The following is a 45,525-nucleotide window of genomic DNA, read 5'->3' on the forward strand; positions in this document are numbered from 1 at the left end:
CCTGACCGTGGCGTCCCGGGCCGGCCCGGGTCGGCACGGGCCCGCCAGACACGCGAAACGGCGGCCACGCCGGCTGTAGAGCCTGGCGTGACCGCCGTTTCGTGCGTCGGGCCGGAGCCTGTCCCCGCGGAGCTGGTCAGCGGGGACAGCGCCGGATCAGCGCGCTGACGTCAACTCACACGTCGTAGTACATCGCGAACTCGTGCGGGGTCGGGCGCAGGCGGACCGGGTCGACCTCGTTGGCGCGCTTGTAGGAGATCCAGGTGTCGATCAGGTCCTGGGTGAACACGCCGCCCTCGAGGAGGAAGCCGTGGTCGCCCTCGAGGGTGTCGAGGACCTCGTCGAGCGAGGCGGGGACCTGCCGGACGTTGGCGACCTCCTCCGGCGGAAGGTCGTAGAGGTCCTTGTCGATCGGGGCCGGCGGCTCGATCTTGTTCTTGATGCCGTCCAGGCCGGCCATCAGCATGGACGCGAAGGCCAGGTAGACGTTGGCCGACGGGTCCGGCACGCGGAACTCGACGCGCTTGGCCTTGGCGTTGGTGCCGGTGACCGGGATACGGGTGCACGCGGAGCGGTTGCGCTGCGAGTAGACCAGGTTGACCGGGGCCTCGTAGCCGGGGACCAGGCGGCGGTAGGAGTTGACCGTCGGGTTGGTGAACGCCAGCAGCGACGGAGCGTGGTGCAGGAGGCCGCCGATGTACCAGCGGGCCGTGTCCGACAGGCCGCCGTAGCCGGCCTCGTCGTAGAACAGCGGCTCGCCACCCAGCCAGAGGGACTGGTGGGTGTGCATGCCGGAGCCGTTGTCGCCGAAGAGCGGCTTCGGCATGAAGGTCGCGGTCTTGCCGGCGGCCCAGGCGGTGTTCTTCACGATGTACTTGAAGAGCTGGAGCTGGTCGGCGGCCTGCAGCAGCGTGCCGAAGCGGTAGTTGATCTCCGCCTGGCCGGCGGTGCCGACCTCGTGGTGCGAGCGCTCGACGATGAAGCCGGCGCCGAGGAGGCGCTGGACGATCTGGTCACGCAGGTCGGCGTAGTGGTCGACCGGCGGGACCGGGAAGTAGCCACCCTTGTAGGCGGTCTTGTAACCGCGGTTGCCGCCCGGCTCTTCCTTGCCGGAGTTCCACCAGCCCTCGACCGAGTCGATGTAGTAGTAGGCCTGGTTCGCCGACGTCTCGTGCCGGATCGAGTCGAAGATGTAGAACTCGGCCTCGGGGCCGAAGTAGGCGGTGTCGGCGATGCCGCTCGACGCGAGGTACGCCTCGGCCTTCTTCGCCACGTTGCGCGGGTCACGGGAGTAGGCCTCACGCGTGAACGGGTCGTGGATGAAGAAGTTGAGCGCCAGGGTCTTCTCGATCCGGAACGGGTCGATGAAGGCGGACGTCGGGTCCGGCAGCAGCATCATGTCCGACTCGTGGATCGCCTGGAAGCCACGGATGGACGAACCGTCGAACGCGAGACCGTCGCTGAACACGCTCTCGTCGAACGCCTCGGCGGGGACATTGAAGTGCTGCATGACGCCCGGCAGGTCGCAGAAGCGAATGTCGACGAAGCGGACGCCCTCGTCCTTCACGTATCGCAGCAGCTCGTCAGAATTGGCGAACACTCGTCCTCCAGGTCGCAGGCAGTACCAGTCTCGTGGTGATCACTTCAGTGTGAAGGTGGCTGGTTGAGGGCGACCGTAGAACCGTGCGATTGCCCGGGCATGTCTCGATTGTTTCCACTGTGTTTCGCCACAGTCGTTTGACAAATCAGTGACAGGTGAGGCGCCCGGTAGGCTTGCCTGCCGTGGAGCTCACCGCTGCATCGCTGTCCAGGCGCTTCGGCGCCATCCTCGTCGACTGGCTGTTGTGCCTGGTCATCAGCAGGGCGTTCGCGGATCCGGTCGAGGTGCCGTGGCTCGCGCCCGGGCTGCTGCTGGTGGTGTACGGGCTGTTCCTCGGCTTCTTCGCCCAGACCCTCGGGATGCGGCTGCTGCGCATCCGGTGTGTGTCAATGGCCACAGGCGGCGCGATCGGCGTGCCCCGGGCGATCCTGCGGGGCGCGTTGCTGCTGCTGCTCGTACCGGCGCTGATCATGGACAAGGACGGCCGGGGACTGCACGACAAAGCCGCCGGCTCCTGGGTCGTGAACACCCAGCCGGCGGCCTCGTAGGTCCCGCAGCGGATCGCTCAGCGGCCGCGCATGGCCTTGAACGCGCCCTTCGGGGGCTTCATGTTCTTCGGCATCGCGCCGCGCGGCATCTGCGGGCGCGCGGACAGGGCCGTGAGGCGCTTGTCGAGCGCGTTGACGTCCTTGCCGGTGATCGTGCGCGGCAGCCGGACCAGCGTGTTGCGCAGCTTCGCGAGGGGCAGCTGCCCCTCCTCGTTGCCGATCACGAAGTCGCGCAGCTCCGCGTTGCCGATGACCTTCACCAGGCGGCGGCGCTCCTGGTTGATCAGGCCGCGGACCCGGCTCGGGTTGCCCTCGCCGAGGAGGATCACGCCGGGCCGGCCGATGACCAGGTGCACCATGTCGAACTGCGTCGTGGAGACGATCGCGGGGGTGACCCGCCAGTCGCCGCGCATGTTCTCGATGATCGAGGCGGCCGCGCCCGGCTGCCCCTCGGCCTCGCGCATCATGGCCTTCTGCGAGCGCAGGTTGAGCACGATGACGGTGCCCAGCAGCGCGGCGAGGACACCGATCGGCGCCCATACCCAGGACACCCCGAGCCCGATGGCCACGCCGACGGCGATGAGCGGCACGAGGACCACCACCAGGACCAGCGGAACGAAGAGCTTGTCCCGCTTGGCGGTGAACGAGAACACCATGCCGATCTGCTTGAGCCGAGTGAAGAAGGAGACCTTCTCCGGCTCCTGGGCCTTTGCCATACCTCCCACTCTAATGGGAAGCGCCCACGCCGCCGCCTTCGGCGTCGGCGTGAGCCGATGCTGTGCTTCCTGGTGCGCGGCCCGAGTCGCTTCGCTGGCCGCTTACGCCTTCAGCGCCCGGCTGTCACGCCTTCAGCGCGCGGCTGTCCAGGGCCTGACGGTAGAGGCGGCCGGCCCGGTAGGACGAGCGCACCAGGGGCCCGCTGAGCACGCCGGCGAAGCCGATCTGCTCGGCCTCCTCGCGCAGCTCCACGAACTCCTCGGGCTTCACCCAGCGCTCCACCGGGTGGTGCCGCGGCGTCGGCCGCAGGTACTGCGTGATCGTCACCAGCTCGCAGCCGGCGTCGTGCAGGTCGCGCAGCGCCTGGGTGACCTCGGCCCGCTCCTCGCCCATGCCGAGGATCAGGTTGGACTTGGTGACGAGGCCGGCGGTGCGGGCCTGCGTGATCACGTCGAGGGAGCGCTCGTAGCGGAACGCGGGACGGATCCGCTTGAAGATCCGCGGGACGGTCTCCACGTTGTGCGCGAGCACCTCGGGGCCGGCCTCGAAGACCTCGCCGAGCAGCTTCGGCTCGCCGTTGAAGTCGGGGATGAGCAGCTCCACGCCGCAGCCGTCGACCAGGCCGTGGATCTGCCGGACGGTCTCCGCGTAGAGCCACGCGCCACCGTCGGGCAGGTCGTCGCGGGCGACACCGGTCACCGTCGCGTAGCGCAGGCCCATCGTCGCCACGGACTCGGCGACCCGGCGCGGCTCGTCGGCGTCGAACTCGGCGGGCTTACCGGTGTCGATCTGGCAGAAGTCGCACCGTCGCGTGCACTGGTCGCCGCCGATGAGGAACGTCGCCTCGCGGTCTTCCCAGCACTCGTAGATGTTGGGACAGCCGGCCTCCTGGCACACCGTGTGGAGGCCCTCGCGTTGCACGAGGCCTCGCAGGTGCGTGTATTCAGGCCCCATCTTCGCGGAGACCTTGATCCACGGCGGCTTGCGCTCAATCGGCGTCTCCGCATTTCGCGCTTCGATGCGCAGCAGACGACGGCCTTCCGGAACAACGGCGGTCACACGGGAAAGCCTACGCCCGAGGCCTGCCCAGCCGCCGGGAACGCGATTGACGTCACGTCCGCGAGGTTCCCGATCCGTACACCCGGCAATCACGAAACGGTGGTGCTCGACGACACGTCGGTGGTCTATGTCCGCGGCCCGCCAGGTCGATGTCCTGCGGGCCTGCCCGGTGCGGACAGGCCCCCCGCCAGCCGCGTCAGCTCTGGTGCAGCGTCGCCAGGTGCCGCTCGACCACCGGCAGGACCTCGGCGACCGTGACGTCGCGGCCCAGCTCGGCCGACAGCGACGTCACGCCCGCGTCGCGGATGCCGCACGGGACGAAGATGTCGTAGCGGGACAGGTCACAGTCGGCGTTGATCGCGAACCCGTGCAGCGTCACACCACGGGCGACCCGGATCCCGATCGCGGCGACCTTGCGGTCCGGCCCGCGCTCGTCGGCGGCGACCCACACCCCGCTGCGCCCCTCGACCCGCACCGTGGCCAGGCCGAACTCGGCGCAGACGTCGATCAGGACCTGCTCCATGCGGCGCACGTACGCCACGACGTCGATCGGGTCGGGCAGCTTGACGATCGGGTAGCCCACCAGCTGCCCCGGACCGTGCCAGGTGATCTTGCCGCCGCGGTCGACGTCGACGACCGGGGTGCCGTCGAACGGGCGGTCCGCGGGCTCGGTCCGCTTGCCCGCCGTGTAGACGCTCGGGTGCTCCAGCAGCAGCACCGTGTCGGGTGCGGCGCCGCTCGCGACGGCCTCGTGGATCCGCCGCTGCTCGGCCAGGGCCGTCTCGTAGTCGACCAGGCCGGCCCGTACAACCTCAAAACCCAGAATGCTGGTCACGCCTCAGCCTAACGCCGGCGAACGCACGCCGACCGGGCCAGGAATGTGTGGACAACGGACATAGTGGTGCGTGAAGCGTCACACCTAGCGTGGGCATCCCCCGAGAGGAAAGGGCACCGCCATGCCCCGCTGGTTGCGCTTCGTCCTGCCCGTGCTCGCCGCCGTGGGCACCGCCGTCGGCCTGACCGTCGTGTCCACCCCGGCCTATGCCGCGTCGCTGACCGCGGTGTCGAGCTTCGGCTCCAACCCCGGCAACCTCGCCATGTACAGCTACCGCCCCGACGGCCTGCCGGCGAACGCGCCGCTGGTCGTCGCCATGCACGGCTGCACCCAGAACGCCACCGACTACTTCACCAACGCCGGCTGGCGCAAGTACGCGGACCTGTGGCGCTTCGCCCTGGTCCTGCCGGAGCAGAAGTCCGCGAACAACAGCTCCAGCTGCTTCAACTGGTTCGAGACCGGCGACACGGCCCGCGGCTCCGGTGAGGCCCTGTCGGTGAAGCAGATGGTCGACTACGCCGCCACCAACTACCAGATCGACCGCGGCCGGGTGTACGTGACGGGCCTGTCCGCCGGTGCCGCCATGACCGCCGTGATGCTCGCCACGTACCCGGACGTCTTCGCCGGCGGCGCGATCATGGCCGGCATTCCGTACCGCTGCGCGACCTCGACGACGAGCGCCTTCAGCTGCATGAACCCGGGCGTCGACAAGACCCCCGCGGCCTGGGGCGACCTGGTCCGCAACGCCTACAGCGGCTACACCGGCGCCCGCCCGCGGGTGTCGATCTGGCACGGCACGTCGGACACGACCGTCGCCCCGGCGAACGCGACCGAGCTGCGCGACCAGTGGACCAACGTCCTCGGCGTCTCGCAGACCCCGACGTCGACCGCGTCGCTGCCCGGCGGCACGTCCATGTCGAACTACGCCGACAAGGTCAAGGTGTACCTGGTGCAGGGCATGACGCACGCGACACCCGTCGACCCGGGCAGCGCCACCGAGCAGTGCGGGACGGCAGGCACGTACTACAAGGACACCATCTGCTCGTCGTACTACCAGGCCCGCGACTGGGGCCTGGACGGCGGCGTCGTGACCCCCACGGGCTCGCCGACCGCCTCGCCCACGCCGTCGGCCACCCCGTCGTCGACCCCGTCCGCCGGTCCGTGCGTCCGGGCGTCGAACTACGCCCACGTCACCGCCGGGCGGGCGCACCAGAGCGGCGGCTACGTGTACGCCAACGGGTCCAACCAGGCGATGGGCCTCTACAACGTGTTCACCACGCACGGCCTGCAGCAGACCGGCGCCAACTACTACGTCGTCGCCGACACCGCCTGCTGAAGCGCCGCCTCGACGGTCCGGTGCGCGAACGGGAAACCCTCGCGCACCAGGACCCCGGGCAGCACCCGCTGGCTGACCAGGGCCTCGCCGCCGAACTCGCCGACGGCGGCCTTCAGCGCGAACCCGGGCACCGGCAGCAGGTTGGGCCGGTGCAGCACCTTCGCCAGGGTCGCGGAGAACTCGGCGTTGGTGACCGGTTCGGGGCCGGTGAGGTTCACGGGGCCGGCGAGGTCGCGCTCCAGGACGAACTCGACGGCGCCCAGCCAGTCCGGCAGCGACATCCACGGCAGGTACTGCCGGCCGCCGCCCATCCTCCCGCCGGCGAACAGCTTGAACTGCAGGTACAGCGGCTTCAGCAGCCCACCGTCGCGGGCGAGCGGGAACCCGGTGCGCAGCAGCGCGACCCTCGTCCCGGCGTCCTCCGCGGGGCGGGTCGCCGCCTCCCACACCCGGCACAGGTCGGCGAGGAACCCCGCGCCGGCCGGTGACTGCTCGTCGACGGCGCGGTCGCCGGTGTCGCCGTAGAACCCGACCGCGGACGAGTTCAGCAGCACCGCCGGCCGCTGCGCCCCGGCGGCCGCGATCGCCTTCGCGAGGGTCCCGGTGGTGTCGACGCGGCTGGTGCGCAGCGTCCGCTTGTACTGCTCGGTCCAGCGCCGGTCGCCGACACCGGCCCCCGCCAGGTTGATGACGGCGTCCTTGCCGGCGACGGCCGACGCGTCGAGCAGGCCGGCGGCCGGGTCCCAGCGCAGCTCGCCCGGGCCGCGGGCGGGCCGACGCACGAGCTGGGTGACCTGGTGCCCGGCGGCGCGCAGGTGCGGCACGAGCCGCCCGCCGAGAAACCCGGACGCGCCCGCGATGAGGATCTGCATGCCGTCATCTTGCCCAGCGGCGGCCGATAAACCACAAACAGGGGCGCCCCTCGGGGGCGCCCCTGTTTCGCGTCGCGGTGCTACAGGTTTCGCATTGCGGTGTTACAGGCCGAGGTCGGCCTCGAAGTTGCCGCCCTCGAGGCGCTCCTTGACCGTGGTCAGGAAGCGGGCCGCGTCGGCGCCGTCGACGATCCGGTGGTCGTAGGACAGCGCCAGGTACACCATGGACCGCGGCGCGATGATCTCGCCGAGCTCCGGGTCGTTGACGACGACGGCACGCTTCACGACCGCGCCGGTGCCGAGGATCGCCACCTGCGGCTGGTTGATGATCGGCGTGTCGAACAGCGCGCCGCGGCTGCCGGTGTTGGTCAGCGTGAACGTGCCGCCGGTGATGTCGTCCGGGTTGAGCTTGTTGGTGCGGGTGCGCTCGGCCACGTCCGCGATCCGCTTGGCGAGGCCGCCGAGGTTCAGGTCGCCCGCGTTGCGGATGACCGGGACGATGAGTCCCTTCTCGGTGTCGACGGCCATGCCGAGGTGCTCGGCGTCGTGGTACGTGACGGTGCCCGCCTCCAGGTCGATCGAGGAGTTCACCGACGGGTGCACCCGCAGCGCCTCGACCGCCGCGAGGGCGAAGAACGGCAGGAACGACAGCTTCACGCCGTGCGTGTCGAGGAACTGCTGCTTGGCCTTCGCCCGCAGCTTCGCCACCTTGGTGACGTCGACCTCGACGACCGTGGTGAGCTGCGCCGACACCTGCAGCGACTCGACCATGCGGCGGGCGATGAGCGCGCGCATGCGGGTCAGCTTCTGCGTCTGGCCGCGCAGCGGGCTCGGCGCCGCCTTCGCGGCCGGCTTGCTCTCCGCGGCGGCCGCGGCGGGCGCGGCAGCGGGAGCGGCGGCGGCCTGCTTGGCCTTGGCGGCGGCGTCGAGGACGTCCTGCTTGCGGATGCGCCCGCCGACCCCGGTGCCGGACAGCGTCGCCAGGTTGACCCCGTGCTCGGAGGCGAGCTTGCGGACCAGCGGCGTCACGTACCCGGCGTCGCCCTCGGCCTTGCCGTTGACGCTCGGCTCGACCGAGGTGGCCGGGCCGGCGGCGACCGGGGCGGCCGCGGCCGGCTTGGCCTGCGCCGGCTGCGCGGGGGCCGGGGCGGCCGCCTGCGCGGGGGCGGCGGCCTGCTCCGGCTTGGGCTTGGGCTCGGCCTTCGGCTGGGGCTGCTCCACCTGCTGGGCGGGCTGGGCGGGCTGGGCCTGCTGCGCCGGCTGGGCGCCGCCGCCCGCGCCCGGGGCGCCGATGACGGCCAGCTCGGCGCCGACCTCGACGGTCTCGTCCTCGGCGACCTTGATCTCCAGCAGCGTGCCGGCGACCGGCGACGGGATCTCCGTGTCGACCTTGTCGGTGGAGACCTCGAGCAACGGCTCGTCGGCCTCGACCGCGTCACCGACCTGCTTGAGCCAGCGGGTGACGGTGCCCTCGGTGACGGACTCGCCCAGCGCCGGCATCTTCAGCGACGTGGTTTCCCCCGACGCCGCCTCCGCGGCGGGCGCCGCCTCGGCCTTCGGGGCCTCGGCCTGGGGTGCTTCGGCCGCGGGGGCCGGCTCCTCGGCCTGAGCGGGCTCCTCGGCGGCGGCCGGCTCCTCGGCCGGGGCCGCACCGCCCGCGTCGCCGGCGTCGCCGATGACGGCGAGCTCGGCGCCGACCTCGGCGGTCTCGTCCTCCTGCACCACGATGCGCGTGAGCACCCCGGCCGCCGGTGACGGGATCTCCGTGTCGACCTTGTCGGTGGAGACCTCGAGCAACGGCTCGTCGGCCTCGACCTGGTCGCCCTCCTGCTTCAACCAGCGGGTGACGGTGCCCTCAGTGACGCTCTCGCCCAACCGGGGCATGGTGACCGATACCGGCATATGAACAGTCTCCTTGAAACGCTGCTGGACAGTGCTTGTGGCGGTCGGGTCCCGGATGGAATCAGTGGACGTGCAGCGGCTTTCCGGCGAGCGCCAGGAACGCCTCACCGATGGCCTCGTTCTGCGTGGGGTGCATGTGCACGAGCGGGGCGACGTCGCCCGGGAAGGCCTCCCAGTTGTAGATCAACTGGCCCTCGCCGATCAGCTCGCTGACCCGCGCGCCCACCATGTGGACGCCGACGACGGGGCCGTCCTTGACCCGCACCAGCTTCACGAAACCGGCGGTCTTCAGGATCTGGCTCTTGCCGTTGCCGGACAGGTCGTACTGGATCACCTCGATCTTGTCGCCGTGTAGCTCGCGGGCCTTCGACTCGTTGAGCCCGACGGAGGCGACCTCCGGCTCCGAGTACGTGACGCGCGGGATGCCGGCCTCGTCGATCACCTGCGGGTGCTGCCCGGCGATCTCCTCGGCGACGAAGATGCCCTGCTGGAAGCCGCGGTGCGCGAGCTGGACACCCGGCACGATGTCGCCGACCGCGTACACGCCGGGGACGCTGGTGCGCAGCCGCTCGTCGGTGATGACGAACCCGCGCTCCATCTTGACGCCCTGCTCCTCGTAGCCGAGGCCGGCCGTCGTCGGACCGCGGCCGACCGCGACGAGCAGCAGCTCCGCCTCGATCGTCTCGCCGCCCTGGATCGTCACCTTGACGCCCTCGCCGGCGCGCTCGACCTTCTCGAACGGCTTGCCGGTCTTGAACTTGATCCCACGCTTGCGGAACGCCCGCTCCAGGGCCTTCGAGCTCGCCTCGTCCTCGACCGCGATGAGCCGCGGGAGGGCCTCGACGATCGTCACGTCCACCCCGAAGGACTTCCACGCGCTGGCGAACTCGCAGCCGATCACGCCACCGCCGAGGATCACCGCCGACGCCGGCACGTGGTCCAGGGCCAGGGCGTGCTCACTGGTCAGCACCCGCTCGCCGTCGACGTCCAGGCCCGGCAGGGACTTGGAGTAGGAGCCCGTCGCCAGGACGACGTTCTTGCCCTTGTACCGCGTGCCCGACACCTCGACCGTGTCGGCGGCGACGAGCCGGCCCTCGCCCTCGATCAGCGTCACCTTGCGGGCCTTCGCCAGGCCCTGCAGCCCCTTGTAGAGCTTGGTGATGACACCGTCCTTGTACGAGTTGACCGCCTTCATGTCGACGCCGTTGAACGTCGCCTGGACGCCGAACTGCTCCGCCTCGCGGGCCGCGTCGGCGACCTCACCTGCGTGCAGCAGCGCCTTCGTCGGGATGCAGCCGCGGTGCAGGCAGGTGCCGCCGAGCTTGTCCTTCTCGACCAGGCCGACGGACAGGCCGAGCTGCGCCGCGCGGAACGCCGCCGCGTAGCCGCCGCTGCCGCCGCCCAGGATCAGGACGTCGAAGGAGTTGGCGTGTGGGTCGCTCACGGATTCTCCCAGGTGATGCACGGACCGGTTGGGTCCGTGATGGCATGACGATCCTTGGCCATCTTGTCATCACCGCCGTCCGCCTGCGACGGTAGGTGCCCCGACGTCGACCGCCGGGTGCCCGTTCGCGGGGGTTCGTCGGGGCATCATCACGGGGAGGGGCACGGATCTTGGCCTGGTTCCGTCGCAACAGAGCCGCCGCAGGTGGGCGCGCCGCCAACCGTGAGGACCTGCGGCACCTGGAGGAGTTCGTCCGGTCCCGGCGGGGCGTCGAAGGGTTCATCGAGCCCCGCACGGCAGTGACAGAAACGACACTGTTGCTGATCGCACACGACGGCGAGTGGACCCGCCGCCGCGTCGACGACCCGCAGGCGGCCCGCCAGTTCGCCCACAAGCTGAGCATGCCGATCTACGACGTGGCGCTCGTCGGCTACCCGCAGCGGATGCGCGACTTCAACGCCCGCAACAAGACCACTTAGCCTTCGGCGGCGATCTCCTCCACCAGGCCGATCAGGGTGCGCACCGGCACGCCGGTGCCGCCCTTCGCCCAGTAGCCGAACGCCTCACCGGAGTGGTAGCTGGGGCCGGCGATGTCGATGTGCGCCCACTGCACGCCCTCGGCGACGAACTCGGACAGGAACACGCCGCCCTGCAGCATGTGCCCCGCCCGGTCCATGCCCGCGTTGACCTGCGAGATGTCGGCGACCTCGGAGTCCATGCCCTTGCGGACGTCCTCCGGCAGCGGCATCGGCCACGCCGGCTCGCCGACCCGCTCGCCCGCGTCCCGGACCCGCTCGCACAGCTCCGGCGTGCCCATCACCCCGGAGATCCGCTTGCCGAGCGCGATCACCTGGCCGCCGGTCAGGGTCGACACCTCGAACAGGTAGTCGGGGTCGTCCTCGCACGCCCGGGCGATCGCGTCGCCGAGGATCATGCGGCCCTCGGCGTCGGTGTTGAGCACCTCGACCTTGTGGCCGTTGTACATCGTCACGACGTCGCCCGGCCGGTACGCGCTGCCGGACGCCATGTTCTCGGCCATCGGCGCGTACGCCACGACGGCGACCTTCGGCTTCAGCGCCGCGATCGCGATCATCGTCGACACGACCGCCGCCGCCCCTGACATGTCGGACTTCATCTCCCACATGCCCGCCGCCGGCTTGATCGACACGCCGCCCGTGTCGAACGTGATGCCCTTGCCGACCAGCGCGACCCTTCTCGTCGCGCCCGCCGGCTCGTACGCGATCCGCACCATCCGCGGCGCCGCCGCCGAGCCGAGCCCGACCGCGAGGATGCCGCCGTACCCCTGCTTCGCCAGGGCCTTCTCGTCCAGGACGGTGACGTCCAGCTGCGCCGCCTCCGCGGCCTCTTTCGCCTGTTCGGCGAACTGCGGCGGGCGCAGCTCGTTGGGCGCTGTGTTGATCCAGTCGCGGGTCCGGGTCACCGCCGCCGTCACCGTGCCCGACCGCTTCACGGCCGCCTTCGCCAGGCGCGCCGCCGCGTCCGGCACGTGGAGCACCACCTTGCGGACCGGGTCCTTCCGGACGCCCTTCGTCTTGTACCCGGTGAACTGGTACGCACCCAGCACCGCGCCCTCGGCGACGGCCCGCACGCCCGCGGTCAGCTCGTCGTCGGTGGGCGTGTCCCGGTCCGACAGCGGCAGCACGAGCGCCACCGACGCCGACCCGGCCAGGGCGCGCGTCGCCGCCCCGGCGGCCCGCCGCAGCGTCTCCGCCGCGGGAGCGGCACCCGCCGGCTCCGGCCCGAGCCCGACCGCCACCACCAGCGGCGCCGCGACCGCGCCGAACGCGGCGACCTTCGTCACCTCGCCGATCGCCCCGGTCGCGCCGAGGACCCGCAGCGTCTCCGCCAGCCCGCCACCCGGCCGGTCGCTGAACGCCGCCGCGACACTCTCCGCTCCGGAAGCGAGCAGCAGCTTGGCGTCACCGCCGTCGTGTGCGTACACGCCGACGACCACGGCGTCGACGGCGAGCTCGGCGGGGTCGGTGTCGACCAGGTTCAGGGCGGTCACTCGGGCTCCACATCACTGGTGGTGTTCTGCGTCAGCGTCGGCTGCGGCGGTACCGCACCTTCAGCATGCCGCCGATTCGGGTGCTGGACACGATAACCAACGCGATAGGTTGCGGGCATGACGCAACCCTTGCGGCACCCCGCGTTGTATCACCGTCATGCGGCGCTCGGTGCCAAGTTCGCGGCGTTCGGTGGCTGGGAGATGCCCCTCGAGTACGCCGGAGGTGGCGTGCTCAAGGAGCACACGGCGGTCCGGGAGGACGCCGGCGTGTTCGACGTGTCGCACCTGGGCAAGGCCCGGGTCCGCGGCCGCGGCGCCGCCGACTTCGTCAACCGCTGCCTCAGCAACGACCTCAACCGTATCGCCGCAGGCCAGGCGCAGTACACCCTCTGCCTCGACGAATCCGGCGGCGTGGTTGACGACCTCATCGCATACCGCTTCGGCGACGACGACGTCTTCCTCATCCCCAACGCGGCCAACACCGCCGAGGTCGTCCGCCGGCTCGTCGCCGCCGCCCCGAACGGGATCAGCGTCGTCGACCAGCACGAGCTCTTCGCCGTCCTCGCCGTGCAGGGCCCCCGCTCCGCGGAGCTGCTGTCCGGCATCGGACTGCCGACCGACCACGACTACATGAGCTTCACCGTCTCGGCCTTCGAGGGCAGCGACGTCGTCGTGTGCCGCACGGGGTACACCGGCGAGCACGGCTACGAGCTGGTCGTGCCCTCCCACGACGCCCACACCCTCTGGGACGCGATCACCGCCGCCGGCGCCCGCCCGTGCGGCCTCGCCGCCCGTGACACGCTGCGCACCGAGATGGGGTACCCCCTGCACGGCCAGGACCTGTCGTTGGACATCAGCCCCGTCCAGGCCCGCTCCGGCTGGGCCGTCGGCTGGGGCAAGGAGCAGTTCTGGGGCCGCGAAGCCCTGCTCGCCGAGAAGGCCGCCGGCCCGCGCCGCCTCCTCTTCGGCATCGAGTCCCTGGACCGCGGCATCCCCAGGGCGCACATGGCCGTCCTCCCCGCCTCCGGTGACACCCCGATCGGCGAGGTGACCAGCGGCACGTTCTCCCCGACCCGCAAGGTCGGCATCGGCCTGGCCCTCATCGACACCTCGGCCGGGGTCTCGGAGGGTGACGAGGTCGCCCTGGACGTCCGCGGCCGCCGCTCGACCGTCCGCGTCGTCAAACCCCCGTTCGTGAAGTCCAACGTCCGCTGACCACGTCGCTCCGGGCGGGCCTGCTGCCTCTCGCACCCCGCCCGGACCGTCTCGCCCCGCTCCCACTCCACGAGGGGTGCCGGGGTCACGCAGCTCGCTGGTGGCGTGGGCCGGTCAGACCGTCGTTTGTGGCGATTTCCACAGCTGGGGTGTCAGCCCGGAGTGACGACAAACCGGCGGGCGGGGGATGCGGGTCAGGGGGTGGTGGCCAGGACGAGCCAGGCGGTCAGTGTGGCGAGTTCCACAGCGGCGCCGATCACGTCGCCGGTGATGCCGCCCAGGCGGCGTCTTGTGTGGTGGGTCAGGGACCAGGCGGTGGCGGCGGCGAGGAGGACCGCGAGCGGGGCGCGGACCGGGTCGGTGAAGCCCGTCGTGGTGGCCAGGGCGGCCGCGGCGGCGGCGAGCAGCAGGGTGAGCGCGGCGATCAGCGGGCGGGGGAGGGTCGCGGCGACCAGGGCGCCGAGGCCCTCGGGGCGCGCGGCGGGCAGGCCCGCGCGGCAGGCGATGGTGGCGCCGAGGCGGCCCGCGGCGGTGCCGGTGACGACCATGGCCAGGGCCGCCGGCCACGGGTGGGACAGGATGCTGGTCAGGGCGGCCGTGTCGAGCAGCAGCACCGCCACGATGGACACCACGCCGAAAGGGCCGATGTCCGATTTTTTCATGATTTCGAGGGCTTTGTTGCTCGGGGCGAAGGAGCCCAGGCCGTCGGCCGTGTCAGCCAGGCCGTCCAGGTGCAGGGCACGGGTGCAGACGGCGGCCAAGGCGACCGTCGCGGCGGCGGCCAGGAGGGGTGAGGCGCCCGCGGTGCGGAGACCGAGGGCGGCGCCGGCCAGTACACCTCCCAGCATGACGCCGACCAGGGGAGCCACGGCCATCGCCGTCCGCGCCGCCGGCCGGTCGACCCGGGACACGCCCAGCGGGGCGATCGTGAAGAGGGTCAGGGCGAGCTTCAGTCCTCCCACGACGGTTTCACGTACGGCATCTCGGCGGTGGGGGAGTCCGCGACGACCCGCTGGATCTCCGCCTCGATCCGCTCCTGCTCGGTCAGGCCGTCCGACGGCGGCTCGGCGGGGGCCGGCACGCGGGGCGGGGTCGCCGCGGCCAGGGTGAGCGCCGTGTTGATCAGCGGCAGCGTGGCCAGGGCCGTGCCGCCCTCGCCGAGGCCGAGCTTGAGCTGCAGGAACGGGGTCACGCCGAGCACGTCGGCGGCGAGCTTCACCGTCGGGTTCTCGCCGTGGTCGGGCATGAGGAGCCAGTGCCGGGTCTGCGCGCCGTAGTCGCGGGCGACCAGGCCGGCGGCGATGCCCACGGGGCCGTCGATCATGACGGGCAGCTTGCGGGACGCGGCGCCGAGCAGGACGCCGACCGCGACCGCGATGTCGCCGCCGCCGAGCATCGACAGGATCGTGTGCGGCTCGCGGCTGCGGGCGCGGATGCGGTGCCGGGCGTCGCGGACCGCGCCGACCTTGCGGATCCAGGCGGCGTCGTCGACGAAGCCGGTCGCGTCGACGACCCGGCCGAGCAGCGCGGCGGGCTCGCCGCCGGTGAGGACGGCCACGATCGCCGCGGCGGCCGCGTCGGAGCCGGAGCCGCAGGCACCCAGGACGAGCACGTCGACGCCCTCGTTGGCGGCGGCGTCGGCGAGCCGCCAGCCGAGGGTCAGCGCCGCGTCGACGCTGCTGTCGTCGAGGGAGTCGTGCAGCTCGGCGGGCCCGGCCTCGGGGCAGTCGATCGCCTGCACGCTGGCGCCGGCGGTCGCGGCGAGCATCGCCAGGGTGCCGGTGCCGTCCACGACGTCCTGGAGGCGCTCGTCGGCGGCCGCCGACGAGTCACCGGCCGCGAAGCCACCGGTCCGGTCGCCGCGCAGGACCAGGATCCGCGGCTGCTGCCACGGGCGCGGGTCGGGCCGGCCCTGGGTGCCGCCGGCGAAGCGGACGACGGGCACGAGCCCGCCCAGGCCGGCGCCGTTGAGCTTCAGGGTCCGCAGCCGCTCGCCGGCCTCGGCTGCCGTCGACTCGTCGGGCAGCGGCAGCTCCATGCCCGGCTGGAACGACAGCGCCTCGCCCCCGTCGGCCGTCGACAGCACCGCTCCGGCGACCGCGCCGGTGAACGCGAACGGCGTGGTGTCCACAACAGCGGCGGCAGCCTCCCGGCCGCCCGCGAAACCGACCGCGGAGCCGCCGCGCAGCCAGGTGACCTCCCCGGCGATGACCAGGGCGACCCCGTCGCTGGCCGCCGCGACCCGCTGGTTGAGCAGCCCGTTGGCGTCGGCGAAGGTGCGCCCGGCCGCGGTGGCGGGCAGCACGGCGAGCCCGGCCTCGGGCGAGACCATGACCAGCAGCGCCGCCGGGCAGCCGCGGACGGCGTCGGCGAGCGCGGCGATGCGGGCGTCGGCGGCGTGCGCGTCGGACCAGTCGCCGCCGGTGTCGAACACGGCGGTGAGCCACCCGCCGAGGTCGTCGACGAGCAGCACGTCCTCGGGCTTCGCGCTGTGCAGCAGGTCGGCGAGGCGCTCCGGCTCGGTGCCGATCTCCTCGGTGCTCCAGCCCGCGGGCCGCCGCTCCCGGTGTCTGGCCAGCCGCGCCGCCCACGCCTCGTCTGTCAGTCCGCCCGGCAGCTCGGGGGCGGTCGCGACATAGCGCACCCGCTCCGCGTCCGCGACGAGCGACTCCGCCACTTCCGACTTCCCGGACCGGATTCCACCGAGCACCAGCAACCGCATGCCCCGTACTTTATGGCCAGGGGTTCACTTTCCGGTGGGCGGCATCGGCACAACGCGGTCTTCCCGATACGCTCGAAACTACCTACCTGGGACGGGAGCGTGACTGATGGCGTGGACATGGCATTTCGAAGACGCTGAGAGCCGGACGGTCGACGGCCCGAACGAGGCGTTTTCCAGCCAGTCCGACGCGGAGTCCTGGCTCGGCCAGAGCTGGCGTGAGCTGGTCGCCAAGGGCGCAACGACGGCGATCCTGACCGAGGACGAGCGCACGGAATACAAGATGAGCCTCCTGCCCGCGGCGGGAGGCTGACGCGGTGGCCTTCGGCCGTTCGCCGGGACGCGTCGCGGGGCTGCCCCGCGAGGCGTTCCGGCCGAGCCCGATCTTCCTGGGCATCCTCGCGCTGTTCGCGGTCTCCGGCTGGATGACGTGGACGGGCTTCGGCAGCGAGCAGCTCGACGTGTTCCTGTTCGTCGCGTCGGGCTGGACGGTCTCGCTCTGCCTGCACGAATACGCGCACGCCCTCGTCGCGTACAAGGGCGGCGACCACGACGTGGCGCACCGGGGCTACCTGACGCTCGATCCGCTGAAGTACGCCCACCCGCTGCTGTCCATCGTGCTGCCGGTGGTGTTCCTGCTGATCGGCGGGATCGGCCTGCCCGGCGGCGCCGTCTGGGTCAACCACTCGGTGATCCGCAACCGGTTCACGGACAGCCTGATCAGCTTCGTCGGCCCGGCCACCAACATGGTCCTCGCCGTCGTGCTGGTCCTGCCGTTCGCGCTGGGCATGGACAACGGCGGCACCGAGGCGTTCTGGGCGGCGCTGGCGTTCCTGGCGTTCCTGCAGTTGACCGCGAGCATCCTCAACTTCGTGCCGATGCCCGGCGTGGACGGCGGCAACCTGCTCTTCCCGTGGCTGAGCCCGCAGTGGCAGCGGGGGTTCAACCACGTCGCGCCGTACGGGATGCTGCTGCTGATCGCGCTGCTGTGGTCACCGGTGATCAACGACTGGTTCTTCACCGTCGTGTTCGCGTTCGGCGATGGGCTCGGCCTGCCGTCCTACCTGGTCTCCGACGGTCTCAGCCTGTTCCGCTTCTGGTCGTGAGACGGGGGCCGCCGAAGCGGCCCCCGTCACCACCGATCAGGGACGCTTGGCGGGGCTCTGCGTCTTGCCCGGGTCGCGCTCCACGACCGGGTCGAGCACCTCGTCGATCCGCTTGAGCAGCTCCGCGTCGAGCTTCACGCCCGCCGCCTTCACGTTGTCCTGCAGCTGCTCGGGGCGGGTCGCCCCGACGATCGCCGAGGACACGTTCGGGTTCTGCAGCACCCACGCGACACCCAGCTGCGCCATCGTCAGCCCGGCCTGCTCGGCGAGCGGCTTGAGCTGCTGCACCGCGGTGAGGACCTCGTCGCGCAGCAGCGCGGAGATGAAGTTGGCACCCGACTTCTCGTCGGTGGCCCGCGACCCGGCCGGCGGCGGCTGGCCCGGCAGGTACTTGCCGGTCAGGACGCCCTGCGCCAGGGGTGACCACACGATCTGCCCGATGCCGAGCTCCTGCGACGTCGGGACGACCTCGGCCTCGATGACCCGGTACAGCGCCGAGTACTGCGGCTGGTTCGAGACCAGCTGGATGCGGAGCTCGCGCGCGAGCTCGTGAGCGGCCCTGATCTCGTCGGCCCGCCACTCCGAGACGCCGATGTAGTGCGCCTTGCCGCTGTGCACCACGTCGGCGAACGCCTCCATGGTCTCCTCGAGCGGGGTGGCGTAGTCGTACCGGTGAGCCTGGTACAGGTCGACATAGTCGGTCTGCAGCCGACGGAGCGAGCCGTTGATCGACTCGAGGATGTGCTTGCGGGACAGGCCGCGGTCGTTGCGGCCCGGGCCGGTCGGCCAGTAGACCTTGGTGAAGATCTCCAGGCCCTCGCGGCGCTGACCCTTCAGCGCCTCGCCGAGCACGACCTCCGCCCGGGTGCCGGCGTAGACGTCGGCGGTGTCGAACGTGGTGATGCCGAGGTCGAGGGCGGCGTGCACGCAGGCGGTCGCCTGCTCCGCCTCGACCTGTGAGCCGTGGGTGATCCAGTTGCCGTACGAGATCTCGCTGACGAGCATCCCGGACCGGCCGAGGTGACGAAACTCCATGACTAACTGCTTACATGACGGGGCGCGTGTCGGCGAGCAGACGGTCGATCTCGTCCGTCACCCCGGTCCGGCTCGGGAACGTGGCCTCGATCACCGTCCGGCCGCGCCGGTCGAGGGCGCCCCAACGCTGCGAGTCGTCCGCGAACAGGAACGCGACCGGGTGGATCATCAGCGTGTGGTGGATCGGCGGCACCAGGACCCGGCCCGACCGGTCCACGACACCCTTGCGCCCGTCCAGGGACACGACGGCGAGACCTTCGTCACTGAAGCCGTCGATGTACCGTCCGTCGAGCAGCGCGGTGGCGAATCCGTCGTACTGGAACGACACGACGACCCGGCCGACGCTGTCGACGGCGCCCCAGTGCTCGCCGCGCCGGACCGCCGCGACCCCGCGCCGGAACGGCCGCACGTCGTCGTACCCGGTCGAGATGAGCACCGCGTTGGTCTTGTCGATCGCGATCCAGCGGTTCGTGCCGTCGCGGGACACCCAGGCGACCCCGTCGGAGAAGCTACCGACGCCCAGGTAGCCGGCGGCGGGCTCGATGAGCAGCTTGCCGGCGTCGTCGATCAGCTCCCACGTCTCCGAACCCTGCCGCTGCACCCACGCCACACCGTCGCGGAACGGCTGCACGTCCAGGTAGCCGGGGCCGATGCAGAAGTTGCCGTCGGGTTCGATGTACCCCCACCGCTGGGTCTGCTCGTCGAACGCGGGCGCCGGCGCCTTGCGGATCTGCAGGATGTCGTCGCGGCTGCGCGGGTACGGGCCCCACCCCTTCTCGGCGACCCGCCGGAACACCGCGTCGAGCGCCAGCTCGGTCTGCGCGATGAGCTCCGGGTCCTCCTCCTTGCGCAGGTCGAGGGCCCGTTCGAAGTGGTTGCAGGCCTCCATGTAGCGGCCCTGGTCGTAGGCGCACTTGCCGGCGTGCTGGTGCATGGTGGCGCGCAGCCGGTCCGGCAGCTCGCTGGAGTTGGCGAGCGTGAAGAGCCGGTCGGCCTCCTCGAACTCCTCCCGCCACTGCAGCACGTGCGCCAGCCGCGCCTGCGCGATCGCGATCCGGCGCAGCTCACCGGTCGCCTCGGCGTGCGCGAGGGCGAGCTTGCCGTCCGCGAACGCCTTGGGCAGGTCGTTCAGGATCCGGGACACCACGGCGCGCAGGCTCAGCAGCCGCGCCCGCGTCGGGTTGTCCTCGACGCGGTTCAGCTTCGCGGTCAGCGAGTCGCGGATCTCGGTGAGCTCCTGCACCTCGTCGCCCTCGATCTGCTCACGCAGCGTGTCGGGGTCGAAGCGCCACACGTACCCGGCGAGGACCTGCTCCGGGTCGGGGCCCGCGGCCTCCTCGGGCTTCGGCTCGCTGCGTCCGGGTGCCGCCGGCGAGGTCGGCAGCAGCGCCGCCAGCTCGGCCGGGAACCCTTCCGCCCCGGGCCGCACGATCGGCAGGTAGCCCGTCGCCTGCAACCCGTCGACGCCCGCACCGGTCAGCGGCGCGGAGCGATAGGCGTCCATCGCGGTCTGCTGCACCGTGCCTGACCCCTCGTGTTCCGTTTGCGGCGCCGGTACTGCCTGCGCCGGCCCTTCCGCGTCGCCGCCTTCGGCGGGCCCGAACGCGTTGAACGGCGCCTCCGGTGCGTCGACCGGCGGCGCGCTCAGCGGCGCCACCGTCACGACCACGTCGTCGCCGGCCGGCGGCTCCGTACCCCCGCCTGCCGGGCCGGCCCCGCCGGACGCGTTCGCCGTGTCCGCGTTCGCCGCGGACCCGGGTGCGGGCGCGGGCTGGACGGGCGCGGGCTGGACGGGAGCGGGCGGCATGGGCGGCATGGGCGCGGCCTGCGCCGGTGGGACGTGCGCCGGTACAGCCTGCGCCGGGGCGGCGGAGACGGGCACGGACGAGACCGGGACCGAGGAGACCGGCACCGACGAGACGGGCGCCGACGAGACCGGCACCGACGAGACGGGTGCCGCGGAGACCGGGGCCGCGGAGACGGGCGCCGCGGACACCGGCCGGTTGCCCGGGTCCTCGTGCCGGCCGTGCCCGGCGTGCCGCGCGGGCGCGGACGACACGGGCCGGTCGGTGAGGTCCTCGGGCCGGGCGTGACCCGGCGCATGGTGGTGCGGCACGGCCGAGACCGGCGCCGACGAGACCGGCGCCGCCGACACGGGCGCGGCCGAGACCGGTGCGGCCGACACGGGCGCGTCGGGCATGCCGTGGTCGCCGTGCGCCGGCGGGCCCTGGACCGGGGCGCCGTAGGTGCGTCCCTGCTGCGGGGCACCCTGCTGGACCGGTCCGCCGCCCGGCTGGGTGGGGGCGCCGTAGACGGTGGAGCGGCCCTGACCGCCGTACGTCGTCCCGGCCGGCGGCGCGCTCATCGGCGCGTCCACCGGCGGGGGAGCGCCGTAGACCGTGGCCCGGCCCGCGCCGGGCGGGGCCGACTGCGGTGCGGCCGGTGGGGCGGCGCCGCGGCGCACCCGGGGGACCTCGTCGGTCGGCTCGTCCAGGGCGGGGTTGCGCGGCCGGCCGTGCCCCTGCTGCGGGCGCCCGTACCCGGGCGGCGGCCCGTCGTAGCCCCGCCGGTCGTCGTGCCCGCGGCGGTCGTCGTCGTAGCCGGCGCCGTACCCGCGCCGGTCGTCACGGCGGTCGTCGCGCCGGAAGTCGTCCCGGCGGTCGTCGTAGCCGGGCTCGTACCCGCGCCGGTCGTCGTAGCCGGGTTCGTGGCCGCGGCCGTCGTAGCCGGGCTCGTACCCGCGGCGGTCGTCGCGCCGGAAGTCGCCGCGCCGGTCGTCGTCGTAGCCCCGCCGGTCGTCCCGGCGGGGATCGCCGCGGCGGTCGTCATGACCGGGGTAGCCGCGCCGGTCGTCATACCCGGCGTCGTGCCCGCGGCGGTCGTCGAAGGGCGCGTCGTATCCGCGGCGGTCGTCGTACTGGCCGTCGTGGCCGCGCTCATACCCGCGCCGGTCGTCGCCGCCCTGCTGCGGCCGACCCTGCTGCGGGTGGCGGCCCTGCTGCGGCACCTGCGGATAGCCCTGCTGCCCCTGGTAGCCGCCCTGCGGCGGACGTCCCTGCTGCGGGTGGCGGCCCTGCTGCGGCACCTGCGGCGGCGGCTGGTACCCCTGCGGCGGCGGCCCGCCCTGCGCCCAGCGTGGCTGCGGGCGGCCGTGCTCGTCGACCGGCCCGCGGGGGTCACCGGCACGCGGATCGGTCAGGCGCGGGTCGCCGGGGTGGCGCGGGTCGCCGTACGGCCGGCCCTGCTGGCGGCGGCCGGACGGGTCGTCGCCCCACTGCTCGCCGCCCTGCTGGCCCGGACCGTGCTCCGGACCGCCGCGCCCCGACGGCGCCTGCTCGTCACGTCGCTGCTCCGGCACCCTGGTCCACGGCATCGTCTGCGCTGCGGCCCAGGTGGGCGCGGCGGTTCCCGGCTCTTCCCCCGGGTACTCGTCGCTCACAGCTTCGCTCTCCTCGCCCCACACCGGCGCCGATCATGCACCGGCGCCCGCCACGCGCCTACCCGGTGAAAATCGTGGTCCGGTCGCGAAGGGAGGGTACGGCTTGGGAGCCTCCCACCGCCACCGTCGGACGGAGCGCCGCCGCCGAATCGTTGTCGCCCGGAGAGCCGGAACCGTCGGCCAGGCGGCCGCTAGACGGTGGCGCCGATCTTCACCTGCGGTTTCGGGTTGCGGATGAAACGGAACGAGATGGCCCGCATGATCGCGTAGAAGTACAGCCGGCCGAGCTTCTCGGTGCTGTTGGGGAAGCGCTGCTTGACGAGGCGCTTGACCGTCCGCGAGATCAGGAAGCTGTCGATCGCGGTCGCGACGGCCATGACGCCGAAGAGGGCGTTCGCCGCGAAGTAGATGCTCGGGTTGAGGTTCTTGTTGAACCCCACCAGCATCACCAGGAACGTGGTGCCGAAGAAGAACGTGCCGATGGTCCGGCGCGAGTCGACGATGTCGCGCACGAGCCGCCGCTCGGGGCCCCTGTCGCGGGCGAGCAGGAAGCGCTCGTCGCCGTTGGCCATGCCCTCGCGGGCCTCGAGGCGCTCCGCCCGCTGCCGCTCCCGCATCTTCTTCGCGGCCTCGCGCCGGTTCGCCGCGGGCGGCTCGGCGACACGCCGGCCGGCCACGACCCGCTTCGGCGTGGTCTTGCCCTGCTCGCGCTTGCTCAGCGTCTGGCGCCGACCGGCCGTGACATCGGCTTCGTCGGGCTCAGGGGCGGGTGCTGCGGCGGGCTCTGCTGACTTACGGGAAAACAACGACGGCACGCCGTGAAGGGTAGCGGACAGTGTGCGAGCGGCCCAACGCCACGGGCCGGTCGCACACTGTCCGCGAAAAGAACGTCAGCCCAGCTCGACGTGGGCGCCCAGGCCGTTGAGCTTGCCCTCGAAGTCCTCGTAGCCGCGCTGGATGAGCTTCACGCCGTACACGCGGGACGTGCCCTCGGCGGCCAGGGCCGCGATCAGGTGGCTGAACCCGGCCCGCAGGTCGGGGATCACCAGGTCGGCGGCGTGCAGCTTGGACGGGCCGGCGATGACGGCGGAGTGCATGAAGTTGCGCCGGCCGAAGCGGCACGGCGTGCCGCCGAGGCACTCCCGGTACGTCTGGATCGTGGCGCCCATCTGGTTGAGCGCCGCCGTGTAGCCGAGGCGCCGCTCGTACACCGTCTCGTGCACGATCGACAGCCCGCGGGCCTGCGTGAGCGCCACGACCATCGGCTGCTGCCAGTCGGTCATGAAGCCCGGGTGGACGTCGGTCTCCATCGCCACGGCGTTGAGCTCGCCGCCCGGGTGCCAGAAGCGGATGCCGCCCACGCCCGGGGTGTCGTCGATCTCGAACGCGCCGCCGACGGACGTGAACAGGTTGAGGAACGTCATCATGTCGGCCTGCCGGGCACCGCGGACGAACACGTCACCGCGGGTGGCGAGGGCCGCCGCGCCCCAGCTGGCCGCCTCGATGCGGTCGGGGATCGGGCGGTGCGTGTAGCCGGTGAGCCGCGGTACACCCTGGATCTCGATCACCCGGTCGGTGTGCACCTTGATGATCGCGCCCATCTTCTGCAGCACGCAGATGAGGTCGATGATCTCCGGCTCGACCGCGGCGTTGCGCAGCTCGGTGACGCCCTCGGCGCGCACGGCCGTGAGCAGGATCTGCTCGGTCGCGCCGACGCTCGGGTACGGCAGCTGCAGCTTCGCCCCGTGCAGCCCGTTGGGCGCGGTGATGTCCATGCCCTTCTCGGACTTCTCCACGACCGCGCCGAACTCGCGCAGCGCCTGGATGTGGAAGTCGATCGGGCGCCCGCCGATGTTGCAGCCGCCGAGGTCGGGGATGAACGCGTGGCCGAGGCGGTGCAGCAGCGGCCCGCAGAACAGGATCGGGATGCGGCTCGAGCCGGCGTGGACGTTGATCTCGTCGACGTTGGCCGACTCGACGTCGGAGGTGTCGAAGTGCAGCTCGCCGTCGAGCGGGCCGCGGGTCACCGTCACCCCGTGCAGCTCCAGCAGGCCGGTGACCACCTCGACGTCGCGGATCGCCGGCACGTCGAACAGCGTGCTCGGAGTCTCGCCCAGCACCGCCGCGACCATCGCCTTGGACACGAGGTTCTTGGCGCCGCGCACCCGCAGCTCGCCATTGAGCGGCGCGCCACCGTGCACGGTGAGGACGTCACCGGCGTCGTAGTTGGTCACGGAAAGACCCTCCTGCAGGCAGGGATTGAAGGCTGATGTGCTGACGGAGCGTGAACCCGCGCAGCAGCATAACCACATCTACGGCATGCGAGCGCCGACCGCACGTCGGTCATGGCACGAAGACGTGACTCCGACAGCGATCAACCTTCAACCACCACAGAGGGTGACGGGGTGTTCGGCGTTACGGCAGGGCGAGCATCCGGTCGAGTGCCACCCGGGCGTGGTGCGCGGTGTCCGCGTCGACGGTGATCACGTTCGGCACGCGACCGGCGACGAGCTCCTCCAGCGCCCACACGAGGTGCGGCAGATCGATCCGGTTCATCGTCGAGCAGTAGCAGACGTTGCGGTCCAGGAACATGATCTGCTTGTCCGGGTGCGCCAGCGCCAGCCGGCGGACCAGGTTGAGCTCGGTGCCGACCGCCCACGCCGAGCCGGCCGGCGCCGCCTCGATCATCCGGATGATGTACTCGGTCGAGCCGACGTGGTCGGCGGCCGTGACGACCTCGTGCTTGCACTCGGGGTGGACCAGCACGTTGACGCCCGGCACCCGCTCCCGCACGTCGCGCACGCTGTCGAGGGTGAACCGGCCGTGCACCGAGCAGTGGCCGCGCCACAGGATCATCTTCGCGTCGCGCAGCTGCTGGTCGGTCAGCCCACCGGCGGGCTTGTGGGGGTCGTACAGCACGCAGTCGTCGAGGCTCATGCCCAGCTTCAGCACGGCGGTGTTGCGGCCCAGGTGCTGGTCAGGCAGGAAGAACACCTTCGAACCCTGCTCGAACGACCACTTCAGGGCCGTCTCCGCGTTGGACGACGTGCACACGACACCGTCGCGGCGGCCGACGAACCCCTTGATGTCGGCGGTCGAGTTCATGTAGGTCACCGGCACCACGTCACCGGCGATGCCCAGCTCGGTGAAGTGGTCCCAGGCCTTCTCCACCTGCACCAGCGCGGCCATGTCGGCCATCGAGCAGCCGGCGGCAAGGTCCGGCAGCACGACCTGCTGCCGGTCGGAGGTCAGGATGTCGGCGCTCTCGGCCATGAAGTGCACGCCGCAGAACACGATGTACTCCGCGTCGGGCCGGGCGGCGGCCTCCCGTGCCAGCTTGAACGAGTCGCCGGTCACGTCGGCGAACTGGATGACCTCGTCGCGCTGGTAGTGGTGGCCCAGCACGAAGACACGGTCGCCGAGGGCGGCCTTGGCGCGCCGGGCGCGCTCGACGAGGTCGGGGTCGCTCGGTGCGGGCAGGTCGCCGGGGCACTCGACACCCTTCTCGGTGTCAGGGTCGGTGCCGCGGCCCAGCAGCAGGAGCGCGGTGGCGGTTGACGACGGTTCAGCCCAGGTCACCCTTCGATCGTCCCACGCGTGCGGTACCGCGGAACTGTGACCTAGCAGACGTGCACAATGTCCGGATGCGTGTCCTGGTGTGTCCCGACAAGTTCGCCGGCACGATCACGGCCGTCGACGCCGCCGAGGCCTTCAGCGCCGGCTGGCTCGCGGCCAGGCCCGGCGACGACCTCGTCCTGCGGCCCCTGTCGGACGGAGGTCCGGGTTTCGCGGATGTACTGGCGGCGGCGCTGCCGCACGCACGCGTCCTGACCGTGCCGGCCACCGGCCCCCTCGGCCGCCCGGCCGAAGGGCACGTCGTGCTCGACGGGACGACCGCCTACATCGAGAGCGCCGAGGTCTGCGGCCTGCACCTGCTCGCCGACGCCGAACGTGATCCGAAGCACACCACCACGTTCGGGCTCGGCACGCTGCTGCTCGCCGCGGTCGAGGCCGGCGCCACCACGCTCGTCGTCGGGCTCGGCGGCAGCGGCACCAACGACGGCGGCGCCGGGCTGCTCGCCGCCCTGGGTGCCGCGCCGCTGTCCCCGTCCGGCTACGCGCTGCCGTACGGGGGCGCCGCGCTGACGGAGTGCGCCTCGCTCGGCGGTACACCCCGGCTGCGCGACGCCAGGATCGTCGCCGCCACGGACGTGGACAGCCCCCTGCTCGGGCTGCACGGCGCGAGCGCCGTCTACGGCCCGCAGAAGGGCGCGACCAGGGAGGACGTCTTCCTGCTCGACGCCGCAATGACCCGCTGGGCCGGCGTCCTGCAGGCCCTGCCCACCGCCCCCGCCGGCCTCGCCGACCAGCCCGGCGCGGGCGCCGCCGGCGGGCTCGGCGCCGCCCTGCTCGCCCTCGGCGGCCGCGTCACCTCCGGCATCGGCCTGGTCCGGGAGCTGACCCGCCTCGACGCCGAACTGGAGGAGGTCTCCCTGGTCGTGACCGGTGAGGGCGCCTTCGACGAGCAGTCGCTGCGCGGGAAGGTCGTGGCGGGTGTGGCGAACGCCGCACGCGACCTCGGTGTGCCCTGCGTCGTGGTCGCCGGGCGGGTCGACGCGGGCCGCCGGGAGGCCGCCAGCATCGGCGTCACGGAGACGCATTCCCTGGTCCAGCACTTCGGCAGCGCCGCCGAGGCGCTCGCCCGACCGGCCGACGGCCTGCGGGAACTGGGCGGACGGCTGGCTCCGCAGTGGAGCCGCTAGCACGAAACCGTGTCACTATGAGAGGGAATGCCGTCGGTCGCCTCCGCGTTGGCAACCGGTGGAACCGTAGACATCACCGCAGGGAGCCTTGATCGTGACCGCTTCTCCGAAGTTTGCCGAGCCTGTTCAGACGGACAACCCGGCCGGCATCGGCCTTACCGCGGATGCCGCTGTCAAGGTGAAGGGCCTGCTGGAGCAGGAAGGGCGGGACGACCTGCGGCTCCGCGTCGCCGTCCAGCCCGGCGGCTGCTCCGGCCTGCGCTACCAGCTGTTCTTCGACGAGCGTTCGCTCGACGGGGACAAGGTCAGCACCTACGACGGCTTCGAGGTCGTCGTCGACCGCATGAGTGTGCCCTACCTCACCGGCGCGACGATCGACTTCGCCGACCGGATCGACGCGCAGGGCTTCACCATCGACAACCCCAACGCCCAGGGCTCCTGCGCCTGCGGCGACTCCTTCCACTAGTTCCCGGCTCATCCCAAGGCCGCTCTCCGACCCCTGGAGGGCGGCCTTTGGTGCCTTTTCTGCTCGCTTCCTGCTCAGCCTTCGCGGGCCATCCGGCCGACGGTGTCGACCAGCTGGCGGCTCCTGCAGGGCGGCCCTTTTGGTGCTCTTCCTGAGCTTTCTGTGGGGTGTCCGCGCTGGCTGGACCGGGACAGTAGTCTGTTCAGGCCCTGCCGTCTTGAGACCGAGGTTTCCATGAAGATCGTCGTCACCGGCTCGATCGCGACCGACCACCTGATGCACTTCCCGGGCCGCTTCGCCGAGCAGCTCCTGCCCGACCAGCTGCACAAGGTCTCGCTGTCGTTCCTCGTCGACGACCTGACCGTCCGCCGTGGCGGCATCGCGCCCAACATCGCGTACGGCATGGCCCTGCTCGGCCTCGAGCCGATCCTCGTCGGTGCCGTCGGCGCCGACTTCGGCGACTACCGCAGCTGGCTCACCCGCCACGGCGTCGACTGCGACTCCGTCTACGTGAGCGAGATCGCGCACACCGCCCGGTTCGTCTGCACCACCGACGACGACATGTGCCAGATCGCCTCGTTCTACGCCGGCGCCATGTCCGAGGCCCGCAACATCGAGCTGTCCCCGGTCAACGACCGGGTCGGCGGCATCGACCTCGTCCTCATCAGCGCCAACGACCCGGTCGCGATGGTCCGGCACACGGAGGAGGCCCGCACGCTCGGCGTGCCCTTCGCCGCCGACTGCTCGCAGCAGCTCGCCCGCATGTCCGCCGACGAGATCCGCAAGCTGATCGACGGCGCCGCGTACCTGCTGACCAACGACTACGAGAAGGAGCTCCTCGAGTCGAAGACCGGGCTCACGACCGAGTCGCTGCTGGACAAGGTCGGCGTCCTCATCACCACCCTCGGCAAGGACGGCGCCCTCATCCGCGGCCGCGGCCTGCCCGCCGAGATCCACGTGCCGGTCGCCAAGGGTGTCGTCGCCAACGACCCGACCGGCGTCGGCGACGGCTTCCGGGCCGGCTTCTTCTCCGCCCTGTCGTGGGGTCTGGGCCTGGAGCGCGCCGCGCAGGTCGGCTCGATGGTCGCCGCCCTGGTCCTCGAGACCGTCGGCCCGCAGGAGTACGAGATCCTGCCCGCCGAGTTCACCAAGCGCATCGCCGAGTCGTACGGCGACGCCGCCGCGGACGAGATCCGCGCCTACCTCCCCGCCTGACGCTGCCTTCCGGGCTCTGAACCATCCCTATCGGTGTAGTAGGTACGGGCGTACAGTTGCCGCTGTGATGATCGTGGTCGTGGCGCTGCTCGCCCTCGCGACCGTGGCGGGCCTCGTCTACCGGGCCCGCTACGGCCGCCTCCGCGCGGCCGGGGGCGACCTGCCCGCGGGCCTGCTCTCCCCGGCCCGCGACACGGTCACCCTGCTGCAGTTCTCCTCCGCGACGTGCGCCCCCTGCCGCCAGGTCCGCGCCGTCTGCACCGACCTCGCCACCACCGTCTCCGGCGTCCGCCACGTCGAACTGGACGCCGAGGAACACCTCGACGCCGTCCGCGAGCTGGGCATCTGGCGCCTGCCGACACTGCTCGTCGTGGACACGCGCGGCACCATCGCCCGCCGCACCGTCGGCGTCCCCGACCGCGCCACCCTCCACGCCACCGTCACGGAGGTCCTGGCCGCATGACCTCCGCCCCGCCTGGCACCGCCGCCCTGCGCGCCACCCACGGGGATCATGGCCGTATGGCCCCCGACCCGAACGGCGTGGTCGCCGGCCGCGCGGTCGCCGACTGGGCTTCCCGGCGCGCTTTCGATTCGGAGCTCCTGGCCGTATGGCCCCCGACGCGGGACTCTCGCAGACCGCACGGTGTCATCGCTCGCCACACTGCCGGCGCCCGCGTCCCCGACCGCGCCGTCCTGCGCGCCACCCACGGAGATCGTGGCCGCATGCCCCCCGACCTCTGCGGCGCCACCGCCCGCCACGCCGCCGCCAGCTGGGCTTCCCCACGCGCCGCCGTCACCGAGGTCCTGGCCGTATGGCCTCCATCGGGTGCCTCCCGCGGCCCGCGCAGCGCCCTCTGCCGCAGCGCAATTTCCCGCCGCGTCATCGCCCACGGCGCGATTTCCCGCCGCGTCATCGCCCATCGCGCCATCGGCGTCGGCCGGCCCGCCCGCGCCGTCCTGCGCGCCACCTTCACGGAGGTTCTGGCCACATGACCCTCGACCCGCGCGGCCCGCGCTTCTCCGCCGCCCTCACCACGGTTGTCTTCGTGATCGTCCTGCTCACCGGCAGCGGCTGGCTCGCCCTCGCCCAGGCGGTGATCTTCGCCGTCGGCGCGTACGACCCCCGCCTCACGCCGTACGGGCTGCTCTACCGCTACCTGATCGCCCCGCGCCTCGCGCCGCCCGTCGAACGGGAGGACGGTGCCCCGGTGCGCTTCGCCCAGGCGGTCGGTCTGCTCTTCACCGTGGTCACCGTCGCCGGCTACCTGTCGGGCGTCACCGTGCTCGGCGTCGTCGGCGCGTCGTTCGCGCTGGTGGCGGCCTTCCTGAACTCCGCGTTCGGCCTCTGCCTGGGCTGTGAGGCGTATCTGCTGATCAAGCGCCTCCGCCCGGCGCAGTAACCCGATCGAGACACCCGATCGCGCCTACGCCCGACGCAGCCGCCCAGCGCGGTCACCCGACGCAGCTGCCCGACGCAGCCGTCCAGCACAGTGGGCCAACCCAGCCGCCCGACCGCCCGACGCAGTCGCCTAACGCGGTCGCTCGACGCAGTCCGCCCAGCGTGGTCGCCCAGCCGCCCGGCGCAGGCGCTCAGCGCGGTCGACCTACGCCCAGCGCGGTAACCCTTCGTCCAACTCGGTAACCCGTTCGTCCAACGCAGTAGAAACCGATCGCGTCCCGCCCGAGCGCGGCGGACCCGATTCGGATGACCCGGTGACGGGCCTCCGCTGTTCCTCGACCGTACCCCAGGCATCCAAGTTGATGTTCGGCGTCGCTACTGTCCGTAGCATACCGGCCGTCGGGAGCGTGGTCAGGTCAGCGGAGCTCGACGGTGTGGCGGGTGTCGTCGGTGGAGATGAAGGTGTGGCCGCGCAGGCGGCACCACGCGGGGATGTCGACCGCGGCCGCCGGGTCGTCGGCGAGGACCTCGATGCGCGTGCCCGGAGGCTGCGTCGCGGCGAGTTTCGCCAGCATGATGACCGGCAGCGGGCAGCGCTTGCCGAGGGCCTCGACCACCAGCGGCACGCTCACATGCCCACCTCGGCCCGCACGTCGGCGACCAGGCCCGGAAGCACTGCCAGGAAGCGGCGGACGTCGTCGGCGGTGACTCCGCTGTGGAGCGAGACGCGGACGTTGCCGTGGGTGAGGACGCCCATGGCGGCCAGGACGTGCGACGGCTGGAGGGTGTCGGCGGTGCAGGCGGAGCCCGACGACACCGCGAACCCGGCCCGGTCCAGGGCGTGCAGGAGGACCTCGCCGTCGACGTACAGGCAGGAGAAGGTCACGATGTGCGGCAGCCGCTCGACGGGGTCGCCGACGATCTCCACGTCGGGGACGGTGGCGGCGACCGTGGTGCGGATCTCGTCGACGAGGGCGCTCAGCCGGACGGCCTCGGCCGCCGCCTCGGCGTGCACGGCCCGTAACGACGCGGCGGCGGCGACCACCGCCGGCACGTCCGCGGGCGGCTCCCACGGCTGCTCCCAGCGGGTGCCCTTGCGCACGGCGAGGACGCCCACCCCGGCCGGCCCGCCCCACTTGCGGGCGCTGCCGGCCAGCAGCGACCAGCCCGTGGGCAGCGGCGCGTGACCGATCGACTGGGCGGCGTCGACCAGCAGCGGCACGCCGGCCGCGGCGCACAGCGAGGCGGCCGCCTCGACCGGTTGCAGCGTCCCCACCTCATGATTCGCGCTCTGGACGGCGGCCAGGGCCACTTCCGGCGAATCCAGTGCCTTCTGGAGGGCGTCGAGGTCGACCCGGCCGGTCAGCGACACCGGCACCGCGGTGGCGTCGGCGCCCGCGGCCTTGATGACCGCGGAGTGCTCGACGGCGCTGTGCACGACGCGGCGCAGGTCGCGGGCCTTCCTGACGCCGCTGACGGCGCGCCGGACCGCGTCGGTGCCGCCGGCGGTGAAGTGCAGCTCGTCGGGGCGGACGCCGAGGACGTCCGCGACGGTCGCCCGGGCCGCGTCCAGCAGCCGGCGGGCCCGCCGGGCAGGCGTGTAGAGCTTGCCGGGGTCGGCCCAGCTGTCGTCCAGTGCGGCCAGAAATGCTTGCCGCGCAACGGGATGCGGCGGCATCGCGGTGGCCGCGTCGAAGTAGACACCCACCTGGGCAACGCTATCGCGAGCCGGACACTGCCACCCCAAGCCGGGCGGACCACTCATGGTCGAGTACGCTCGCCAGCGTTGGTGAGGCTTGCCGCGTGACGCATCCGGAGACGGGCCGCGCGGCGCTGCTAAGGAGGCAGGAGCAGGTGGTCTCAAAGGGTTTGAGCCCCGCGCGCGCCGTCGGGCTCGCCGTCTCGGCCGTCGCGGTGACGACCCTGCTCGCCGGGTGCTCCGTCGACGACGCGTTCGCCGGGTTCGGTTGGCCGAAGGGCATCACCCAGCAGGGCGATCGCATGTACGACCTGTGGATCGGGTCCGTGGTCGCCGCGCTCGTGGTCGGTGTCTTCGTGTGGGGCCTGATCTTCTGGTGCGTCGTGCGGTACCGCAAGCGCGGCGACGAGCTGCCGCCCCAGACGCGGTACAACATGCCGTTCGAGATCCTGTACACGGTCGCGCCGTTCGTGGTCATCGCCGTGTTGTTCTTCTACACCGCGGTCATCCAGACCGACGTCGACCGGCTGTCGAAGAACCCGGACGTCAACATCGAGGTCATCGCCTCGAAGTGGAACTGGCAGTTCGTGTACAGCGACACCAAGGGCCCGGACGGCAAGCCGATCACGACGGTCGGCGCCGACGACTACATCCCGGTGCTGGTGCTGCCGGCGGGCAAGTCGGTGCAGTTCAAGGAGACCTCGCGCGACGTCATCCACTCGTTCTGGGTGCCGGACATCCTGTTCAAGCGGGACGTCATCCCGGGCGTGGAGAACAGGTTCGAGATCAAGCTGAAGGACAACGCCGCCGGCGCCTACGTCGGCCGGTGCGCGGAGCTGTGCGGCACGTATCACTCGATGATGAACTTCGAGCTGCGGGTCGTGTCGGCCGAGCAGTACGGCCAGTACCTGGCCCTGCGGACCACCGGTAAGAGCACCCCGGAGGCCCTGGCGCAGCTGGGCTTCCCGAACCAGGGCTACGCGACGAAGACGCAGCCGTTCGACACCGACCGCACCAAGCGGTCCTCGAGCTGAGAAAGGGCGCGCGGCGATGAAGTCAGAAGGACGCTTGTTCTTCGTGCTCGCGTTGTTCGTGTTCGCGATGGCCGCGCTCTACGGCTGGTGGACCGACGTGGCCCCGCACGAGCAGACCGGACACCGCGGCGTCGAGTGGATCGGCGTGGTCGCGCTGGTCCTGTCGGGGCTGCTGCTCACGATGATCGGCAGCGCGCTGTGGCTGATCTCGCGCCGCATCGAGCCGCGTCCCGAGGACCGGCCCGAGGCGGAGATCCACGAGGGCGCCGGCGACCTGGGCTTCTTCAGCCCGGGCAGCTACTGGCCCGTCGGCATCGCGCTCTCCGCGGCGACCGCCAGCATCGGCCTGGCGTTCGACCAGTGGTGGCTCGTCGCGGTCGGCCTGATCTCGGTCATCGTCGCCACCTGCGGGCTGATGTTCGAGTACTACACCGGCAGCCGGCGCGGCGCCGAGCACTGAGGCACTGAGGTTCGTTGAGAGAAGGGGGCCCCTGGCAGGCCCCCTTCTTCATGCCCTGGACCTGGCGGCGGCGAGCTCGCCGCGCTCCTTGAGGTCCGCGGCGCGCTGCAGGTCGCCGTTGCTGACGACGAGGTTCCCGAACGCGGAAACGGCCTGGTAGTACGTCCACGCGAGGCTGGTGCAGGCCGGCCGGACGAACGCGTTGTACGTGGCGCACTTGGCCTTCAGGTCGCGGTAGAACGCGTCGTCGATGCGGGACTTGTTGGCCGGGAACTGCCCGACCGCCTTGTAGTTGCGGTAGCCGAAGTCGTGCCGCTGGCACGACAGCCGGAAGTCGAAGCCGAGCGGCTGGTCGGGGCTGCTGGAGCAGTAGTCGGTGGACCAGTCGAAGGCGTAGGCGGCCCAGTCGGACTGGTGCTGGCGGGCGGTGTTCCAGGAGTTGTAGCTCGCGGCGGTCGGCTGCGACCACGACGACATGACGGCCAGCTTCTCGTCGATGCCGGCCGCGGCGGCGGGGGATGCGGTGGTGACGATGCCGGCCACCGCGCAAGCGAGCGCGAGGCCGGCGGCGCGCCGGAGATTCATGAACAGATTGTCAGGCCTCGATGTGTACCGGCGGGGAACTTGCGCCGAACGGTATCCACGGAGAGCTGAACGGTCGTTCAGGCCGCTTTCCGTCGCTGCCGGAGGATCACCCGCGAGCGGCGGTCCATCAGCAGGATGACCGGCGCCACCACGATCGCGGCGCCGCAGGCCGTGCAGGCCCGGTCGGGGCAGGTCGCCCGCGGGTGGTCGGGGCACGCCGGCTGTTCGAAGATCCGCTGCCGGGCGCAGGTGTCGCAGTGCAGCTCCATGCGGGTCACGCTGCCACCGCCGGCCGCCCCCGCCCGGGACGGCCCGCGGCGTGTCACATCACTTTTCGGTAGCGCTCGGCTTCGGGGCCCGGGTGGGGCTGGGGATCGCCTTCGCGGCGGGCCTGGCCGAGGCCGTCGCCTTCACGGCCGGCTTCGCGGTCGGCGGCAGGAACGCCTCGTCGCTGACGCTGGGGGTCGTGTACTGCAGGGTGAGCTGCGTGTACTTCCCGGCGTCCGTGGTGCCCTCGAAGTACGCCAGCAATCCGGCCGGGTTGACGCACGCCGTCTCGGTGCGGATGCCGCGCGCCGTCACCGACACGCACTGGGCGTCGCCGCGCTTGGAGGTGCCCGTCCGCACCTCCTCACCCCGGGCGATCGTGGCGAGCCTGCCCATCGCCGCCTCAGGGGCCATGAACTCGCCCCCGAACGCGTCGCTGATGTCCCTGGCCTGGGAGGGGGACATCGTGTCCGCCCCGGGGCCTTCGTCGCATTGAGGGACCGGCTGAGGGCTCTTCTTGGCCTTCGGGGACGGCGAGGGGGTCACGTTCCGGCACAGGTACGTGCCGTCGGGCGTCGCGATGTACGTGACGCCGAACCCCCGGTAGGCCCGTCGCGGCATCGACTGGGAGACGACGACGCCGGCCCCGGCGGCGGTCTGGTACTGGATCGTCGCGTCCGTCTGCAGCCCGAGCACCAGCCTGGACGCGAGACTGTCGACCAGCTCGAGGGCGGGGTTGGCGGCCTCCGCCTGCTCCTGCACCGGTGCGCCGCACGACTTCGCCATCATGCCGGCGAACCCGAGCGTCAACGCCCCGGCAAGGACCGCCGACACCAGCGCCTTTTTCTGCGAGTTGGGAGTGTTGGCCACGTTTCGTCAACGCCCCGCACCGCTTCCGGGTCACGCGGTCGCCGCCTGCCTTTACCCCGGATATGTCCGCTCCGCGAACATATCCGAAATTTCGGTTATGTCGGGCGCGAAGCGCCACGACATAACCGATGAAAACATCACCGGCCCCCGGGCCGCCCGCGTTGATCGAGTAGCGGATCCGGCCGTCATCACGACCGGATCCGTCATTCGATCAAAGGTGGGGTCAAAGAGCGGGCGTTACGGCTTGAAGGCGGCCCAGCGGGTGACGAGCGCGGTCGCGGCGCCCGAGTCGACGGCGGCCGCGGCGCGGGCGATGCCGGCGCGGAGCTGGTCGGGCAGGCCCGTGGGGGAGAGGCCGTCGCGGGCGGCGATGGCGGCGGCCGCGTTGACCAGGACCGCGTCGCGGACCGGGCCGGTCTCGCCGGCGAACATGCGGTGCGCCACCGCGACGTTGTGGGCCGGGTCGCCGCCGCGCAGGTCACCCGGGGCGGAGCGGGGCAGGCCCAGGTCGGCCGCGTCGAGGACCGTCTCGGTGACCGAGCCGCCGCTGACCGCCCACACGCGGGTGGGCGCGCCGGTGGTGAACTCGTCCAGGCCGTCCTCGCCGCGGACGAGCAGCACGGAGAAGTTGCGCTTCGCCAGCACCGACGCCATCACCGACGCCATGCGCGTGTCGAAGCACCCGACGGTCGCCGCGGTCGGCTGCGCCGGGTTGGTGAGCGGGCCGAGGAAGTTGAAGACCGTCGGCACGCCCATCTCGCGGCGGGTGGCCGAGGCGTGGCGCATGCCGGGGTGGAAGCGGGCCGCGAAGCAGAAGCCGATCCCGACCTCCTGCACGCAGCGGGCCACCTCGTCGGGGCCGAGGTCGATGGTGACCCCGAGCGCCTCGAGGAGGTCCGCGGCGCCGGTGGAGGAGGAGGCGGCGCGGTTGCCGTGCTTCACGACCGGCACGCCGGCGGCGGCGGTGACGATCGCGGCCATCGTGGAGATGTTGACGGTGTTGGCGCGGTCGCCGCCGGTGCCGACGATGTCGACGGCGGCGTCGCGCTGGGCGTCGGTGAGCGGGACCTTCGGCGCGATGGACAGCATCGTCTCGGCGACGCCGGCCACCTCGGTGATCGTCTCACCCTTGGCGCGCAGCGCGACGACGAACGCGGCGATCTGGCTGGGCGTGGCCGATCCGGCCATGATCTCGCCCATGGCCCAGCCGGTGTCGTCGTTGGACAGGTCCTCGCCCCGGAGCAGGGCGTTGAGCAGCTGGGGCCAGGTCCGCTCGCCCATGCTCAGCCCTGGACGGGGAGCGAGCGCAGGAGGTCCGACACCGTCTTGCCCGTGGTGACCGGGTCCAGCGGATACATGATCGTGCCCTCGACCCGCGCGTAGGACGCCAGCCAGCGGTCGGCGGCCCGGGCGATCGCCAGGACGACCGGCGGCGGGTCGGTGATCTCGTCCTTGAGCTGGCGGGCGATGCCGAGACCCCCGCCGGGCGTCGCCTCGCCGTCGAGGACCAGCAGGTCCACGTCGGTGTCGTCGACGAGCCTGACGACCTCCGCGTAGGTGGAGGCGTCGACGAACTTCACCGTGAGGTCGGCCGCGGGACGGCTGCCGATGGCGAGCCGCATGCGGTCGCGGACCTCGGGATCGTCGCTGTACAGCAGGACGGTGTGCTGTGTCATGTGCGCGCTGCTCCTCGTGTGGCGGGTGCCTCGGGGATCGTACCGTCATCGGTGATGGTGATGCCGGTGCGGGCGGACCACTCCTGCTCCTCGATCCGCTGCCGCTCCTCGCGGTCGAGTTGCCGGTCGATCCGCTTCGCCTCCCGGTCCGACTGGCGCATCCACTGCACGACGAGCACGGCGAGCATCGTCACGGAGACGAACTCCCCGCCCGCCCACAGGACCCCGCCGGCGACGACCTGGTCGTGCACCGGGTCGGCCCAGGCCAGGCCCAGCGACGGGTACCAGTCGCCGCCGAGCAGCTCCTTGCTCTGCATGATGGTCAGCCCGAGGACCGTGTGGAACGGCGTCGACAGGAACATCAGCAGCGCCCGCGCCGGGTACGGCCAGCGCCCCGGCAACGGGTCGAGGCCGATCAGCGGCCAGAAGAACAGGCAGCCCACGGCGATGAAGTGCGCGTGGGTCAGCTCGTGCACCCAGCCGTGGCGCATCGTCAGTTCGTACAGGCCGGTGAAATACAGCACGAACGGCGTCACGACGAAGAAGCCGAACGCCACCAGGGGGAACGCGAGGATCCGCGCCGCCCGCGAGTGCACCACGGTCAGCACCACCCGCCGGCCCCGCGGCGGCAGCGTGCGCAGCGCGAGGGTGACGGGCGCGCCGAGGGCGAGGAAGATCGGCGCGATCATCGACAGCATCATGTGCTGGATCATGTGGACGCTGAGCAGGGTCGTGTCGTAGCGCTCGACGCCGGACATGGTGACCGCCGCGATCGAGCCGAGGCCCGGCCCGAGGAAGAGCACCACCCGCGCGAGGGGCCACGCGTCGCCGCGCCGGCGCAGGCTCAGCACGCCCGCGAGGTACACCCCGGCGGCGACGACCAGCAGCAGCGTCAACCACGACACGTGCACCGTGCCGAGGATGCCCGCGACGGACGGAGGCCCTGGATCTGCAGCTAGCAACACGTGCACAGCCTATGCCGGAGGCCGAATCGTCCCTCTCTGGTGGACCCCGTGAAAAGTCGCTGATGATCGGGGGGCAATAATGACGGCGTGACTGCGGCCCCAGCGATTGCCAAGAGCCAGATCCACTCACTGACCAGGCCCAACATGGTCAGTGTCGGGACGATCGTGTGGCTCTCCAGCGAGTTGATGTTCTTCGCGGCGCTGTTCGCGATGTATTTCTCGATCCGTGCGGCGGCTCCTGAGCTGTGGCACGAGCACACCGAGGTCCTCAACGTCTGGTACGCGTTGACCTTCACCACCGTCCTGGTGCTGTCGTCCATCACTTGCCAGATCGGCGTGTTCCGCGCCGAGCGCGGTGACGTGCACGGCCTGCGCCGGTGGTTCGCGCTGACCTTCGTGATGGGCCTGATCTTCGTGCTCGGCCAGGCCAACGAGTACGTGACCCTGGTCTCCGAGGGTGTGAAGATCAACGGCGACGGTTACGGCTCGATGTTCTACCTGACGACCGGCTTCCACGGCCTGCACGTCACGGGCGGGCTCATCGCCTTCATCATCTATCTGATCCGCACCACCATGGGCCGGTTCACCCCCGCCCAGGCCACCGCGGCGATCGTCGTGTCGTACTACTGGCACTTCGTCGACGTGGTGTGGATCGCACTGTTCGCGATGATCTACTTCCTGCAGTAGGAGTCCGGGCCGCGTCACGCTCCCGGGACCACCACTTCTCCTCCACGACTTAGGTGATGATCACAAAGGTGAGGCCATGACTTCTGAGCAGAGCAAGCGGCCGCTTGCCCGGCTGGTGCCGGGTGGCGCGCGCGCGGCGCGAGGCAAGCTGCGCCGGCGGTTGTCGGCGGCTGTGCGCCTGGTCGCGGCGCTCACGATCGTCGGCGGCCTCTACACGTCATACGCGCCGGGCGTCGGTCGCGCCGAGGACACCGTGAAGCTGTCCGACGCGGCGGCCGAGGGCAAGGCGATCTACGAGGTCAGCTGCATCACCTGCCACGGCCGCAACGCCCAGGGCGTCGAGGACCGGGGACCGAGCCTCATCGGCGTCGGCTCCGCCGCGGTGGAGTTCCAGGTCAACACCGGCCGCATGCCGCTCGCGCGCCAGGAGGCGCAGGCCGAGCGCAAGCAGCCGCAGTTCAACGAGGAGCAGGCCGCGCAGCTGGGCGCCTACATCCAGGAGCTCGGCGGCGGTCCGCAGCTGCCCAGCGCGGCGAGCCTCGACGAGCAGATCAAGCAGGCCCGGGGCGACGACAAGATCCTCGCCCACGGCGGCGAGCTGTACCGGGTCAACTGCTCCTCGTGCCACGCGTTCTCCACCGGCGGCGGCGCGCTGTCGTCCGGCAAGTTCGCCCCGTCGCTGGAGCACTCGACCAACCGCGACATCTACGCGGCGATGCTGACCGGCCCGCAGAACATGCCCGTGTTCGGCAACAACCAGCTGAGCCCGGACGACAAGGCCGCGATCATCGCCTACATCCAGAACCTCAACAAGAGCCAGGCGAGCGACCCGGGCGGCTGGAACCTCGGCCGGTACGGCCCAGTGCCCGAGGGCCTCGTCATCTTCCTCGTCGGTATCGCGGCGCTCGTGTTCGCCACGCTGTGGATTGCAGGGAAGTCATGACCACCCACCACCCGTCCGACGACGAGTTCGACGCGAGTGACGCGTCCCTGACCAGGTTCGACCTGGTCAGGGAGGGCGCCCGCCGCGACGGTGTCGAGATCGTGCACTACGCGCCGCGGTTCCCGGTCCCGGGCACCCGCGCGGAGCGCCGCATCGAGCGCGTCCTGGCGTTCCTGTTCCTGCTCACCGGCCTGGCGTCGACCGCGTTCGTGGTCGCCTACATCGCCTGGCCGTGGAAGTACGGCGAGGGCGACGCGACCTACCGCGACCTCTACCCGTACTACACGCCGGTCCTCGGCGCGACGCTCGGCCTGGCCCTGCTCACCCTGGGCCTCGGCATCGTCGTGTGGAGCAAGAAGCTCCTGCCCGAGGAGGTCTCGATCCAGGAGCGGCACGACGGCCCGTCCGACAGCACCGAGCAGGTCCTGACCGCGGCGACGATCCTGAACATGGGCGACGAGCTCGGCCTCAAGCGCCGCCGCTTCGTCGGCATGGCGTTCCTGGCCGGTGCCGCCCCGCTCGGCGCGGTCGCGGGCGCGCTGCTCGTCGGCTCGCTGATCAAGGCGCCGACGCAGGACGGCGACAACGTCTTCTTCACCACCGGCTGGGACCCGAAGTACAACGACGGCAAGCCGGTGCGCCTCACCCACGAGGACGGCACCCCGATCCGCCCCGCCGACGTCAGCATCGGCGGCCAGATCACGGTCTTCCCCGGCATCCCGCACGGCGCCACCAACAAGTGGGCCGACTCGCCGACGCTGCTCATCCACCTGCGTGAGGTGGACGCCGAGGCGACGCTGGGCAACGTCAAGGAGATCAACAAGGGCTCCCAGTGGCAGAACTTCGTGGCCTACTCGAAGATCTGCACCCACGCCGGCTGCCCCGCCAGCCTGTACGAGCAGCAGACCAACCGCCTGCTGTGCCCGTGCCACCAGTCGCAGTTCCAGATCACGGACAACGCGCGGCCCATCTTCGGTCCGGCCAGCCGCGCCTTGCCCCAGCTGCCAATTACGGTGGACGATGAGGGGTACTTCATCGCGACCTCGGACTACAAGATTCCGGTCGGACCGGCCTTCTGGGAGCGGCCATGAAACGGCGTAAGATCGACGTCCGGGCTCTCCCGGCCAACTCCGCCAAGGCACTCGACGAGCGGTTCCAGGCGGCCACCCCGCTGCGGCGGTTGATGAACAAGGTCTTCCCCGACCACTGGTCCTTCCTGCTGGGTGAGATCGCGCTCTACTCGTTCATCGTCCTGCTGCTCAGCGGCATCTTCCTGTCGTTGTTCTTCGACCCGTCGCTGCGCGAGGTCGTGTATGACGGCAGCTACGCGCCCCTGAAGGGCGTGGAGATGTCGCAGGCGTACAACACCGCGCTGCACATCTCGTTCGACGTGCGCGGCGGCCTCTTCATGCGCCAGATGCACCACTGGGCCGCGCTGCTGTTCATGGCCGCGATCGTGGTGCACATGTTCCGGGTCTTCTTCACCGGAGCGTTCCGCAAGCCCCGCGAGGCCAACTGGATCGTCGGCGTCCTGCTCTTCTGGATGGGCTTCCTCGAGGGCTTCGGCGGCTACTCGCTGCCTGACGACGCGCTGTCCGGCACCGGCCTGCGCATCGCCAGCGCGATCATGCTGTCCATCCCGATCGTCGGCACCTGGGTGACCACGTCGCTGTTCGGTGGTGAGTTCCCGGGTGAGGTCATCCTCGACCGCCTCTACATCGTGCACGTGCTGCTGGTCCCGGGCGCGCTGCTCGGCCTGATCAGCGTGCACATGGGCCTGCTGGTGAAGCAGAAGCACACCCAGTGGCCCGGCCCCGGCCGCACCAACAACAACGTGGTCGGCGTGCGCATGTTCCCCGGCTTCGCGGCCAAGGCCGGCGGCTTCTTCATGATCGTGTTCGCCATGATCGCGGCGCTCGCGGGCCTGTTCCAGATCAACCCGATCTGGCTGTTCGGCCCGTACAAGGCGGCGGTCGTCTCGGCGGCGAGCCAGCCCGACTGGTACGTCATGTTCCTCGACGGCTCGACCCGACTCTTCCCGGCCTGGGAGATCCGGTTCGACTTCTTCTACGGTGACGGTTACACCATCCCGCCGATCTTCTGGCCGACGGTGGTGCTACCCGGCATCCTGACGATGTTGCCGATCTTCTATCCGTTCATCGAGGCCAGGTTCAGCAAGGACAAACGGGTCCACAACCTCCTGGAGCGCCCGCGCGACAACCCGCTGCGGACCGCCCTGGGCTCCATGGCCATCGCGTTCTACGTGGTCCTGCTCATCTCCGGCGGCAACGACGTCCTCGCGGACAAGTTCCACATCAGCCTCAACGCGATGACGTGGGCCGGCCGCATCGGCATCCTGGTGCTCCCGCCGCTGGCGTACTACGTGGCGTACCGGGTGGCTCTCGGCCTGCAGCAGCACGACCGCGAGGTCCTCGCCCACGGCGTGGAGACCGGCATCATCCGCCGCCTCCCCGACGGCAAGTTCGTCGAGATCCACCAGCCGCTGCCCTCGGGCAACGGCCACGGCCCCGCCGAGGAGGCGCACGGCGAGGCCCACGGCCTCGACTACGCCGGCTGGGTCGTGCCGAAGAAGATGAACCGCCTCGGTGCCCTGGCCCCGACGGTGAAGGGCTTCTTCTACCCGATCGAGAAGGCCGGCCCGGCCCCCAAGCCGCGCCAGGTCGCCGAGGACCGTGACCGCGAGGAAATCACCAGCGGCCACTGACCCCGATCCCGTGCGAAACCCCCGGCTCCCTCGCGGAGCCGGGGGTTTCGTCATGTCAGGACCGCGAACGGGAGCCCTCGCGGGGGTTCGCCGGTAGCGGATCCGCTGTGGGCGGACCGCTCTGGGCCCCGGCACCCGGTCGGGCCTACGGTCCGGGGATGGACCTGGTCGAGCTCCTGCCCGAGCGTCTCTATCAGTTCGCGTTCCCCGTCGGGCACGCGTATCTCTGGCGTGGCCCAGAGGGGCTGACCATCGTCGACACCGGGCTGCCGGGATCGGCGCCCCTGATCGCGGCGGCCGTCGAATCCCTCGGACTCGACTGGCGCGACGTGCGGAACCTCCTGCTCACCCACGCACACCCCGACCACACCGGTGCCGCCGCGGACATCGCCGCCTGGGGCGACGTCACCGTCCACGCCCACGCGGGCGACGCCGAGGCCGTCCGGGGCAGGGCCGCGGTCCCGCCGCCCGTGCTCGACGGCTGGGAGCGTGACCTGTACGAGCAGGTCCACGCCACCCTGCCCGACGCCCCGGCGCCGCCGGCCAGGGTGGACCGGGAACTGCGCGACGGCGACGTCGTCGACCTGGGCGGCGGGGTGACGGCCACGGCCGTCGAGGTGCCGGGGCACACCCCGGGCAGCGTCGCGTTCCACCTGCCCGGCCCGGGGGTGCTGTTCACCGGCGACACGATCGCCAGGACGCCCGACGGCGCGGTCATCCCGGGCGTGTTCAACGCGGACCCCGGCCGGGTCGCCGAGTCGTTCCGCCGGCAGGCCGCCCTGCGCCCGGCGACGGTCTGCTTCGGCCACGGTGCCCCGCTCACCGACCAGGCGGCGAGGCTCCTGACGGACGCCGCACCGCGGTGAGCGACCTGGCCGAGGCCGTACTGCGGTAGAGGCCGACGCCGCTTCGCGGTGAGCGACCTGGCCGACGCCGCACCGCGTAAGAGGCCGGCGGTGGGTGTGTTACAGGGTGGTGGCCCAGGCGGCGACGCGGGCGGCCAGGGGAGCGCCGTGGCGGGCCCAGGTGAAGTGGTCGATCGGGGAGCCGGCGTCGGCGGCGGAGTAGTGCTCGCGGACGACCGCCGCCGCGGACAGCTTGGCGGTCAGCCGATCGACGGTGGGCGCTGGCGTGTACTGGTCGGCCTCCATGTCGACGGCCAGGACCGGAAGTCGTACACCTGCCAATGACGCCTCGACGTCGACGCCGTCCAGCGCGGGATAGCGGCCGGTCCGGGCGGTGTGCGCCCAGCCCTGGATGACCGGGCGGGACTGGCGGCCGCCGAAGCCCCAGCCCGGCCACACGCCGAGGACCGTCGAGGCGGCGGCGATCGCCTGCGTGAACGCGAGCGTGCCGGGCCCCGTGAAGCCCGGGTAGCAGCGCCAGTACGGCAGGCCGACCGCGAGCAGGGCGAGGCCGTCGACGCCGGGGTCCAGGCCGGCGGCGTGGCGGACGGCGAGGTGCAGGGCGCAGACCTGGCCGCCGAGGGAGTGGCCGACGAGCAGCGTCCGGCGGCCGGCGCGGCGGGGCTTCAGGGCGTCCAGGACGGCCTCGACGTCGGTGGTGAGCTCGGCGAGGCCGTAGCGGGAGGACCGGGACGGGCGCGGGGTGCTGTCGCCGGTGCCGCGCAGGTCGGCGACGACGACCTCGACGCCGTCGGCGTTCAGGGCGGCGGCGAAGTGCCGGTAGTAGCGGGCCGGCACGCCCATCGCGGGCCACAGCACCGCGAGGGTGGGGGCGTCGTCCGCTGGATACGCGTGCAGCGCGACGCGATCGGCGCCGCGATCAAGAAACTCCACGGACTCCATGGATTCGTAGGGTAGAGGTAGGAGGTTACTGGCGAGTAAGAAGTGTGACTCAGACTACTGTGCGGGGCGTGAAGCCAATCGATCTGTCCCAAATGCGCCTCCCCGGCGCGCCCGCGGTCAGCCCGGACGGCACGATCGCCGTCGTGCCGGTGTCCCGGCTGGAGTTCGCCGCCGACTCGTACACCTCCCAGCTCTGGCTCGTGCGGACCGACGGCGGCGCCGAACCCACCCAGCTCACCCACGGGTGGCACGACAGCGCGCCGCGGATCTCGCCGGACGGGCGGTGGCTGGCGTTCCTGCGGGCGACGAAGGCGGTGGGGAGCCGGGCGGGCGGCCCGAAGGCCGAGCACGACAGTGCGCCGCAGCTGTGCGTCATGCCCCTGGCCGGCGGCGAGCCGCGCCGCCTCACGGACCTGCCGCTGGGCGCCGGCACGCCGGCCTGGTCACCGGACAGTGCCCGGTTGGCGTTCTCCGCCCGTGTACCGCAGGACGGCCGCTACGGCACGGGGAAGACCGACGACGGCGAGACGGTCGGCGCCGACGGCGAGCCACCCCGGCGGATCACCCGCTACTTCTACCGGGTGGACGGCCTCGGCTTCCTCCTGGACCGGCCGGCCCACCTGCACGTGGCCGACCTCGACGGCACCGTGACGCAGCTGACCGACGGGGAGCTCGGCCACGGCGACCCGGACTGGAGCCCCGACGGGCGGACCCTGGCGTTCGTGTCCGAGCGGCACGACACGAGGGGCGACGACTTCGCGTCCGACGTGTGCGTGATGCCCGCCGGCGGCGGCGAGATCCGGGTGCTGACGGACACCACGTACAGCGCCGGGCTGTGCCGGTGGGCGGCGGACGGCCGGTCGGTCGTCTTCACCGCGAACCTGGCCGGCGAGGGCCGCGTCGACCCGGTGATCCGCAACGAGTCGCTGTGGTCCGTGCCCGTCGAGGGCGGGACGGCCCGGCAGCTGCTGGACGCGGAGGCCTACACGCTCGCCGCGCCCGGCGGTGACATCGCCGCCACCGGACGCGGCGTGCTGTTCACCAACGAGCACCGCGGCGCCGTGCAGCTGCTGCGCGTCCCGTACGACGGCGGGACCCCCGAGATCGTGGTGGACGGGCCCCGCCAGGTGGCCGGCTTCTCCGAGGCCGCGGACGGCACGCTGGTGACGACGATCGCGGGGCCGGCGGACTGGGGCGAGGTCTACACCGGCGACACCAGGCTCACCGGCTTCTCCGCCGGCGTCACCGCGCTCGAGCAGGTCGAGCTGACCGCGACCGCGCCGGACGGCTACCCGGTCCACGGCTGGGTGGTCAGGCCCGCCGGCGACGGCCCCCACCCGGTGCTGCTGATGATCCACGGCGGGCCGTTCGCGCAGTACGGGTGGCGCCTCTTCGACGAGGCGCAGGTCTACGCAGGCGCGGGCTACGCGGTCGTCTACGGCAACCCGCGCGGCTCGTCCGGCTACGGCGAGGCGCACGGCCGGGCCGTCCGCGGCAACGTCGGCGAGGTCTCGGCCAGGGACCTGCTCGCCCTGCTGGACGCGGCGCTGGAGGCCGGCGACCTCGACGGCGACCGGGTCGGCGTGCTCGGCGGGTCGCACGGCGGGTTCATGACCACCTGGCTGGCGGGCCGGCACGGCGACCGGTTCAAGGCCGCGGTCTCCGAGCGGGCCGTCAACGCGATCGACAGCTTCCAGGGCAGCTCCGACATCGGCTGGCTGTTCGCGGACTCGCTCTACGGCGCGAACGGCGGCTCGTTCGAGCAGCAGAGCCCGCTCACGTACGCCGGAAAGATCGAGATCCCGGTGCTGATCATCCACTCGGAGCACGACTGGCGGTGCCCCGTCGAGCAGGCCCAGCGGCTGTTCGTGGCGTTGAAGCGGCGCGGGACGCCGGTGGAGCTGCTGCTCTTCCCGGGGGAGGGGCACGAGCTGTCCCGGTCCGGGCGGCCGTCGCACCGGGTGGCGCGCTTCGACGCGATCCTGGAATGGTTCGGCCGGCACGTGTGAGCTGACCATTGGGGAGTGGGGGGGGGGGGGGGGGGGCCCCCCCCCCAAGGGAACAAATAGAATTTGAGGTGGAGGATGTCGGGGGTTGGCGGCCCCCC

Annotated in this window: 44 protein-coding genes; 20 read left to right on the forward strand and 24 right to left on the reverse strand. The window is 71.8% G+C overall.

Going from position 1 to position 45,525, the window contains the following annotated elements; translation table 11 throughout:
- Positions 1-175: 175 nt before the first annotated feature.
- Positions 176-1,600 (reverse strand): type I glutamate--ammonia ligase, encoded by a 1,425-nt coding sequence (glnA, locus tag ABZ321_RS54405; protein ID WP_344506227.1) that lies wholly within the window; start codon positions 1,598-1,600, stop codon positions 176-178.
- A gap of 182 nt (positions 1,601-1,782) precedes the next feature.
- Here glnA and ABZ321_RS54410 point away from each other — a divergent pair, with 182 nt between their 5' ends.
- Positions 1,783-2,148 carry an RDD family protein gene (locus ABZ321_RS54410; RefSeq protein WP_344506228.1) on the forward strand — a complete coding sequence of 122 codons (366 nt, stop codon included), beginning with the start codon at positions 1,783-1,785 and terminating at the stop codon, positions 2,146-2,148.
- Positions 2,149-2,165: 17 nt separating this feature from the next.
- Here ABZ321_RS54410 and ABZ321_RS54415 read toward each other — a convergent pair whose 3' ends face one another.
- The 3 genes from ABZ321_RS54415 to lipB all read right to left on the reverse strand — a co-directional run bounded on the left by ABZ321_RS54415 (position 2,166) and on the right by lipB (position 4,759).
- On the reverse strand, positions 2,166-2,864 hold the full coding sequence (locus ABZ321_RS54415) for a DUF4191 domain-containing protein (RefSeq protein WP_344506229.1): 699 nt from the start codon (positions 2,862-2,864) through the stop codon (positions 2,166-2,168).
- Positions 2,865-2,988: 124 nt separating this feature from the next.
- Positions 2,989-3,924: a lipoyl synthase gene (lipA, locus tag ABZ321_RS54420; protein WP_344506230.1), complete on the reverse strand. Its 936-nt coding sequence runs from the start codon at positions 3,922-3,924 to the stop codon at positions 2,989-2,991.
- A 196-nt stretch (positions 3,925-4,120) separates the two neighbouring features.
- On the reverse strand, positions 4,121-4,759 hold the full coding sequence (gene lipB, locus ABZ321_RS54425; protein ID WP_344506231.1) for a lipoyl(octanoyl) transferase LipB: 639 nt from the start codon (positions 4,757-4,759) through the stop codon (positions 4,121-4,123).
- A gap of 121 nt (positions 4,760-4,880) precedes the next feature.
- Between lipB and ABZ321_RS54430 the strand changes: the two genes are divergently transcribed.
- A complete protein-coding gene (locus ABZ321_RS54430; RefSeq protein ID WP_354904331.1) occupies positions 4,881-6,095 on the forward strand; it encodes a PHB depolymerase family esterase in 1,215 nt (404 codons plus the stop codon).
- Here the strand turns inward: ABZ321_RS54430 and ABZ321_RS54435 are convergent.
- The 3 genes from ABZ321_RS54435 to lpdA form a co-directional block, all read right to left on the reverse strand.
- The gene (locus tag ABZ321_RS54435; protein ID WP_344506233.1) at positions 6,068-6,967 is read right to left on the reverse strand and encodes a TIGR01777 family oxidoreductase; all 900 of its coding nucleotides are present in this window, start codon (positions 6,965-6,967) and stop codon (positions 6,068-6,070) included. The genes ABZ321_RS54430 and ABZ321_RS54435 overlap by 28 nt on opposite strands.
- A 102-nt stretch (positions 6,968-7,069) precedes the next feature.
- The gene (gene sucB / locus ABZ321_RS54440; RefSeq protein ID WP_354904333.1) at positions 7,070-8,869 is read right to left on the reverse strand and encodes a 2-oxoglutarate dehydrogenase, E2 component, dihydrolipoamide succinyltransferase; all 1,800 of its coding nucleotides are present in this window, start codon (positions 8,867-8,869) and stop codon (positions 7,070-7,072) included.
- A gap of 61 nt (positions 8,870-8,930) precedes the next feature.
- A complete protein-coding gene (lpdA, locus tag ABZ321_RS54445; protein WP_344506235.1) occupies positions 8,931-10,313 on the reverse strand; it encodes a dihydrolipoyl dehydrogenase in 1,383 nt (460 codons plus the stop codon).
- Between the two features lie 167 nt (positions 10,314-10,480).
- Here lpdA and ABZ321_RS54450 point away from each other — a divergent pair, with 167 nt between their 5' ends.
- A complete protein-coding gene (locus ABZ321_RS54450) occupies positions 10,481-10,792 on the forward strand; it encodes a hypothetical protein (RefSeq protein WP_344506341.1) in 312 nt (103 codons plus the stop codon).
- Here ABZ321_RS54450 and ABZ321_RS54455 read toward each other — a convergent pair.
- Positions 10,789-12,342, reverse strand: a complete 1,554-nt coding sequence (locus ABZ321_RS54455) for a leucyl aminopeptidase (protein WP_354904336.1) — start codon at positions 12,340-12,342, stop codon at positions 10,789-10,791. The genes ABZ321_RS54450 and ABZ321_RS54455 overlap by 4 nt on opposite strands.
- 117 nt (positions 12,343-12,459) lie before the next feature.
- Between ABZ321_RS54455 and gcvT the strand changes: the two genes are divergently transcribed.
- Entirely contained in the window at positions 12,460-13,557 is a 1,098-nt protein-coding gene (gcvT, locus tag ABZ321_RS54460; protein WP_354904338.1) for a glycine cleavage system aminomethyltransferase GcvT, read from the forward strand.
- 194 nt (positions 13,558-13,751) lie between these two features.
- On the opposite strand, the gene ABZ321_RS54465 is transcribed toward gcvT, so the two are convergent.
- The gene (locus tag ABZ321_RS54465) at positions 13,752-14,519 is read right to left on the reverse strand and encodes an adenosylcobinamide-GDP ribazoletransferase (protein ID WP_354904340.1); all 768 of its coding nucleotides are present in this window, start codon (positions 14,517-14,519) and stop codon (positions 13,752-13,754) included.
- On the reverse strand, positions 14,507-16,279 hold the full coding sequence (locus tag ABZ321_RS54470; protein WP_344506239.1) for a bifunctional adenosylcobinamide kinase/adenosylcobinamide-phosphate guanylyltransferase: 1,773 nt from the start codon (positions 16,277-16,279) through the stop codon (positions 14,507-14,509). Before ABZ321_RS54470 ends, ABZ321_RS54465 begins: the two co-directional genes overlap by 13 nt.
- Before the next feature lie 106 nt (positions 16,280-16,385).
- Here ABZ321_RS54470 and ABZ321_RS54475 point away from each other — a divergent pair, with 106 nt between their 5' ends.
- Both ABZ321_RS54475 and ABZ321_RS54480 read left to right on the forward strand, forming a co-directional pair.
- Positions 16,386-16,589 carry a hypothetical protein gene (locus ABZ321_RS54475; RefSeq protein WP_344506240.1) on the forward strand — a complete coding sequence of 68 codons (204 nt, stop codon included), beginning with the start codon at positions 16,386-16,388 and terminating at the stop codon, positions 16,587-16,589.
- A 4-nt stretch (positions 16,590-16,593) separates the two neighbouring features.
- Positions 16,594-17,382, forward strand: coding sequence for a site-2 protease family protein (locus ABZ321_RS54480; protein ID WP_354904344.1), 789 nt, complete (start codon positions 16,594-16,596; stop codon positions 17,380-17,382).
- Between the two features lie 36 nt (positions 17,383-17,418).
- Here the strand turns inward: ABZ321_RS54480 and ABZ321_RS54485 are convergent, their stop codons facing one another.
- From ABZ321_RS54485 to nadA, 5 genes are all read right to left on the reverse strand, one after another.
- The gene (locus ABZ321_RS54485) at positions 17,419-18,417 is read right to left on the reverse strand and encodes an aldo/keto reductase family protein (protein ID WP_354904347.1); all 999 of its coding nucleotides are present in this window, start codon (positions 18,415-18,417) and stop codon (positions 17,419-17,421) included.
- Between the two features lie 10 nt (positions 18,418-18,427).
- Positions 18,428-21,856 (reverse strand): WG repeat-containing protein, encoded by a 3,429-nt coding sequence (locus ABZ321_RS54490; protein ID WP_354904350.1) that lies wholly within the window; start codon positions 21,854-21,856, stop codon positions 18,428-18,430.
- Between the two features lie 191 nt (positions 21,857-22,047).
- Entirely contained in the window at positions 22,048-22,671 is a 624-nt protein-coding gene (locus tag ABZ321_RS54495) for a DUF3043 domain-containing protein (protein WP_354904353.1), read from the reverse strand.
- Positions 22,672-22,746: 75 nt separating this feature from the next.
- Positions 22,747-24,090 carry a UDP-N-acetylglucosamine 1-carboxyvinyltransferase gene (gene murA / locus ABZ321_RS54500; RefSeq protein ID WP_344506245.1) on the reverse strand — a complete coding sequence of 448 codons (1,344 nt, stop codon included), beginning with the start codon at positions 24,088-24,090 and terminating at the stop codon, positions 22,747-22,749.
- Between the two features lie 181 nt (positions 24,091-24,271).
- Entirely contained in the window at positions 24,272-25,435 is a 1,164-nt protein-coding gene (gene nadA, locus ABZ321_RS54505) for a quinolinate synthase NadA (protein WP_344506246.1), read from the reverse strand.
- A gap of 65 nt (positions 25,436-25,500) precedes the next feature.
- Here nadA and ABZ321_RS54510 point away from each other — a divergent pair, with 65 nt between their 5' ends.
- The 6 genes from ABZ321_RS54510 to ABZ321_RS54535 all read left to right on the forward strand — a co-directional run bounded on the left by ABZ321_RS54510 (position 25,501) and on the right by ABZ321_RS54535 (position 29,700).
- A complete protein-coding gene (locus ABZ321_RS54510) occupies positions 25,501-26,619 on the forward strand; it encodes a glycerate kinase (protein WP_344506247.1) in 1,119 nt (372 codons plus the stop codon).
- A gap of 148 nt (positions 26,620-26,767) precedes the next feature.
- Positions 26,768-27,085, forward strand: a complete 318-nt coding sequence (locus tag ABZ321_RS54515; protein WP_239136685.1) for an iron-sulfur cluster assembly accessory protein — start codon at positions 26,768-26,770, stop codon at positions 27,083-27,085.
- A gap of 234 nt (positions 27,086-27,319) precedes the next feature.
- The gene (locus ABZ321_RS54520) at positions 27,320-28,300 is read left to right on the forward strand and encodes a carbohydrate kinase family protein (protein WP_354904357.1); all 981 of its coding nucleotides are present in this window, start codon (positions 27,320-27,322) and stop codon (positions 28,298-28,300) included.
- Between the two features lie 67 nt (positions 28,301-28,367).
- Positions 28,368-28,763 (forward strand): thioredoxin family protein, encoded by a 396-nt coding sequence (locus ABZ321_RS54525; protein WP_354904391.1) that lies wholly within the window; start codon positions 28,368-28,370, stop codon positions 28,761-28,763.
- A gap of 260 nt (positions 28,764-29,023) precedes the next feature.
- Positions 29,024-29,293 carry a hypothetical protein gene (locus ABZ321_RS54530; RefSeq protein WP_354904360.1) on the forward strand — a complete coding sequence of 90 codons (270 nt, stop codon included), beginning with the start codon at positions 29,024-29,026 and terminating at the stop codon, positions 29,291-29,293.
- Positions 29,290-29,700 carry a DUF4395 domain-containing protein gene (locus tag ABZ321_RS54535; protein ID WP_354904363.1) on the forward strand — a complete coding sequence of 137 codons (411 nt, stop codon included), beginning with the start codon at positions 29,290-29,292 and terminating at the stop codon, positions 29,698-29,700. Before ABZ321_RS54530 ends, ABZ321_RS54535 begins: the two co-directional genes overlap by 4 nt.
- A gap of 415 nt (positions 29,701-30,115) precedes the next feature.
- On the opposite strand, the gene ABZ321_RS54540 is transcribed toward ABZ321_RS54535, so the two are convergent.
- A complete protein-coding gene (locus tag ABZ321_RS54540; RefSeq protein WP_354904366.1) occupies positions 30,116-30,331 on the reverse strand; it encodes a sulfurtransferase TusA family protein in 216 nt (71 codons plus the stop codon).
- Entirely contained in the window at positions 30,328-31,464 is a 1,137-nt protein-coding gene (locus tag ABZ321_RS54545) for an aminotransferase class V-fold PLP-dependent enzyme (RefSeq protein ID WP_344506252.1), read from the reverse strand. Before ABZ321_RS54545 ends, ABZ321_RS54540 begins: the two co-directional genes overlap by 4 nt.
- A 149-nt stretch (positions 31,465-31,613) precedes the next feature.
- Here ABZ321_RS54545 and coxB point away from each other — a divergent pair, with 149 nt between their 5' ends.
- Together coxB and ABZ321_RS54555 are read left to right on the forward strand one after the other, a co-directional pair.
- The gene (coxB, locus tag ABZ321_RS54550; RefSeq protein ID WP_354904393.1) at positions 31,614-32,432 is read left to right on the forward strand and encodes a cytochrome c oxidase subunit II; all 819 of its coding nucleotides are present in this window, start codon (positions 31,614-31,616) and stop codon (positions 32,430-32,432) included.
- Between the two features lie 16 nt (positions 32,433-32,448).
- Positions 32,449-32,892, forward strand: a complete 444-nt coding sequence (locus ABZ321_RS54555) for a cytochrome c oxidase subunit 4 (RefSeq protein ID WP_344506253.1) — start codon at positions 32,449-32,451, stop codon at positions 32,890-32,892.
- A 48-nt stretch (positions 32,893-32,940) separates the two neighbouring features.
- On the opposite strand, the gene ABZ321_RS54560 is transcribed toward ABZ321_RS54555, so the two are convergent.
- The 6 genes from ABZ321_RS54560 to ABZ321_RS54585 form a co-directional block, all read right to left on the reverse strand.
- A complete protein-coding gene (locus tag ABZ321_RS54560) occupies positions 32,941-33,477 on the reverse strand; it encodes a phospholipase (RefSeq protein ID WP_354904370.1) in 537 nt (178 codons plus the stop codon).
- Between the two features lie 77 nt (positions 33,478-33,554).
- Positions 33,555-33,755, reverse strand: a complete 201-nt coding sequence (locus ABZ321_RS54565) for a hypothetical protein (protein ID WP_344506255.1) — start codon at positions 33,753-33,755, stop codon at positions 33,555-33,557.
- A gap of 49 nt (positions 33,756-33,804) precedes the next feature.
- Entirely contained in the window at positions 33,805-34,614 is an 810-nt protein-coding gene (locus tag ABZ321_RS54570; RefSeq protein ID WP_354904374.1) for a hypothetical protein, read from the reverse strand.
- 237 nt (positions 34,615-34,851) lie between these two features.
- Positions 34,852-35,895, reverse strand: a complete 1,044-nt coding sequence (gene trpD / locus ABZ321_RS54575; RefSeq protein ID WP_344506257.1) for an anthranilate phosphoribosyltransferase — start codon at positions 35,893-35,895, stop codon at positions 34,852-34,854.
- Between the two features lie 2 nt (positions 35,896-35,897).
- Positions 35,898-36,290 carry a hypothetical protein gene (locus ABZ321_RS54580; RefSeq protein ID WP_344506258.1) on the reverse strand — a complete coding sequence of 131 codons (393 nt, stop codon included), beginning with the start codon at positions 36,288-36,290 and terminating at the stop codon, positions 35,898-35,900.
- A complete protein-coding gene (locus ABZ321_RS54585; RefSeq protein WP_354904377.1) occupies positions 36,287-37,255 on the reverse strand; it encodes a cytochrome c oxidase assembly protein in 969 nt (322 codons plus the stop codon). The genes ABZ321_RS54580 and ABZ321_RS54585 overlap by 4 nt, the downstream gene beginning before the upstream one ends.
- A gap of 87 nt (positions 37,256-37,342) precedes the next feature.
- On the opposite strand from ABZ321_RS54585, the gene ABZ321_RS54590 reads away from it, so the two are divergent.
- The 5 genes from ABZ321_RS54590 to ABZ321_RS54610 all read left to right on the forward strand — a co-directional run bounded on the left by ABZ321_RS54590 (position 37,343) and on the right by ABZ321_RS54610 (position 42,476).
- Complete coding sequence (locus ABZ321_RS54590) at positions 37,343-37,942, forward strand: heme-copper oxidase subunit III (protein WP_344506260.1); 600 nt, start codon at positions 37,343-37,345, stop codon at positions 37,940-37,942.
- A 76-nt stretch (positions 37,943-38,018) separates the two neighbouring features.
- Complete coding sequence (locus ABZ321_RS54595; RefSeq protein ID WP_344506261.1) at positions 38,019-38,885, forward strand: cytochrome c; 867 nt, start codon at positions 38,019-38,021, stop codon at positions 38,883-38,885.
- A complete protein-coding gene (locus ABZ321_RS54600; RefSeq protein ID WP_344506262.1) occupies positions 38,882-39,976 on the forward strand; it encodes a ubiquinol-cytochrome c reductase iron-sulfur subunit in 1,095 nt (364 codons plus the stop codon). The genes ABZ321_RS54595 and ABZ321_RS54600 overlap by 4 nt, the downstream gene beginning before the upstream one ends.
- Complete coding sequence (locus tag ABZ321_RS54605; RefSeq protein WP_344506263.1) at positions 39,973-41,610, forward strand: ubiquinol-cytochrome c reductase cytochrome b subunit; 1,638 nt, start codon at positions 39,973-39,975, stop codon at positions 41,608-41,610. The genes ABZ321_RS54600 and ABZ321_RS54605 overlap by 4 nt, the downstream gene beginning before the upstream one ends.
- 158 nt (positions 41,611-41,768) lie before the next feature.
- The gene (locus tag ABZ321_RS54610; protein WP_354904386.1) at positions 41,769-42,476 is read left to right on the forward strand and encodes an MBL fold metallo-hydrolase; all 708 of its coding nucleotides are present in this window, start codon (positions 41,769-41,771) and stop codon (positions 42,474-42,476) included.
- 99 nt (positions 42,477-42,575) lie between these two features.
- Here the strand turns inward: ABZ321_RS54610 and ABZ321_RS54615 are convergent, their stop codons facing one another.
- A complete protein-coding gene (locus ABZ321_RS54615) occupies positions 42,576-43,418 on the reverse strand; it encodes an alpha/beta fold hydrolase (RefSeq protein WP_344506265.1) in 843 nt (280 codons plus the stop codon).
- 68 nt (positions 43,419-43,486) lie between these two features.
- Between ABZ321_RS54615 and ABZ321_RS54620 the strand changes: the two genes are divergently transcribed.
- A complete protein-coding gene (locus tag ABZ321_RS54620; protein WP_354904388.1) occupies positions 43,487-45,427 on the forward strand; it encodes a S9 family peptidase in 1,941 nt (646 codons plus the stop codon).
- Positions 45,428-45,525: the final 98 nt, after the last annotated feature.

This window comes from Dactylosporangium sp. NPDC006015 (genome assembly GCF_040614215.1).
Taxonomy (GTDB): Bacteria; Actinomycetota; Actinomycetes; order Mycobacteriales; family Micromonosporaceae; genus Dactylosporangium; species Dactylosporangium maewongense.

Bases quoted from the DNA above. Each gene is read 5' to 3' on its own strand.
- ABZ321_RS54415 (WP_344506229.1), bottom strand. From the start codon at position 2,864: ATGGCAAAGGCCCAGGAGCCGGAGAAGGTCTCCTTCTTCACTCGGCTC.
- ABZ321_RS54430 (WP_354904331.1), top strand. From the start codon at position 4,881: ATGCCCCGCTGGTTGCGCTTCGTCCTGCCCGTGCTCGCCGCCGTGGGC.
- ABZ321_RS54435 (WP_344506233.1), bottom strand. From the start codon at position 6,967: ATGCAGATCCTCATCGCGGGCGCGTCCGGGTTTCTCGGCGGGCGGCTC.
- sucB (WP_354904333.1), bottom strand. From the start codon at position 8,869: ATGCCGGTATCGGTCACCATGCCCCGGTTGGGCGAGAGCGTCACTGAG.
- gcvT (WP_354904338.1), top strand. From the start codon at position 12,460: ATGACGCAACCCTTGCGGCACCCCGCGTTGTATCACCGTCATGCGGCG.
- ABZ321_RS54470 (WP_344506239.1), bottom strand. From the start codon at position 16,279: ATGCGGTTGCTGGTGCTCGGTGGAATCCGGTCCGGGAAGTCGGAAGTG.
- ABZ321_RS54475 (WP_344506240.1), top strand. From the start codon at position 16,386: ATGGCGTGGACATGGCATTTCGAAGACGCTGAGAGCCGGACGGTCGAC.
- ABZ321_RS54485 (WP_354904347.1), bottom strand. From the start codon at position 18,417: ATGGAGTTTCGTCACCTCGGCCGGTCCGGGATGCTCGTCAGCGAGATC.
- ABZ321_RS54510 (WP_344506247.1), top strand. From the start codon at position 25,501: ATGCGTGTCCTGGTGTGTCCCGACAAGTTCGCCGGCACGATCACGGCC.
- ABZ321_RS54520 (WP_354904357.1), top strand. From the start codon at position 27,320: ATGAAGATCGTCGTCACCGGCTCGATCGCGACCGACCACCTGATGCAC.
- ABZ321_RS54525 (WP_354904391.1), top strand. From the start codon at position 28,368: ATGATCGTGGTCGTGGCGCTGCTCGCCCTCGCGACCGTGGCGGGCCTC.
- ABZ321_RS54530 (WP_354904360.1), top strand. From the start codon at position 29,024: ATGCCCCCCGACCTCTGCGGCGCCACCGCCCGCCACGCCGCCGCCAGC.
- ABZ321_RS54535 (WP_354904363.1), top strand. From the start codon at position 29,290: ATGACCCTCGACCCGCGCGGCCCGCGCTTCTCCGCCGCCCTCACCACG.
- ABZ321_RS54545 (WP_344506252.1), bottom strand. From the start codon at position 31,464: ATGAGTGGTCCGCCCGGCTTGGGGTGGCAGTGTCCGGCTCGCGATAGC.
- ABZ321_RS54555 (WP_344506253.1), top strand. From the start codon at position 32,449: ATGAAGTCAGAAGGACGCTTGTTCTTCGTGCTCGCGTTGTTCGTGTTC.
- ABZ321_RS54560 (WP_354904370.1), bottom strand. From the start codon at position 33,477: ATGAATCTCCGGCGCGCCGCCGGCCTCGCGCTCGCTTGCGCGGTGGCC.
- trpD (WP_344506257.1), bottom strand. From the start codon at position 35,895: ATGGGCGAGCGGACCTGGCCCCAGCTGCTCAACGCCCTGCTCCGGGGC.
- ABZ321_RS54580 (WP_344506258.1), bottom strand. From the start codon at position 36,290: ATGACACAGCACACCGTCCTGCTGTACAGCGACGATCCCGAGGTCCGC.
- ABZ321_RS54595 (WP_344506261.1), top strand. From the start codon at position 38,019: ATGACTTCTGAGCAGAGCAAGCGGCCGCTTGCCCGGCTGGTGCCGGGT.
- ABZ321_RS54600 (WP_344506262.1), top strand. From the start codon at position 38,882: ATGACCACCCACCACCCGTCCGACGACGAGTTCGACGCGAGTGACGCG.
- ABZ321_RS54605 (WP_344506263.1), top strand. From the start codon at position 39,973: ATGAAACGGCGTAAGATCGACGTCCGGGCTCTCCCGGCCAACTCCGCC.
- ABZ321_RS54610 (WP_354904386.1), top strand. From the start codon at position 41,769: ATGGACCTGGTCGAGCTCCTGCCCGAGCGTCTCTATCAGTTCGCGTTC.
- ABZ321_RS54615 (WP_344506265.1), bottom strand. From the start codon at position 43,418: ATGGAGTCCGTGGAGTTTCTTGATCGCGGCGCCGATCGCGTCGCGCTG.